We start from the raw sequence: 57,455 nt of genomic DNA on the forward strand, positions 1-57,455 counted from the left end.
AGAGGGCAAACTTTAGATAACCAGCAGCTTGTTCTGGCGCAATTTTTTCCCTCTCCCCAACCCTCTCCCGATACGGGAGAGGAAGCAATGCTATTTTAGTAAGTCGTCGATTCATTTCTGGCTCGCTGTAGTATTTGCCGTGGGTTTATGTGTCTTCAGGCAGATAGAATCCCTACACACAAGGCTCCCTCTCCCGTATCGGGAGAGGGGTGGGGAGAGGGCAACTTTTAGATAACCAGCAGCTTGTTCTGGCGCAATTTTTTCCCTCTCCCCAACCCTCTCCCGATACGGGAGAGGAAGCAATGCTATTTTAGTAAGTTGCCGATTCATTTCTGGCTCACTGTAGTATTTGCCGTTGACTGTGTGTTTTCAGGCAGATATAGCGCGCCTTTCTGGCCACAGCCTGTTATTACTAAATATATAATCCCTGACAATACTGCTTTTAAAATGATTTTCATAGTATCTCTGCATGCGAGGCCCCTTTTCCTGATACAGGAGAGGAGGCAATAAATCTTCTTACATTTTCACCTTGAAACAGGAAATGTCAATAATCCTTGTTGATCTTGCTATATAACGGGGCTTTGGCGATAATTTATCTTTTTCCAGTCGGATTACAGTAATGAATAAAATTGATTCCCGGTCGCCTGCACAAGGATGCGTAATCTGGATGCATGGTCTGGGGGCGGACGCGAGTGATATGGAGGGCGTGGCGGTTTACCCGCAGCTGGCGGCTTTACCATTGCGGCACGTATTTCTTGATGCGCCAGTCCGGCCAGTCACGCTGAATGGCGGTATGGCGATGAGAGCCTGGTATGATATTTTGGGACTGAAGCTTGCTGATCGCGAAGATCATGCCGGCATTACCCAATCGGCCGCAATAATAAAAAAAGCCATTGAAAGCCAGTTGGCTGATGGTTTTCAATCTGACCAGATTTTTTTAGCTGGTTTCTCTCAGGGCGGCGCCATGGCTTTGTATACCGCGTTAACCCTGGATAAACCCTTGGCTGGCGTGCTTGCACTTTCGGCTTATTTGCCGTTGGCGGGTGACTGCAGTCCGGTACAGGCAAAAAATACCCCCTTCTTTTCCGCAAGCGGGGTTTATGATCCGGTTGTCTTGCCAGATTGGACGAAAAAAAGTGAACAATGGCTGGAGAGCCATGGTTATAGCAATATTACTACCAGACAATATCCTATGGAACACAACATCTGCATTAATGAAATGAATGATATTGCTGAATGGTTAAAAACAAAAATCAGAGGAGTTAATGCAGAATGACAGTTGTGCAAAAGTCAAGGGTAGTGCCATTCTCATGTGAACAAATGTACGGGCTGGTAAATGATGTTGAACAGTATTCGGAATTTCTGCCTTATTGCGCGCAAAGCATGGTCCATCATCGGGATGAAGATGAAGTTCAGGCGACATTGGTAATCAGTGCCGCCGGTATGAGCAAATCATTTACTACCCGCAATCGTCTGCAAGCTAACAAAATGATTGAAATTCGACTGGTTGATGGCCCGTTCAGCCACCTGGAAGGTTTTTGGCGTTTTGATGAGGTTGCGGAAGGCTGCAAAATTTCTTTTGATCTCGAGTTTGAATTCGCTGGCCGGATGTTTTCGATGTTGTTAGGTCCTGTTTTTGAGCAGGTCACAGATAAGATGGTAGATGCTTTTTGTCTGCGGGCTGAGTCGTTATATGGTAAAGGTTGAAGTTATTTACATTACGGCGGGTCAGGCAGTGATCCAGCGTTATTGTCAGTTACCCACAGGTGCGACCGTTGCGGATGCGATTGCTGATACGAGGATAGTGCTTGAATATCCTGAGCTTGAAGTTATGGCTGTAGGGATATTCAGTAAACTGGTAACTCGGGAAACGGTTTTGAAAAACGGTGATCGGATAGAGTTTTATCGCCCTTTAAGTCTTGATCCTAAAGAGAAGAGGCGGATCAGAGCCAAGGTTAAGAAATAACCTTGAGGATACACGGCCGGCAACATCTTTGTTGGGTCAAACGACCCAACGGGGGGATTATGGATTGTGTTCTATTTTTACTAGCCTGTTATTGCTGAAGAACAATGTCAGATTTTTAATTTTGTTCGAACCGCTACCTTTACGCCAGGTATAAGCGTAATCCCAGCGATTATCATTGAATGTCGGGCTTAACAGGCTGGTTCCCATCAAAATTGCGGCATCTTCTTTGCTCATGCCCACATGCAACCGTGATATCCGTGTTTCAGGAAGCAAGTTTCCCTGTTGTACTACCCGCCTTGAAAAATCATAAGAAGCACAACCGTTGAGCATCAAAATAAGGGCTATTACAAAAAAAGAGGTTCCACGTCGCATAGTTTTTGCCTGCCTTGAAAAATTTCGCCATAATAGCATGACATTTACTGAAAAACACGAATTTTACTTGGGAGTTGTTGTGGAAGAAAGCCAGCAATTAAAGGATGCCGGATTAAAAATAACCATGCCGCGGTTGAAGGTATTACAGATTCTTGAACAGTCTGCCGATCATCATTTAAGTGCAGAGAATGTTTACAAAGCATTGCTGGATATGGGAGAGGACGTTGGTCTGGCTACAGTGTACCGGGTTCTGACCCAGTTTGAAGCGGCAGGGCTGGTTTCGCGCCATAATTTTGAGGGCGGGCACTCAGTGTTTGAGTTGAGCCAGGGCGAACATCATGATCATCTCGTGTGTGTAAAATGTGGTAAGGTAGAAGAGTTTATTGATGAAATCATAGAGCAACGGCAGAAACTGATCGCCGAACAGGCGAATTTTAAAATGACCGATCATGCGCTAAATATCTATGGATTATGCCCGGGATGCCAGAACAAATAGGGCAATGGCACAAACAGGAAGTGAATAAATGTACGAAGATCTGATTAATCCCTATAAAACAGGGCAGCTGCCAACGATTCAGATAGGCGGGATCATGGTTAATAACCAGCTTCAGGACAATGGGCCGGTTAATCTGGTATTAAAAAATTTTAACCGTCACGGTTTAATCGCTGGCGCGACAGGTAGCGGGAAAACAAAAACCATTCAGGGACTGTGCGAGCAATTATCGCTGGCCGGGATTCCAAGTCTGGTAATGGACGTTAAAGGGGATATTTCAGGGCTTGCCGAAGCCGGTCAGGCAACAGAGGCGCTGCAAAAACGCAGCCAGTCTTTGCACATTGATTTTTCTCCGCGTCCATTCCCGGTTGAGTTACTGACGTTAAATGAGGAGCAACCCGGTGTTCCCGTACGTGCAACGGTGAATGATTTTGGCGCTGTCCTGTTTTCTCGCATGCTTGATTTGAATGAAACTCAGGCTGGTGTTGTGACGATTATTTTTGAATATGCCAAATCCAAAAAACTGCCGTTAATTGATCTGGCTGATTTTAAATCCCTGTTGCAGTATGTGCAGAATGGCCAGGGCAAGGCAGAAATTGAACAGCAATTTGGCAATGTTGCTTCATCTTCCACTGGCGCAATCATGCGTAAAGTGATTGAACTGGAAGCGCAGGGCGGTAACAGTTTCTTTGCAGAGCCGGCATTTAATGTCTTGGATTTACTGCGGTCTAATGCGCAAGGACTGGGAATTATCTCCATTCTGCGAGTGATGGATATGCAACAGGCACCCAAGTTGTTTTCGACTTTTATGCTAAAGCTGCTTTCTGATGTTTATCGCTTGTTCCCCGAATTGGGTGATCCTGAAAAGCCGAAACTGGTTTTGTTTATTGATGAAGCGCATTTGATTTTTGATCAGGCAAGCAAGGCATTACTGAATCTGCTTGATACCATGGTAAAGCTTATCCGTTCCAAAGGAGTAGGGTTAATATTCTGTACACAAACGCCCAATGATATTCCAGACAGCATCTTAGGTCAGCTTGGACTCAAGATACAGCATGCTCTACGGGCTTTTACCGCCAAAGATCGCCAGGCAATGAAGCTTATCGCGCAGAATTTCCCGCCATCGCAATATTATAACACTGAGCAGTTATTAACCGCTTTGGGTATCGGTGAGGCATTGGTAAGCGCTCTTGATGAAAAAGGACAGCCAACACCGCTGGTTCAGTGCATGATGCGTGCTCCTGAATCAAGAATGGGAGTGTTGACTGATTCAGAAGTCAGCCAGATTGTAAATCAGTCAACACTTTATCCGCGTTATAGCCATCGCCAGGAAACGCAATCAGCCGCAGAAATTCTGTCTGCCCAAAAACAGACGGCGACAGATCCTGCGGTTGAAACTAAAACAGCTTCACATCGTAAAGCTGAAGAAGTATCAATCATTACGGTATTAAGTAAAAATACGCTGTTCCGGCAGATCATCAGGCAAATAACAAATGCTATCCTAAAATACATTACAGGCAAAAAAAGGTGAGGTCTTCTGCGTTTGCAGAACCAGCTGCGATAGAATATCCACCAGACAAGCAATATTCAGGGGCGAATTAACCAGCGCCTGATTAATTTCAATTTCAAAGCCGCTGTAGTTATTTTCGGGAAAGAGTCGTCTTAACGCGGTAGTAAAACCATCACTATTACCGCGGTAGGGATAATTCAGGCGTACCCGGTACGAAGTGTGTTGTTTAAGCTGTTTCAACCATTTTTGAGCCAGTTGTTTTTCAGGCAGCCGGGCGGGATCATAAAGAAGTCCAATATCGGCATTCCTGGTTACGTCATTGAGCACTGGCGTAAAACTATGAATCGACAAATGCAAAACGGGTTTCCCCGCGGTAATAAGATCTTTGATTGTGGTTAATACCGCGTTGCGGTAAGGATGGTAATATTGCGCAGCCAATTGTTGTTTCTTACTGCTTGGCAGAGGCTTGCTGATTTCGGAAAAGCAGCCATTGCGGCTTAAGCTGCGGTTGCAATCAATAAGCAGCCGAGTGGTTTCGGCGGTAACGAGCGGGCAGGACAGCTCTTTCTGCAAGCCTTTGGCAATATCAAGAGCGCCAAAATCGATTCCTCGGTGGGTATTAAGCAGGTGCTCATTGCCAATAAATAAACTACGATACTGCTCCGGTACAGTATTCACTGCGTGTTCGCAGCTTAGAATGAATGCAGCCGTGGTCATGTCGGATTAAATTGCTGGTTATTAGTCAGACAATGTCCAAGTTGGCGATAGACTCTCTGTAAAGCCGTTTTGCTGAAATCGCCGCCGCAACTTTTAATCAGGCGTTCACTTAAACTTCCCTGGCTTAGTATAAATTCCAATGCCAGTTGATCGGTGTGATTGAGTTTGTTGCTCACCTGCTCAATCAGTCTGCTCCAGATATCGCGGCAGGTCTGGCCGGACGATAATTGCCATTGCCGTAATAACTCGCGATCTTCGATTACGGTTTTTAGTCCTGTTTTCAAACTGGGTAAATAAAGCGCTTTCAGGCGCTGAGTGTCGCAGGGCGTAGTCAGATAATAATCGGATTGCTGTTGCCAATGCTGCAGGATTGCCAGAATGGCTTTGGCGATAGCGATATCGGCATTAACACACTCCTGGCTATCAATGATTCGGATTTCAATCGCTTTATAATCAAATTTGGGAATGGCTGCGCGTGAGTTTAACCATTCATACTGCAATAATTTATCGGGATCAAAGGGTGCAATATCATTGTACATCGGCTGCAGAATTTTATGCTGATATTCATCCTCTGAGCAGATAAATTCAGGAATAATATCGCCGCTGATAGACGGGATTCGCTGCTGGTTTTTATTATAAAAATCAAGCCTTGAATCCAAAAGCCCCGTCAGTTGACCGCCAAGGAACGGTGTGCTGGCGGCTAAAGCTGGCAGCAGCGGGAGAATCAGCCGAATTGCATTGTGCAGCTGGTTGAATTGCTCGTCATTGGCAAAGGGCAGATTCACATGCATGCTTTGCAGGTTTGACCAGCCATGACCCTGACAATTAAAAATTTTATCGTATTGCAGATAAATTTCATTATTGCCGTAAGGCCAGCGTCTGGTTTCGGTTAACGGGTCCATCCAGGGATGGGCGCCTGAAGGCAGCAATTGCAACTGATGTTTGTCCAATAGCGGCTGCAGCCGATTAACCGTTTCCTGAAACTGGGCGGCGAGCGGGGCGTCAGGCGGTTTGGGGCCATTGTTTTTCAGCTCAAGCACATGCATGACCAGCTCATTGCTGGCCGCGATTTCATCCAGTTCAACTTCGTTAACTTCCCTGCCGGCCAGGGTATGGAGAATTAAATCGCTCTGAGGCGCGATATTGAGCGTCTCCTTATTAACCAGCATGTATTCAATTTCAATTCCTATTACCGAGAAAATACCATAATCAGACATAACCATGTTTCCTGCGAATTCTTTGTAAAAATACACTCATGACCTGATGATAAAGCGATTCGCCTAAAATCTGATCTTCAACACCAAATTCAATACTGGGATTATCATTGATTTCAATAACATAATGCTCATTGCCTCGGCTTTTGATATCAACGCCATACAAGCCATCACCAATCAGCCGGGTACTTTTTAGCGCTGTCTTGATAATCTCTTTTGGCACTTCGTGGATCGGGATGGTTTCATGTCGGCCTTCCCGGTCTTCTGTCGGCGCATCCCAATTATAAATCTGCCAGTGATTTTCAGCCATATAATAACGGCAGGCAAAAATGGGCTTATTGTCCAGAACGCCGATACGCCAATCATAGTCGGTTGGGATAAACGGTTGAATCAACAGCAGTTCTGAAGCCTTAAAGAACTGCGGTAATATTTTCTGCAGCGCTTTCATATCTTCTATTTTGACTACGCCGTGTGAGAAAGCGCTGTCCGGCCTTTTCAGTACACAGGGGAATTCAATCGGTGGTAATTCCTTGTCGAATTTACTGATAAAACGGGTTTCAGGGGTTGGGATCTGGTGGCTGCGCAGCAATTCGCCCAGGTAGACTTTATTACTGCATTTGATAATGGACTGGGGATCATCAATAACAACCAGATTTTCCTGGAACGCCCGTCGGGATAAGCGATAGGTATAATGGTTAACTGCTGTTGTGGTACGGATAAACAGCGCATCATATTCAGCAATTGATTTACTGTCGTTTTTTTCGATCAAATCAACATTTAATCCCATCTCTTCCCCTGAATGAATAAAAAACTCCAGAGCTTTGCTGTCCGATGGCGCCTTGGGTTCGCTAGGATCAATTAAAATGGCCAGATCATGAAAGCGCTGTTTTTTGCGCCATTGGTGAAAGCGTTTTTTTGACAGATAACTTTCAGCAGATTCACGCATAAATTCAAGATGATGCTCTGGTACATCGCTAATCGCCAGCACTTGTAATTGCTTAATTTGCCAATGCTTTTTCTTTTCCATGGTGAAGCGAATCATCGGCAAGGGGAAGACGTTGTGCAGTTTTTTTGCCAGATTGGCATGGCATTTAGCCATATTTTGACCAAAGTACAGACTAAAAATGAATTCGTCGCCTTTAATATTTTGCAGGCTATGTTGAATTTCGTCCTCAACTTCCTGAGAAACCAGCTTGGTCAGGCTGTTATTTAGCACGTCCTGAATACTATGAGCTGACGGAATCGCTTTATGATCCCTGGCATGGGCCAGTAATGAGACATAATAGCCAATGGTTTGGTGGTTATATGACTGGCAAAGGTTAATCACTCTTAAGGTATGGTTTTGGGTATATTCTTCATTGGTCAGGTAATCGGTAGCATGGATGATATCGGCCAGTGGACTCAAAAATTGCCAGCTTAGGGGATCGTCAGTAACGATAATTGTTTGCATGCATTATCCTCCTGGTTGAATGATTAGCAAATTAGCGTCATAAGTCAGTACGCCCAGCATAATGGCATTAATCAGGCGGGCGCTGCTTACGGTATAACGATTATTATGTGATAATGGATTCTCGCGATGCGGATCGGCCACAACAATCAGGCGGTTTTGCTCATCATAGCCGCATAACACCACAAAATGGCCGCACGGTGTTCCCCGGATATCATCATACATGGCTACGCCTTCAGGAGTAAAAACTTCCCGCGGGCTGCGATAGAGATAGGTAGCGCTCAATCCGGTCAGAATTGGAATGTTCTGGCTGAAATATTCTTTCAGTAATTTGACGCTTAACGTGCGGAAACAAATTTCACCGCCCGCTTCGACATAATTATAATAAGCTTTACTTGCCTGCAACATACTTTTAGTACGTTTATATTTCATTTGCGCTCTCAGTTTGCGCATGATTGTTTCCGGGCAGCCAATGCCTTTATCAAACCAGGACGGATCGAAAATGCTCAGGTTATTGACATACAACGTGGTTCTGAAGCCCTGTTGTAACGCATGTTTTCCCAGCATTGAAGCTAATGTACCGCCAGATAGCGAGCGTTCGACATTCCTGATTAAATGTTCAAGCGGGATATCGTGACCATAATAGCGATAGATGGCATGAAGACTTGTCGGTCCGCAGCTTTCATCATCCGGTTGAGTGTTGATTTCCAAATCAATCATAGACTGTAGTCATGTTAATGTCTGTTTTTAACCTTAGATCCGAACCCGAGGCTTGTCAATCAATGTAATACTCAAAACAGCCATAAGCTGTAAAGCTCATCAGCAAGCGGCATTTTGTTGAACTATACTTCAAATTAAAGGGCCATCGATAAAACCAGAGGAAAGATACGTGCCAGTTAATCAAGTCAGAGCCAGAATGCATCTGATTACACGTAGTTGCGTGTTCATCGCATATTCATTAGGCGTGCTTGCAGTTATTGGCTGGGTTTCAGATAAACCAGTGCTGGTACAGGTTAAGCCGGAGTGGGTGCCCATCCAACTGGCCACTATTATTTGCGTCATGTTTACTGCGGTATCTGTTTTGCTTCTGACTGTTAAGCCGCGCTATTCTTTTTATTTCTGCCTGCCGCCGCTTACTATTGGTTTACTTACGTTGGGTGAGTATGTTCTGGGGGTGGATTTGGGAATAGATCATCTACTTTATAACAATCAAATCGAGAGCGCCAATTTATACCCCGGACGAATGGCGCCGAATACCGCACTTTGTATTATTTTGCTTAATAGCGCTATTTTTTTGCATATAAAATCGCAATCGAAGTTTTCGAAATTTGTGCAATTTACGCAGGCAACACTGGTGTTTTGTTTTTCTTTATCCGCATTGGGCGGCTATCTGTTCGGTATCCAGGTAGCATATAGCTGGCCGGGTCTTGTTGCAATGGCATTTTGTACGGCAGTTATGTTCATACTTCTGAGTGTGGCTTTTATATATTATTTGTATAGCCGTTACAGTAGCTTTTATAGCGAATACAGTATTTTTCAAACCATGCTGATTACGGTCGGCGGCACCATGTTTTTTATTTTGTTATGGCAGGCTTTTCTGGCGAACTCTCATTGGAAGACTTATAAAAAAATAGCAAATGATGTACAGGCGTTAATTCATCAGATTGATTATGGTCTTTATAACAAATACCAGTTTGTTCAGCGTTTTTTTGCTCGTTCCAACAATTTTAATTTTGATAATCGCTATATCAAGGCGGATGCCAGGCTCTATTTGCAGGATACGCCAAGCCTGTCTTTATTGCAGTGGCAGTACGGTAATCGGATTTTTCAGCTGACTAATGATGGTTTTCGTCAGCCTGAACCAGCACAGGTTATTAAGTGCTCTCAGGATGTGGTTACCAAAACCAATTCATCGTTTGTCGCTAACAGCTATACACACTGGCAACCTTATCTTTGTTTTACCGCAAAGCAAAACAAGGATAGCCTTGCGCTATTTGATATTCAGGCGGTTCTGCGATACGCATTAAGCAAATCACCGCTTAATGACGCTGCGCTCTATATCAAATATGATCAGATGACTATTTTCAGCCAGAGCAATGGCGATATGCAACAGCGGCCTGAGCTATGGGCATATAAACAGGAGTTTAAGCTTGAGTTTCTTGGTATTCCTTTGTTTATAAAGGTATGGCCGTCAAGAGCTTATATTTTAAGCGATACGCCATGGCTTCCAACGGTCAGTATTGTTCTGGGGCTAATGATTACTTTTTTACTGGCCTTTGTTAATCACTTGAAACAGCAGATAGCAAAGGACAATTCTTTATTACTATCTTCGATAACCAGTAAAAATAACAAATTGGTCGAAATGGAAAATAAATTTAAATGGGTCTATGAAGGCGCGCCAGATATGTATTTATTTGTTGCAATCGATAAACGGATTATGGAGTGCAACGATACCTATATTGAAAATATGGGGTTTAAAAGTAAGGGCGATGTGTTGGGACGCGATGTGTTTGATGTCATGGCCATGCAAAATAAAGTTCTCGAACAAAGCATCAAAGACCAGCTGGCAGAGTCATCCTTTATTAATAATATTGAGCTGAACCTGATTAACGAGAACAACGATATCCGGCAACTTACGCTAAAAATAAGCCCTTTTATCGATCATAAACAGCAGTTAATCGGGTATTTGTTCAGTTTCCGGGATATTGCCCAGCTTAAAGCACTGGAAGGAAAGCTTATGGCCCGGGAATACAGTGAAAATCTGTTCCGGGAAAATCAGGCGCTATATGATTTGATTCTCGATAAAACGACCGATGGCTGGTGGGATGTGAATATCGAAACCCGGGCATGTCGGATATCGCCAAAACTTTACCACTCCCTGGGATATGAGTCTGGCAGTTTCCCGCCCACGATTAATTTTTTTAAAGAACATGCTTTGCCGGAAGATTATAACGCTATGGATGCCAATTTACTGAACCATTTAAATACCCAGGGCAAGTCGGCATTTACTCAGGAAATGCGCTATCGTCATCGTAATGGTTCCATCTGTTGGATACTGTGCCGCGGGCAGGGCATTTTGGATCCCGACGGTAAAATCAGGCGTATTGTCGGTACTCATCTTGATATTACGCCATTAAAGAAAACCCAGGCTGAGTTATCGCGAAAAATACGTGAGCTAAACCTGATTTATAATACCACAACCGTGATTTCTTCCGCCGGCGATCTGAGCGGCGCTTATAAGGACTGCCTGAAAGCAATAGGGCAGGCAATGCAATTTGATATTGGTTTTGTTTATCGTTATAACCCGGAAAACGATCTGCTTGAAATCGATGGGGTGTGGCAAAATGGCAATACTACTCACGAATTAATCCCGGTAGAAAGACGGACAATCGCAACTGGACAGGGAATAGCCGGCCAGTGCTGGCAAGATAAAAAACTGTTGATGTTGAATGGCGAACAATTCAAGTCGCTTTATAATGATCCATTTTTCGAGAAATACCAGTTTAATGAGGCGCTTGCTTTTCCCATTATGCTGAACAATGGTGTTGAGGCAGTTTTTGAATTCTTTGCCTGTACGGCGCTAAAATTTACCCCTGAGCCTAGTCTGTTTGAATTACTGGCAACACAAATCAGTTCCGCTGTCGAGCGCAGAAAATCACATTATCAATTACAGCAACAGGCCCTATATGATGATTTAACCAAATTGCCTAACCGCAGGGCTTGCATTGAGACGTTGGAGATGACGATCCGTAATGCAAAACAGAATAATACGCGGGTAGGGTTAATGTTCCTGGATCTGGATGGCTTTAAGGAAGTGAATGATCATTTCGGTCATCAGGTTGGTGATTTGTTGTTAATTGAAGTCAGCAAGCAATTCAGAAAGGCAATTCGTGCACAAGATTATCTGGCCCGGCTTGGCGGAGATGAGTTCCTGATTGTTATTAACGATATCCCTGACACTAGCTTATTGACTTTAATTGCCAATCGATTGTTAAAATCCTTAAATAAACCGTTGCTTCTTGAAAATAAAATAGTCAAAGTTTCTGTCAGTATTGGCATCGCAACCTTCCCTGATGCCGGTAATACAGTAGCTGCGCTGTTAAAACAGGCCGATAAGGCTATGTATCAGGTAAAACAGGGCGGCAAAAACAGCTTCCACGCTGGCTCGTAGGCTTTAAAGCCCAACAAAACTCTGTTCAATGCATGCTTTAGTATAATACAATATATCCAAAATAAATTTAATTTGGCTAATTGTGGAATTTATTTATACCACCGATTTTATTATTCTCGAGGAAAGTATCCAGGGCACCGGTGCATCGTACAGGCATAAAATGTCGTGTGGGATAATACGAGGACAATCAAAAGTCTGGGTTCGTAAAGAGGTTGTAACGCCGCAGAAAGCCAGAAAAGAACGTTTGGCGCAAGAATTTTTTCGCCTGATTATTCCACATCAGCCTGAAACCCGCATTGCTGTAAGCCCGCAAAATATTTATTATATTTTATCCGAACAAATCAACGGTTATAAAAATTTACCCGAAACTATCGAAGACGATTTCCTCCATGGCAGAATTACAGGTCTGGGGCAAGCATTGCTGGTTGCCATGTTTGCGGAGGAAGCGGATCTTAAAAATGGCAATATCGGTATTGATGAGCAAGGAAGGGTAATCAAAATAGACGGCGACTGGTGTTTCTCGAGTCTTACTCAAACATTTAGCAACCGTAATTTTACCTTAACGCCTGTACGGATTGCCAAATTGCCCGATCCTTCTCACTATCCAGTCAATCATTGGCTGGATTTTGTCGTCAAGCAAGAGAGAGAAGAAAGCGAGCATTTCAGCTCCAGGCTGAGCAAATCAACGTTATTTCGTGCCGAGATAAATGAAGCCATGCTCAAGATTTGTTTAATCCCTGACGGCTATCTGGCGTGTTTTGTTGATGCCTATATGCCGGATGACCGTCGGTTTTTCAATTTATTGCGCAATCATCGTAACCAGCTAATAAATTGCGCCCTGGCTGATTCTTCTTTTCAAAATTATTTGAAATCAATTGACGCGGAACTTACGGTTCATGCGTTTCTGGCAGAGATGAAGTCCTTTAAGGCTGGCGATAAACAAATCCTTGCAAGCAAATTTGAACAACAATTTGAACAGGAGTTTAAGGGCATGCTAAACCCGTTTCAACATTTGAAACAACGATGTGGATATATGGGTTGCAAAGAGGTTTCAGATTGTCTTACTCTGTTGCGGGCCATCCGCAAACAGGCTGTAGGCAACGCGGATAAACTGATAAGCGATTTTTATCAGCAACATTACCAACTGGTGATAAAGAACGCCAATGACAGAGGAAAGATAGCAGAAATTCACACTCTGCTAACCCGGGTCTATGCGTCTGTCAGTTCATCAGAGGTATTGGCCGTTCGAAAAACGGCGAAAGCCATGCATGGCAGTGCGAATTTCTTTAGTGTGGGCAAAAAACGCAAGGCAAATAACATTGAAAAGGCCCTGCAGAATACGTCTCTGCTGGAGCGAGGCAATATTATATCTACTAACAGGCTCAACAAAGTTCAAGAGGCGCTGGCTTCCCATCGCCATTGGGGCAGATCAACGTTATATAAGAGCAACAAACAGCTTATTTTCAATCAGGCAGCCCATTCTTATCAAGTGCTCAAACAGGTTTGGCGCTCCGAAACTTGCACTGGGGCGCAAAATGATAAAATTAATGTGTCTAATTGTTTGCCATTGTGCCAATCCTAAAATTCGGCGGCAGAGATATATCTGATCTACAGGGTATATTCTTTAGGATCAAGGCCAATTTCATTCTGAATTTTTTCTACTTTATGTTGTGTTGACGTATGGTTAAAGAAAAGAAAATTTTCGGTTAGCGCATAATTAATCAGATTAGCTATACCGCCAGTCAACAACAAAGAGCATAGATTGCTAATCATTCGTTTCCAGCCCCGATGAATGGCAAAATCTTTGTCATGCCTGTGCAAGTCTTGAAGAAGTTGCAACTTAAACTGTAAAATATCAACTTGTTTTTTTAAGTCATTGGCCTGTGGTTCATTATCCGCTGGTTGCACTTGCACCTTTTTTAATAAATCTTTGGCAATGTTAATAGCGCACTCGCTTTTCGTTCGTGATATTTTATCAGGAGCATATTTTACTTTTTGTTTTAGTTTTTCACCATACCGCTCTAGTTCATTTATCTGCCTTATTAGTTGTGTTTTAAGTTTATTATCCCAAAGCAGTAACGTTTTACTTAAATCGGCTTTTTGTAAACTTTCAATCAATGCTTGATAAAAACTCTCATCAGCTGACTGAAGAAGTTCATTAAGCATATGAAGGAAAAAGTTAAGGTCACCTAGCAGTAAGGCTTCGATATTTGATCGTACTTCACAAACTCGACCTTGGTCGACGTGCGTTACAGACCATAGGTCGTCGTCATATTTACTGATTATACGATAAATAAAATCAGTCTGAAGCAATGCTTTAAACTCTTCGACGTCTCTAGCTTTTATCGCGTTATTAAGCTGTTGTTTTAAAAAACTGATATTCGAAAGTTGTACCCCTTTTATAAAACCTTCAGGAGCAGTAGAGATACTATGATTATATTCATCAATAACCTTAACTTGACCACATTGATTGTAGTAGTGGCAATTGTCATAATGATTAACCAGCCCAATATAAGTAGCTTTACGCTTTATTTGACGGGTCATAATAAATGCTTTTTTCACATCATACACAGTTGAGATAATTTTAAGCGAAATGAGCAAATAAGTCTATCTCGCTAATATCGGAATTGCATCAAAAAATGTTACCGAAAGGCCCAAGTTCCGGAGCGCTAGGCCAAACAACAGTTTCAACCTGCAACAAATACGTAGGTTGGGTCGTTTGACCCAACAAAAGCCCTACAGCACCTTGATTGACAATTCGAGTTCAAATTCTGCAACAAGTTCGGGGTTTTTAAGATAATTGATATAGGCATTCACCTTAATCATTCTATTGACCCGGCTATTGCCGGCTTTTGATTCATCCAGCATTTCCTTAACTTGCTCACCCATCTCGCTGATAAAGTATACATCAGACTCAGGGCGCTTTAGAAACTGGGCGCGAAAGGATTTAAACGCCAGTGAGATTTTTACTTTTTCCTGTTCGGCATGGTAAAAGCCATGAAAACCACAGGCGAGATCAGCGCCAACAGCCAGAGCGCCGAAATACATGGTGTTAAAATGATTTTTGCTACGCTGGTTTAACGGCAACATAATCACGATCTTCCGAGAGTCCAGGCTAATCAGCTTAGGCTTCAAATGGCCGATCAGCGGCACTTTAAAATGTCCGAAATACCAAAGAAAAAACTTAAACCGCGTGATTAATTTCATTGCTCGTCCCTGTTTACTTTCAAGTGAGAAATAATTTTTTTAACGCCTTTAATCGCACTGACTCTTTTAATAATAGCACCAACTGATTTCTCTTTCTTGACTTCGCCGGTGAGGGTTACCGTTCCATTATCCGTGCTGGCGTTAATGCCCACTAATGGAATCGATTCATCATCAAACACTTTTGCTTTCAAAATAGTCGCTTCAACCTTGGCGGTAATATAGGCATCAGTAAACCGTGTGTTTACCTGTTTAATCATTAGTTCTTCTGCATCTACCGTTTTGACGCCTTTGGTTGTTTTGGCAATGGTCAGAGCATCAACAAACGCTTGTCGGTCTTTCACATAACCGCTTAAGGTGACGACGCCATCCTGGGTCGATACCGAGATCTTGAGTGGATTCAGACCACGATTTTTAGCAAATTTAGCGGTAATTTTGGTCGTGATCACCGAATCGCTGATCGATTTTTCAATGTCGGAAATATGATTTTCCGCCCGCACAGCAGTAATCGGTGCTATAAGAACGATACTCAGGATAAGTGATAAAAAGATGCGCATGTGAGTGGGTCTGTCAATAGCGGTAGAGAAAGTATATCACTTTTACCACAAGCTATACAGTCTACATTTTTTTCGTCATATCCAGACTCTGAATAATGTAAGGCGGATTAGTTGCTCTGATGACAATCGCTGAAAAACGAACGGTCATATTCACTTCAGGGATATAATAATCCTGATTTATCCGCCAATAATGGATGCCGGAATAATCTCCTTCTGCTTCAATCTGAGCCGGAGCAAGCGCTTCGGGGTGTAATACCAGTTTCTGACTGCGGATAGTAGATACCCCTTGATTAAAGAACGTGCCAAGCGCCTCCCAGGCATTAACCGTATAATGACTTTTAACGGCCTCCAGCTGTTGATCGATATTATTGTAATCGAGCGCAAGGGTGTTGGATAAAGTTTGTTCTGTCCAGCTGATTACGTCCTGCGGGCCGGCCGAATTAATAGCAGGAGTAATGAAAAATAAAAACACTAAAGCAATACATACCGATTTTTTCACAATCAGATCCCTCTAAATACCCCATATTTTTTATTAGTATAGTGTAGGTTGGACTGTAAAGCACAACACTGTATTAACAATGAGCAAAGCTATCCATAGCCGGTTGAAGTCGTTATAATGCTAATATTTAAGACATAATGGCGAGTAAAATGGAGTCCATCAGCATTCGCGGTGCCAGAACCCATAATTTAAAAAATATTGATCTCGATCTTCCCCGTAATCAACTTATTGTCATTACCGGGCTTTCAGGTTCAGGAAAGTCGTCTCTGGCATTTGATACCCTCTATGCGGAAGGTCAGCGCCGTTATGTCGAATCGCTTTCAGCTTATGCCCGCCAGTTTCTTTCAATGATGGAAAAACCCGATGTCGATTCGATTGAGGGGTTGTCGCCCGCAATATCAATTGAGCAAAAAGCAACCTCACATAATCCCCGATCAACGGTTGGAACGATTACTGAAATTTATGACTATTTACGGCTGTTATTTGCTCGCGTAGGGGAACCGCGTTGCCCTACCCACAAGCTGGCTTTAAATGCGCAGACGATCAGTCAGATGGTTGATCAGGTTCTGGCCATGCCAGCAGATACCAAAGCCATGATTCTGGCGCCGGTTGTCCGGGAGCGCAAAGGCGAACATCAGCAGCTATTACAGCAATTACAGGCACAAGGTTATGTGCGTGCACGCATTGATGGCGAATTATGTGAGCTCGATGATCCGCCAAAGCTGGCCTTGCGTCAGAAACATACTATTGAAGTGGTCGTGGATCGCTTCAAAATTCGGTCTGATCTTGGCCAGCGGTTAAGTGAGTCGTTTGAAAACGCACTTAACCTCGCTGACGGCCTGGTCACGGTTGCAGCTATGGATGACAGCTTTGAGGATATCGTATTTTCTTCTCGCTTTGCCTGTCCTGAGTGCGGTTATAGCATCAGCGAACTGGAGCCGCGATTATTTTCGTTTAATAATCCGGTAGGAGCCTGTCCGTCTTGCGACGGGCTTGGCGTTGACCAGTTTTTTGATCCGGCCAAAGTGGTTCATAACAATGAAGCGAGCCTGGCTGCAGGCGCTATCCGCGGTTGGGATAAAAAGACAACGTATTATTACCCGATGCTTGAATCGCTGGCCCGCCATTATCAATTTGATATTGAGCAGCCTTTTTGTCAATTACCAGAGCAAATCCGCAAAATAGTACTCTATGGCAGCGGTACTGAAGTGATTGAGTTTCACTACCAGCGTCCCCATGGCGGCTCTATGGTGAAAAAACACCCTTTTGAGGGGATTATCCCCAATATGAAACGGCGCTACCACGAATCCGATTCGTCCATGATGCGGGAAGAGCTGGCGCGTTATTTATCAACCCGGCCCTGTGAAACCTGCCATGGCGCAAGACTGCGTGAAGAAGCGCGTAATGTGTTTATTGATAATAAAAATCTGCCTGAAATCAGCGCTTATTCAATCGAAAAGTCCTATGAGTTTTTTAAGGGGCTATCGCTGACAGGTTATCGCGGTGAAATCGCCGGCAAAATCAATAAGGAAATTGTCGAACGCCTCGGGTTTCTGGTGAATGTCGGGCTTGATTATTTATCGCTGGCACGCAGTGCCGAAACTTTGTCCGGCGGTGAAGCCCAGCGTATCAGACTGGCCAGCCAGATAGGCTCTGGCCTGGTTGGGGTGATGTATATTCTTGATGAACCGTCAATCGGTTTGCACCAACGGGATAATGATCGCCTGCTTAAAACGCTGGAGCATTTAAGAAACCTTGGTAATACCGTCATTGTGGTTGAGCATGACGAAGACGCAATCCGTTCAGCCGATTATGTCCTGGATATTGGTCCTGGTGCCGGTGTTCATGGCGGAACAATAGTCGCGGCTGGTACGCCGAAACAGATTATGGCCAATTCGGAGTCTCTGACCGGACAATATTTGTCCGGGGTACAGGAAATTGCAATTCCGGCTAACCGTCTCCCGGTTGTTCCGGAGCGGATGATTCAGCTGCGTGGAGTAAGTTGCAATAATTTAAATAATGTTGATGTCGATATCCCCGTTGGCCTGCTGACCTGTATTACTGGTGTGTCTGGTTCTGGCAAATCCAGCCTGATTAACGACACGCTTTACCCGGTTGCCGCCAATCAACTGAACCGCGCGAATATTCTGGTTACTGGGCAGGCAAAAGCAATCGATGGTCTTGAGCGTTGCGATAAGGTGATTGATATTGATCAAAGCCCGATTGGCCGCACGCCGCGTTCCAATCCGGCAACTTACACCGGATTGTTTACAACTATCCGGGAGTTATTTTCATCCACGCCGGAAGCCCGTGCGAGAGGGTATCAGCCAGGCCGGTTCAGTTTTAATGTCCGCGGCGGGCGTTGTGAGGCATGCCAGGGGGATGGATTGATTAAGGTGGAAATGCATTTCCTGCCTGATATTTATGTTGCCTGCGATGTTTGTCAGGGCAAACGCTATAATCGGGAAACACTCGAAATCCATTATAAAGGCAAAACTATCCATGAAGTGCTGGATATGACTGTGGAAGATGCGCGGGTATTTTTTGATGCCATCCCCTCTCTGGCCAGAAAATGCCAGACCCTGATTGATGTCGGCCTGTCCTATATTCGCTTGGGACAAAGCGCAACGACATTATCAGGCGGTGAGGCGCAGCGGATCAAACTGGCGCGTGAATTATCCAAACGGGATACAGGGAATACGCTGTATATTCTTGATGAACCAACTACCGGATTACATTTTCATGATGTCAGGCAGTTGCTGGCAGTATTGTTCCGGTTAAGGGATCAAGGGAACACCGTCGTGATTATCGAGCACAATCTGGACGTAATCAAAACGGCAGACTGGATTATTGATCTTGGACCGGAAGGCGGCAGCAAGGGCGGTAAGATAATCGCCGTGGGTACGCCTGAGCAGGTCGCGGCGTGCAAACAGTCGTATACCGGAATTTTTCTAAAACCATTATTAAAGAAAAAAAGCAGCAATGGACACTGATTATTTAAAATTAATGCTGGTGACAAATCGCCAGACTGATGATTTAGGCAGTTATCTGGCGTTTATTGAACAATGCCTGATTGGCGGAGTGACCTCGGTTCAGCTGCGGGAGAAAAGCCCACGCTCTGAACAATTGCTTGCTGATGCCGGGCAGCTTAAATTGTTGCTGGACAGATACCAGATACCGCTGATTATCAATGATAACGTCGATTTGGCTATTGAGCTTGATGCTGCTGGCGTCCATCTTGGTCAAAGCGATGGTTGTCCTGAAACAGCCCGCGCGCGTCTGGGGCAGGATAAAATTATTGGCTTATCGCTTGAAAGCGAAGAGGATTTACTCACAAGCAATCAATTGCCAGTAAGTTACACGGCTGCCAGTGCAGTATTTGCGACGGCCAGCAAATCCAATCTCCGTAAACTATGGGGGCTTGCCGGTTTGCGGGAATTGGCTGAGCGCTGCCGGCATCCGGTTATTGCTATTGGCGGGATTGATTTGACTAACGCGGCAGATGTTGCGGCTGCAGGCGCCGCCGGCATTGCTGTTATCGGTGCATTGCACCAGGCAGACGACCCGGCGGTAGCGGCATCCAGGCTTTGCCGGTCATTTGAGGGAGGTGCCCATGCTTACCGTTGAACAGTTACACAACGCGCTATCTGTTTTGCGTGCAAGAAAGCCATTGGTATTATCATTGACCAATCAGGTGACTATGGATCTGATGGCTAACAGCCTGTTGGCTTTAGGCGCGGCACCGCTGATGTCTAATGCCTTCGAAGAGGCTGGCGAGCTTTTGGCACTGAGTCAGGCTTTAAATATTAACATCGGTACGTTAAATAGCAGTTTTGGCCAGGATGCGCTGCAGACAGCCAAACTGGCAAATGCGGATAATATTCCAGTCATTCTTGATCCGGTTGGCGCCGGCGCCAGTCAATTAAGAACCTTTACGGCTCAATCGTTAATGCCGCATGTCTCTATTATACGAGGTAATGCCAGTGAAATACTGGCGTTAGCTGATGAAATAAATACAACCCGCGGTGTGGATGCAGAAGCAGAGGTCAGACAGGCAACCGAGGTCGCTACCCGTTTAACTTTAAATCAGCGGACTATTGTTGTAAGCGGCGCTGTCGATTTTGTTACCGACGGCAGCGAAGCCTTTTTTCTCCCGTTTGGTTCCCGGTTAATGACACGGGTCACCGGTATGGGCTGTACTTTAACCGCTGTGATTGCCGCTTTTGCCGGCAGTGGTTTCAGTTTGTATCAGGCTGCCTTATACGGAACGGCTTATTTCGGGCTTTGCGGGATGGCGACCGAAAGTAAAACGTTAATGCCCGGCACATTCAGGCAATTATTTATCGATCAGTTATATAATCCAAATTGGGATTTGTTTGCGAGGTTAATTGACCAAAACACCATTAAGGAGCACTAAATCATGCCCATTCAGCACGTGGCACTTTCTATCGCAGGATTTGATGGTTCAGGAGGCGCAGGTATTCAGGCTGATCTGAAAGCGTTTTCTGCGCTTGGCTGCTATGGTATGACGGTATTAACTGCCTTGCCTGTACAGAATACCTGTGGCGTCAAAAGCTGTTATGAAATTCCGGTGCAGGCAGTAACCGGGCAACTGCAGACTCTATTTGAGGACATCAGGCCGCATAGCATTAAAATCGGGATGTTATATTCAGAAGAAATCATTACCGCAGTCGCTGATTTTCTTAAACAGCATGCTCAAGGGATTCCTGTGGTATTGGACCCGGTTGCTGTTGCCAAAAGCGGCGCGCCGCTGCTATTGCCAGAGGCAGTCAATGCGCTGAAAACAACAATGCTGCCGCTGGCCACATTAGTTACTCCCAATTTGCCGGAAGCGCAAACCTTGACTGGTAAAGCCATAAAATCAGCAGGGGAAATGCCTGAGGTTGCCGCATTATTACAGGCTATGGGCGCGAAAAACGTACTGATTAAAGGCGGTCATCTGAATGAAGGCAATGCCCGTGATTTGTTGCTAAATCAAGAAGGCGAGTTACAATGGTTCACCGGACCAAGGATCCAATCAAAAAATACACATGGTACCGGCTGCACCTTATCAGCGGCCATTGCCGCCAATCTGGCGCGCGGACTTGAGCTCGCCGATGCTTGTGCTGATGCAAAACAATATTTATCGCTGGCAATCGAATCAGCCAGCCAACAATCGGTTGGCAAAGGCCATGGTCCGGTTCATCACTTTTTTCAGTGGTGGTAGTTGCAGTTTTGCTTGATTTAGCGTTATAACTTAATAGAGTCGGTAAACAATAAAAGGATAAAAATGAAAACCGCGCTTTTTGCTACTCTAGGCCTGGTTGTGCTGCTCTTCTTCCTGGTCATTGGCGTGTATAACGCTTTGATTGCTTTGATAGAAGCCATTTATAACAATCAAAGGCAAATTGATATTCAGCTCGATCGCCGCTACAAAGTATTTGAATCACTGATTGAAACAGTGAAAAAATACATGGATTATGAAAAGACTACCCTGAAAGAAGTAGTTGAACTGCGTAATAGAGCCCAGATGGCGAAAGTAGCTGGTGATGAGAAAGAACGTATTGCCGCTGAAAATCAAATTTCACAAATCGCTGCCGGATTAAGCGTTACATTTGAACAGTATCCCGATCTGAAAGCTAACCAAAACGTGCTGCAGTTGCAGGAAGAAATCGTCAATACTGAAAATAAACTGTCATACGCCAAACAGGCTTATAATGACAGTATTGAGCGCTACTACGCCAAGAAAAAATCCTTTTTCGAAGCGCTGGTTGTCAACATGTATGCTGCCAAACTTGACAAACAATTTGAGTATTGGTCATTGCCGGCAGAGCAAATTCAGGCTCGAGAAGACTATACTGTTAAATTTTGAGTTGCATTATGCCCATATCCGATTACCACTCGTCTGCGGGTGACTGGCGTGGCCAAATAAAGAAAAATCAGCGCAAAACCCGCGTGGTCATTGCGCTTTTTCTGGCAATATATGTGGGTGTGGGATTGCTGGTCGATGTGGTTATCTTACAAAACCTTAATCCGCAAACCAGTCTGCAACAGTGTATTACTGCATTGCTGACGCTTCAGGCTATACCTTACGCAACCCTGATTATGGGCGGCATTGCCGTGGTTTCCCTCATGGTGACATATGCTTTCTATGACCGGATTATGCTATTAGGTACGGAATATCACGAAATAACCCCGGAAAATGCACAAAGTCTTGAAGAAAAACAGCTGTATAACGTGGTCGAGGAAATGAAGGTCGCTGCTGGTATGAAATATATGCCCAAGGTCTATATCATCGAAGCCGACTATATGAACGCCTTTGCCAGCGGTTACAGTGAAAAATCAGCTATGGTAGCGATTACCCGTGGTTTGTTGAACAAGCTGGATCGCGCTGAAATGCAGGCGGTAATGGGGCATGAACTAAGCCATATCCGTCATCTCGATACCAAATTAACTTTAACGGTCGCTATATTAAGCAATATTCTGCTAATCGTGCTGGATATGTTGTTTTATACAGTAATCTATGGCGGTAATAACCGCCGTCAGGATAACAGGCTGTTAATCGTGGTTATGATTTTGCGTAATGTACTGCCGATTATCACTGTCTTGCTAACTCTGTTCCTAAGCCGGACACGCGAATATATGGCGGATTCAGGCGCTGTGGAATTAATGCGTGATAATGAACCCATGGCAAGAGCATTATTGAAAATCAGCAGTGATCATCAGGAAAATGCCGATCAATACGCTGCACAGTATAGTCGGACGGCCCACGAACAGGTAAGAAGAGCCTCCTACCTGTTCGATCCCTCAACCATTGCTCCGCTAAATGCCTTAAGCAACGCATTCTCAACCCACCCGGATACCGAACAACGCCTCAAAGCCCTGGGCTTCAAAAAGAAAAATTAAGGAAATGTTGGGTCAAACGACCCAACCTACTGGCGTTTTATCTCACTCTCAAGTAAAAATCCTCATCTCAAACCATTCTCAATCGCAGGCGGAGTAGGAACAGGAAGATACAGTTTATCCGGCGAATGCAGATAAATAGAGATTTCCAGCACATCTTGCAATATCCCATTGGCAGCCTCTCCCGTAAGGCCGAGTCGCTCTGGCGGAGGCAGACTAAATAACATCTGAGCCACCAGCTCATAGTTAGCCTCTTTAAATGTCACATCCGCAAAAGATCCGCGCGGAGCCGGGTTAGGAATATCTTTTAATGTCAATTGTGATAAAAATTGAAAAACAGCATTAATCGGAACAGATTTATTTGTTAATTTTTTAAGCAGTGAGTAATAAGCTGGATGCAAGCTGCTTTTGCTTTTTTCACCACCAATACTTAATAACAAGTTAATTAATGGCTTGACCTGGTGAGGAATTTCGCCGGCATGGCGAATGATTTCCTGGAGATCGTTTGATTGTTTTAAGGCATTGAGTTGCTGCATATCGCTATACCAGCTCTTTAAACAAGCAAGTGAATCCCGGCCGCAGCAAAAGAACGCAAACAATTGGGTTAATCCACGCCATTGATAATCGGCAAGGACCTTTTCTATTTCCTCCGTTGTCGATACCTGACTTAGTTCTTGCGCTAGCTGTGCAGCTGTTTCCTGGTTTGAATCATTAATGAGGCTCAATTTATTAATATATCCTTGAAGGATAGAGCTTCTTTTCATCATAATATTGGTTGCCTTAAGCGCATTTCAGTCTCTTAATCCAATACCTTTTTTCAGCAATACCAGATTGAGAACTGTTAATAAAATAACCATAAGCAGTATAATTGACATTGAAAGAGTCATACTGACTTCATGGTGCCCAATTATAGCATAGCGCAAAGCGTTCACCATGTACAATATTGGGTTAAAATGTGAGACTGTCTGCCAGAATGGCGGCAACATGGTTGTAGAGTAAAAAACACCGCCAAGATAGGTGAGGGGCGTAAGAACAAAGGTAGGAATAATCATAATGTCGTCAAAATTACGGGCAAGCATTGCATTGGTAAAGCCTGCCAGTGAAAACAGGGCAGATACCAGCAATATCACGAGTAAGGTTAACGGGATATGATTAAAATGGATATCAACAAAAAGGAACGAAATCGCATAAACCAGAATAGCAACAATCAACCCCCGCAAAACCCCGCCCATTACATAACCCAATAACAATTGGCCGTTATTCATCGGGCTTACCAGAATTTCCTCAATGCTTTTTTGAAAGCGATGGCTAAACAAAGACGTTGACACATTGCCATATGCATTGGTAATCACCGACATCATAATCAAGCCTGGTGCGATAAACAGTGTATAACTAACGCCTTCGATAGTGCCGATGCGGTTACCGATTAATGAGCCGAAAATTAAAAAATACAGTGTGGTAGTAATGACTGGCGGTAGAAAAACCTGGCTTGATATACGGAACATTCGAACCAGCTCTCGCCGTATCAGAGTATAAAGGGCAATCAATAATTGTTTAGTGGTCATGATTTATAACATCCAGAAAAAGTTCTTCCAGGCGGTTTGTTTTATTACGCAGGCTGCGGATACGCAAGCCATTTTGACTAAGCAGCGCAAAAACCTCATTCAGGCTTACCTGATTATCGACCCGTAATTCAAAGGTATTGGAATCAATCAGCGCCGCTTCGTAGGGCGGCATGACGGGTAAGGTCTGTATCGTGTTTTCCGTCGTAAATACAAAGGTCTGATGAGTGAGGGTGCTGAGCAGATTTTTCATTGAGCTGTTACGCAATATCTGGCCACGATCAATAATCGCAATATTTTTACAAAGCTGTTCCGCTTCCTCCAGATAATGGGTAGTCAGGATAATCGTAGTGCCTTGTGCATTAGTACGAGTCAGGAACTCCCACATACTACGTCGAATTTCAATATCAACGCCAGCTGTCGGTTCATCCAGAATTAATACTTTCGGATTATGAATTAATGCCCGCGCAATCATCAATCGCCTTTTCATGCCGCCTGAAAGATGGCGAACTATCTCTTTACGTTTATCCCATAATCCCAACTGCTCTAGCAAATTATTAGCGCGGATTTTGGCTTCGAGGTAGGGAATACCATAAAAGCCGGCCTGGTTAATTAATATCTGAAAGCAATTTTCAAATATATTAAGGTTAAATTCCTGCGGCACCAGCCCAATGCATGCCTTAGCCGATGCGGTTTCAGTATCCAAATCATAGCCGCAAATCGAAATTGTACCCGTGGTTTTGCTAAGCAGGGTGGTGATTAATCCTATTGTCGTTGATTTGCCTGCGCCATTTGCACCCAGCAAGGCAAAAAAATCACCCGTTTTGACGGTTAAGTCAATCCCCTTTAAGGCTTCAACTCCATTGTTATAAACTTTGCGGAGCTGTTTAATTTCTAGCGCATGCATAAGTAGTTCAGATCTAATAATAATATTCAACTATACCCGTTATAAATCAATTACGCTAGAAACTACTTGCTATAGGCTTGAACCATACTACTACCAGAGATAGATTGCACCCTCTCCCGTATCGGGAGAGGGCTGGGGAGAGGGTAAAATTGCACCCTCTCCCGTATCGGGAGAGGGCTGGGGAGAGGGTAAAATTGCACCCTCTCCCGTATCGGGAGAGGGCTGGGGAGAGGGTAAAATTGCACCCTCTCCCATATCGGGAGAGGGCTGGGGAGAGGGTAAAAATTAAGAAATAAGCTAGTATAACGAGTCTCTGGTTTTAAACCAGCCGGCAATACTCAATCGTGTTTTATGAGTAGTACAGACTTCATGCGGCAAATTGCTGGTAAAGCAAACCAGATGATTAAAATGTGGTTGTACCGTGGCGAGTAACTGATCTTCGGGATTATAAATTTTCAGCTCGCCGCCATCCGCTGATTGCCAATCCTGATTTAAATAATACACACAGGAAATCCGGCGCTGTTTTTTATTCTGAAACTGATCACTGTGCTTTTTGTAAAAAGTTCCAGCTTTGTAACAGGCAAAATGGCTCTCAAAGCTGGCCAGGCCAAGAAAAAGCTCCCGGTTAAGTGTTTCTGAGACTTGGTTCATAGCAGAAAAATATGCCTGTACCGCAGGAGAAGCATCATTTTCCTCCAGCCAGCAAATCACATCACTCCGAATTCTGTTATCACTAACCGCATGATTCTGACTGCCCACTTTGGCTTGCCTGAAATGGTTTTCCAGCATTAATTGCTGAGCCATTTCCTGCAACTCAACCGCATGTGGCCGAGGTAAAAAATTTTCTGCAATATAAAAATTTTTATCATGAAGGTGATCAATTAATTCTTGAAAATTAAGCATCGTGGTCAAATTTTTGAAAAAAAGTATTTTGCCGGATTAACGAGGTAATTGCCAGCGGCAACATGACCTGTACTATTCAAACAATTGTTTCGAAGCCGTAGCTGTATGCATTACTTTGTTTGTAATCTGCCAGGTTCTAATATTTGCTGATATTCTCGCCATTCCGGCATGAATTGCGTCATCAGGCTATAAAATCGCTGATTATGGCCTGGTTCATATAAATGGACTAACTCATGCACTAGCGTATATTCAAGGCAGACTAACGGCTTTTTCATCAGATTGATGTTTAAGGTGATCCTCGCATCACGAATATTGCACGAACCCCAACGTGTTTTCATGGTTCGCAGGCTGATGTGGCTGCTTTTGACGCCAGTAACAGCTTGCCATTTAGCCTGTAATGGCGGCAATAATGCCTGCATCTGTTCCTTGTACCAGTACGTCAACAAATGAGTTTTCATCAGAGTGTTATTGATATCAGTCAGATAAAAATGAAAAATCTGGTTGTCAAAGATAAGGTTGGGCTTGCTCTGCTGATGCAACTCTAAATCATATTCTTTACCAAGATAAGCAATCTTTTCACCTGGTATTAGTTCTGCGTCATTGCGCGGGGCTTGCTTTTGGAGCCGTAATTGCTGAGCTATTATCCAGTCGCGCTTGTCAACGATAAGCCGTTGTAACTTATCAATGGGAGCGCGCAGCGGCATGGACGCGATTAATTTACCGTCGTGCGCCTTAATTTTTAAGTAAATATTTTTAATTGGCTTGCGCTCGATGTGTACGAGCCATTGATCGATCTGTAATTCCTGCTGTTTCATCGTGCTCTGATAACGCCCTTTGATGGCGCTATTATATATCACCGTTCAGCTGGAATACATGGGCTGTCAATATATTCGCCGTTGACCTTTAGCACCATGTTGACGCTGCGTCTATGGTAACGTGACAATTGATCATACTGTTGTCTGGTGATATAGCCATAGCTATTTCCACAATAAACCAGCGAGTGAGTATAAGCAGAGGGCCGGGCTTTTATCGGAAGCTCGCAATCCCATCTGAAGCGGCTTAAATCACAGTTGGCTGATGCTTCAGCGAAAGGCAATATACACAAAGCGGCGAGCAGATATTTTTTCATTTATTATTCCTCGTTATCGCAGGCTTATTCTGTTATCGTTTATAAAGGAAAAAGCTTTAATGAGCTCAGGGAGGATATATGAACACAAGAGAATTTTTATCTTATGTCAAGAAAAAGGATTATTTTTGTATCACTGAATGGGTAAATGATTTATCAGCGCGTTATCAATTTGATAATCTGTCAGAAAAAGGTAAAAGCTATCTGATGTGTCATGAATTGATTATGAATGACTTTACTATTGCAGATATTCCCGATATTCGTATTCTAACCGCTGTGCGGACTAACTGTGTTCTTAACACAAACCTAAACGCTAAAGTTATGAACTTTATTGATGCCGGCCTAATATTTGCGACGCTTCATCATTCGGGGAAGCTTGAGGAATATCGAGCCAGGAAATACCAGGCCAGTGTGGATATTGTTTCATCTTTGGACAGTATAATTAATAAAAAGCTGTTTGACTCTTTTAAAAAGGAAAATGATTCTTTCGCTAAAGCTGAAAAAGAAGCAATCACGAGTTTCAGGCATGAGGCTGCCAAATTGATAGCCTGGAAGAAAACTGCCGAGGCGCTTAAACAATTATTGCTTCAGGGAGGGGAGAAGGCTGCAGCCCGGTTAGGTGTTCTAGACAGTCTGACTGACCTGATTAATTGTGAGCCGATACTGACTCCACGAATCGCAAACGTGGTTAATCAGCGCATTGCAACGATTATGGGCCTGGAGCCTGCAAAAGAAGAAAAAACTTACCTGGATCGCCTGATAATTACAGAAAAAAAATCGTTAGTGAGTTGGGTAAGAGCATTTTTGTGGAGTAATGTGATTGACATTAAACCTGATACACCGAAGGATGCAAGCTATAAGCCGCAACAACCGGTTTAAGCCTGTTGTTCGTGGGCCAGTAAAAACTGTTTGTAATGAATGGCATTTGCTTTCCCCATATAACCGCCCTGGTTTGTTTTGCCCACGATACGGTGACAGGGAATGAATAAGGCTAGCGGATTGCTTTTACAAGCCTGGCCAATAGCACGCGGACTTGATTGCAGCTGATTAGCCAATTCGCCATAGGTCAAGGTGCGTCCAACGGGAATAACCAGCAACGCATTCCACACGCGTTGTTGATAAACAGAACCTTGCGGTTTTAACGGAAGCTGAAAACGATGATGCGGATTAGTAAAATAGTTTTCAAGCTCGCTTTGGATAAGCTGAGACTGCCTGGTTTCTGGTTGTTCTGAGCCAGGACAATCAGTAAAAAAGGCCTGATAAATATAATGCTCATCGAATACAACGTTAAGCCAACCCGCAGGGGTTTGAAAAGATGACTCGATGAGCATAAGAAATTAACTTTCTTTTTTAGAGGCTAATTTTTCTTTAATACGCGCAGCACGGCCAGCCAAGTCACGCAGATAATACAGCTTGGCACGACGAACATCGCCGCGGCGCTTTACAGTAATACTGTCGACAACCGGGCTGTAAGTCTGGAAAACGCGCTCTACACCAACGTTATGAGAGATTTTGCGTACAGTAAAAGCTGAGTTAAGGCCGCGGTTACGCTTGGCAATAACAACACCTTCAAACGCCTGTAAACGCTCGCGAGTACCTTCTTTCACTTTTACCTGTACTTCAACAGTGTCGCCAGGGCTGAAATCGGGAATATTTTTACCTTGCATTTGCTCGGCATTTAACTGGTCAATTATCTTACTCATGGATCACTCCTCAAATAGGCTTTATCCGTTATACGGAATCACCTTGTTCGCTTTTAAACTCGACAAGCAACTGCTTGTCCAAATCACTTAACACAATGCTTTCCAGCAAATCCGGGCGCTTAAGCCAAGTGTTGCCTAAAGCCTGTTTTCTTCGCCAGCGCTCTATATCGCTATGGTTCCCGCTCAGTAAGACTGGCGGAACATCCATGCCGTCAATTGAGGCTGGGCGCGTATAATGCGGGCAGTCCAGCAGGCCATTCATAAATGAATCCTGCTCAGCTGAACCTGCATGCCCGAGACTGCCGGGCAACAAGCGCACAATACCATCGATAAAAAGCATCGCAGCTAATTCGCCGCCGCTTAAAACAAAATCACCGACAGACCATTCTTCATCGACATGACGCTGGATAATACGCTCATCAATGCCTTCATAACGTCCCGCAATAAACAGCAAGGGCTGCGATGCCCGGGCTTCCCGGTTCAGATCCGACTGCTTGACTGCCTTGCCTTGCGGGCTCAGGTAAATTGTCTTACAGTCTGGCGGCATGATTGATTTGGCATGGTTAATGGCCGCGTTTAACGGTTCATACATCATTACCATGCCCGGTCCGCCGCCATAAGGCTTATCGTCAATCTGGCGATAAGGCCTGTCAGCCCACTGACGGGGACTCCAGTGTTCAATCTTGACAAGCCCCTGATTAATCGCTCGACCTGTAACACCATAGTCAAGTCCGGCAAAAATCTCCGGCAGCAGGCTTATTATGCCAATATGCAACGTCATTAAAAATCAGCATCCCAATCAACTGTAATCAATCGATTGTCAATATCAACATTGGTGACGACCTGGTCAGGCAAATAAGGGATCAAATGCCTTTTTTTGCCTTCTACCACCAGGACATCATTAGAACCAGTCGCTAGCATATCTACCACCTCGCCCAGCTCTTCATTTTGAAGGTTGCAAACTCGCAATCCTATAAGCTGGTGCCAGTAATATTCTCCGGGTTCCAGTTCGGGAAGATGCTCACGCGGAACGGCAATCTCAACATTAGTCAGTTTTGTTGCTTCTTCACGCTCATCAAACCCTTCAATCAGCGCAAGAATATGCTTATCGGTAACATCTACCCGTTGCAGGTTTAAAACCTGCCATTGCTTGTTGATAAAGGCATACCACTCTGAATAACGTAATATATTATCCCGCGGTTCAGTAAATGAATGGACGGTAACAAAACCTTTAATGCCATGCACTTTACCAAAACGGCCAATCACAACCCAATCTTCTGACTTATCCACTGATTATTACGCAGCAGCTTCAGTTTTTTTGTATTTTTTTACCAATGAGGCAACGCGATCAGACAGTTGCGCACCTTGGCCTTGCCAGTGGACTAATTTATCCATTTCCAGGTGCAGGCCGATTTCCTGACCTTTGGCAATTGGATTGTAGTAACCAATGCGCTCAATGTAATTTCCACCATCACGGCGCTTACGGCTATCCGTAACAACTACGTGGTAAAAAGGACGCTTTTTAGCGCCTGCTCTTGATAAACGTATAACGACCATTATTTTCCTCTTTAAGAGTAGTTACATAAAAATGCCGTGTATTGTACGAAAATTAACTCGGCATGGGAAGCAAAAGTTTACATTTATTCAAAATCACCGGGCATTATGCCTTTTAAGCCAGCCAAACCGCCTATGCCGCGCATTAGTTTTTTCATTCCACCGGGGGCGGTGATTTTTTTCATCATGCGCTGCATTTGCTCAAATTGTTTCAAAAGGCGATTGATATCCTGAATTTGAGTGCCTGAGCCCAAAGCAATTCTTTTTTTCCGGGAACCGACAATGATTTTCGGAACACGTCTTTCTTTCGGTGTCATTGAATTAATAATGGCAATTGTTTTTGCCAATGCCTTATCGCTGACCTGATTCATTGCTGCGCTCTGCAGCTGGCCGAGTCCCGGTAATTTGCTCATCATACCGGCAACACCGCCCATGTTATTCATTTGCAATAATTGCTGTTTAAAATCTTCCAGATCAAACCCTTTGCCTTTTTTGATTTTCTTGGCCAGTTTTTCACTTGCCTGTTTGTCAGCCTTACGCTCAACTTCTTCAATCAGGGTCAGAATATCACCCATACCAAGGATGCGCGACGCAATCCGATCGGGATGGAAGGGCTCCAGAGCATCTATCTTTTCACCGCTGCCGATAAATTTAATGGGTTGTCCGGTAATGTGTTTGACCGACAGCGCCGCGCCGCCACGGGCATCACCATCTGTCTTGGTCAGGATAACCCCGGTTAACGGCAGGGCATCATGGAATGCTTTAGCGGTATTCGCCGCATCCTGACCGGTCATACTGTCAACAACAAACAGCGTCTCGATTGGTTTTACCGCCTGATGCAGGGCTTTAATTTCAGCCATCATCTCATCATCAATGTGCAATCGGCCAGCAGTATCGAGAATAACTACATCCATATACTGTTTACGGGCTGCATCAAGCGCCTTGTTCGCAATATCTATCGGTTTTTCATGGACATCGGCAGGGAAAAAAGCAACATCAAGCTGGGTTGCCAGGACTTTAAGCTGTTCAATCGCGGCGGGACGGTAAACGTCAACGCTGGCTACCATAACTTTTTTATTTTCGGTTTCTTTCAGGTAGCGGGCGAGTTTTGCGGTACTGGTTGTTTTACCGGAACCCTGCAAACCTGCCATCAAAAAGACCGCCGGCGGTTGAGTCTTATAATTCAGTTCCGCACGTTGACTGCCAAGAACAAGAACAAGTTCATCATTAATCAGCTTCACCATAGCCTGTTCAGGTTTCAGGTTAGGGTCAATCTGCTGTCCGAGGGCCTTGGTTTTAATGTCGTCTATAAACTGTTTGACAACCGGCAGGGCGACATCTGCTTCCAGCAGCGACAAGCGTACTTCACGCAATGCCTGCTGCATGTTCTCTTCTGTAAAGTGGCTTATCCCGCGCAGTGAGCGGAAGGCATTTGATAAACTCGTTGTTAAATTTTCAAACATGATTCATGTATACCAGCTGAAAAAACGCCTAGTATATCACAGTGTATGCCGGCTGTAACCCGGAAAAGGTACCTTCCTCTGATGGCCGGAGAAGGCAAATCAGAATGGTTTAAACCAGGTTATCATCCCCGCGAAAGCGGGGATCCATCCATCAAACAAGGTAAGGCCAGCTTGAGAAATGGATTCCTCCGCGGGCATGACAAATCCTTAACTTAATGGCGGAACCTGGGGGTCCTTAGGAGTATCTTGCTCTAGAGTTTCTTTCGCAATTTTCTTTAAAAACTCACCTGTTCGATTGGAAAAAAAACCAAGGTCGGCACTTTTATATACGGTTAATATCTGCTTTACAAAATTCTCGGGAGTGGCATCAGCCGCAAAACGATTTTGCTCTTCCGGCTTAAGCAGGGCCTCCAATGCCTGTATTTTGACGTCTTTGCGATCCTTATTCATGGACCAGAAGCTATTTTTCTCATTAGTGAGCGTGCGAATCATGTTTTCAATTTCATCTCGATGCTTTTCAATGATGTCATGAACTTTGTTCGGTTTGGCTTCATTATTGGATTGTGAATTGGATTCAGCATATTCAGGAATATAGCAAATGTCGACCATTTTTTGGACTGTTAATTTTGAAAGGATAAGGTTATTTTCTACGTCATTTAGCTTAAAAATAACCCTCTTCGGGCCTAGCTCGAGTAATTGGAAATCACGATCAGAATCAATTACTCTCTGTATTGCTGCCCTCGCTTGTTCAAGATCGCCAGTAAAGTCACCTCTTGGGATATGGAGCTGCCCATTGCCAAGATTCACAGTGATGAGTTCTGCCGGATCGGGTATTTTAAAGAGTTTAAGTATAGTACTAACCACAATTTCGTCGCGCTTAAGCCGATGTGGTTGTCCATCGATGTATAATGTAACGTCACCGTCTGGCTGCTGCTCTTCCATAGCGACATTATTATTTTTAATAAAATTCTCAATGAGATGCATGGTAAGAGTTGATTTCCGTGTATGCTCTTTCTCATCAATCTGAAGCAAAAGTTGTTTATTACTATCGTGGGTGCTATTTATAAATACAGCAATTTTACTGCTACTCATGATTGTTTCCTGGAATTTCTATTTGGTATTATATTGTACATTATGAGTTCCTTGTTGTCAAAAACATATACAAATATTGAGTCACCTGGATCGATCAGATACTATCTGTCACGCATTCAAAGATAAGAGGTGGGTTTATTGTGATTACATTAGTAGATTATGACGGTTTAATTATTCAGGCTTTGCATAAGTCCCGCAACCAGGATTCATCAATCCTTGCTAAAGAGTTGCTTGAGCAACGAAAGGACTGTGCGGATGACAATAATGTAAAGTCTTTAGATAATTATATTAAGGCATGGCAACAGGATTTAGAGAAAGTGGAACCTGCTTACAGAAACGGATTTTTAAACAATTGGAGTACATTTACAGCTCAGGAAAACGCAGGACTTACCCGTTTTCAAATTGTATCGGTGACCCAACTTAAATACATAGTTAACAGGAATCCCGATTGGTTTGGGCCGCTTAAGGAATTTGTATATAAATACCATAAAAGCGATTATGTACGCCAATACCTGCATACCGCACTTACCCCTCAGGGACCAAAAACTGCAGAAGCTTCAGCCCCAGCCCCCAAAGCCTCTGAACCACCCAAAGCGCCAACAACACAATCATTCTTTGACCGGCCACACCCGCCAGCTTCTACGCTCTTACCTTGCACAGGACCAGGCTGCAATACATCCATCTAGCGGGTCAACAATATCCATTTTAAAGCGCAGATTGGGCTGTAAAGCCCAACAATCCTTCCTCTAGACGAATAAAAGCAGATAAAGACAAATGAAAAAAATGTAAAGAATTTTTATATGATTTAAAATGCAAGCCGCGGACATAGCATTATGAATACTTCACGAAAAAGAGCTGATGCCGCATGATTTATTCCCGGACTATTTGATTCGCGCGGACCTGCGATATTTAGTGTTTTAATATTATTTATATTAATCCATTCCAGTATTTTTTGATTAATATCGCTTTTATCAGCAACACTAATTATCAGAAGCGGTTTATTTTGGCGTTTTGCATCTTTGATAGTAAGCCACGTACCATCTTTAATCTGCTCAGGTAAAGGAAGATCAGGCACAATAATTAAAGTCCCGTCTGAATCTCTTATATTTAAAATAGTCCGCTCGGCTGGATCGAAGGTTGTAGTCTGTTTCAGCTCTGAGTATTTATCTAAAACACAAATGCCATTTTCATCAAGACCACCTGCGGGACACCATCCTCCAATCTCAATACCTAATTCAGATGCAACCATTAATCCAGCTTGATCTACACCTGTCTGGCCGCCAGAAACGATTTTTTCAATCATTTTTACAACTCCCAACCTTTTTTATTATATTTAAAAAGGTAAATTCTTAGCTTTGCTGCAGCGCAGCATAGCACACAAATATCACTATTTTAATTTCAAACGTAGGTGGGGCTGTAAAGCCAACACTCAACTCATCAAAAGGAAGAATCCTTAATATGCTGCACTGCACCAAGACTTCAATAACCGAACAGGTACAATCATTAGGTATCGTTAACTAATATTCCTCGCAGGCATATCTTATCTCAATAATTACACCAATTATTTTATCGTACTCTTTAAGCTCCCTCATTTCCAAATGGCTTAATTCCGGGCTGAAAGGTTTTACAAAATGTTTTTCAGTATCAGTAATTAACTGCCGGACAATAATTTCCGGGTAATCTTGTAACTTAACAATCACGTAACTTTTGTGATGTGGGCATCGTCCCGGATCCGTCAGGAGGATTGCGCCTCTGGGTATTATCGGTTCCATGGAGCAATCCGGCATGAAAGTAGCGAATGAATTCGCTCCCATTTTTTGATTGCAGACAACATGCTGCTTTATATTAGTAAAGCTATCCGGCCAGTTATTCATCTGGGAAATAGTAACCAGAGGGATGCTTTTCAGATTGCTTTCGTTCGTTACCAGGGAAGGGATTGGTTCATAACCGCGTAACTGGTTAATTGTGATTCCAAAATAATTTGCTATAGGTTGAAGTGTTGTCGTACGCGGGTTTTTATAGAGTCCAGATGCAATGCGCTGAATAGAAGGCTGAGGCAAATTAACCTGCCGGGCCAATTCAGCCACCGTAATTCCGTCACGTTTTATCAGTTCGCCTAAAATATTATGCAATTCTACATCTTTTTCTATTTTATAACTCATATTGTATATTCTCTTTAAAGGCAGTGTTTCCCGCCAACCTGCATGCATAATTTCTTATTATAAAAAAAGTATTGACTCGTATCAAATATTATTTATAATACCAAAATATACCAATTATTATTAATATGGTATATTAAAATAATAAAAACGGAGAATAAAATGGAAGATAATAAGCGAGTCCTGGCCTACACCTTAGCAAAAGAGAATGGAAAAATCATAATAGTTTTGACGCAAAATATAAAACGAATTTGCAATACTTTAGATTAATGCTCAATGCTGAGCCATAATTCAAGCATAGGATATGCGTATTTTTATGGCTACCCATATAACTCAATTTCCGATATCATCTCGGTGTTCGTCCAATACTCAAGGAATGATAATGCGTCCATCTTATGTTTATATTCTTGCAAGTCAGCGCAACGGCACTCTGTATGTAGGCTCTACATCAAGCCTCATTAAGCGTACTTGTGAGCACAAAAATAAATTTATTCCTGGTTTCACAACCAAATATAACGTAAACATGCTGGTCTATTATGAAACACATGTCTTGTATATTGAAGCGGCTCGCCGTGAAAAACGGTTCAAAAATTGGCCAAGAAAGTGGAAGTTAAACCTAATCGAAAAATTTAACCCCGAATGGCGTGATCTATATGAAGAAATTTGCCAATAATTGTGATCTACTGGATGCCGTGGACAAGCCACGGCACGTAGGAGAGTTGTCAGCAGATCTAAAGGAATGAAATGAAAAAATATATAACGCTTTATTCGGGAACAGATAATAAGTCTTATTTTAAAGAAGAGGAGCATGATGTTGAATCAATACAACATCTTGGGGCGTATTCAGCAAGAATTCCGGCAACGGGTTTCAAATTCAGAATGTTTAAAGCGGGTTTGGAGTATAACTGGCATAACCCACCTCAGCCTCAATACATTATTTATCTGAATGGGGAAGTAGAAGTGGAGGCTAGTGGTGGCGAGAAGAGAGTGTTTAAATCTGGAGATGTTTTGTTTGCCAATGATATGGTAGGGCAAGGGCATATTACCCGCACATTAACAGATGGTAACTCAATAATCGTTACTACACAGGATGAGCAAGAATAGGAAAGTACCAGTCCAAAGATTTAGAAAATGAAATTTACCATAAAAATTAAGCAAAGTTTTGTGTGGTTCAGGGCGAATTGCATTTTAAACTTGTTGTGGTTACACAGACAGACCTACTTGCATAAGTTTTTATTAAAAAAGTATTGACTCGTATCAAATATTATTTATAATACCAAAATATACCAATTATTATTAATATGGTATATTAAAATAATAAAAACGGAGAATAAAATGGAAGATAACAAGCGAGTCCTGGCCTACACCTTAGCAAAAGAGATTAGCAGGGAAGAATTGGAAAACGTATCAGGCGGTTCTGGTCAGATGGGATGGTGTTCACGGCCTACGTTTAGAGCTAGCGGCTCCAATGGTTCCTGGGATACTGTTGTTGATGTCGTTATTGATTTCTAACTGCTAATTTCTGTTTGCCAGGATTTGTTGCCAAGTCCTGGCTGGATGTTATTTTATGGATGTGAACATGAAGTTTTTGATTGCAACAGAAGCAGATGATCCGAGCGCGCTTTTGGTAAAACTGGCCTTAGAGGAAGAAGGGCATGAGGTCAGGCTTTTATTCACGGCAGATCTGCCAACCCGCCAAAAAAACTCTATTTACCTTGAATCAGGCCGGAGCACATGGGTTGCCAGCGATGACCTGGATGGCAGTATCGCTGATAAACAATATGACGTAGTCTGGTGGTGGCGCGGTCGTAAGCCTTTTCTGGCCAAGGAACAGTTTCATCCTGATGATTATCATTTTGTGCGCCGGGAAAATTACCTTTTTCACGACGCTATTGTGCAAAATATATCGCCTGCAGCATGGTGGGTAAACGACCTGAAGGCAGCTAAAACAGTTAATTCAAAATTATATCAATTGAAAATCGCTTCGGCTTGTGGACTGACAATTCCTGATACTCTGGTTTCAAACAATCCTGTGGATGTTCGTACTTTTGCGTTAAAGCATAAGTATAAAGGAATGATTTACAAGCCTTTTTGTTCCAGTTTTTGGTTTGAGGAAGGCAGGGTTAAAATTTCCTATACTGTCAGCTTGAACTTTTCGGATTTGCCGGCAAATTCAGTGCTGCAAAATACTCCCGGTATTTATCAGCAGCAAATCAGCAAAAAATATGAACTCAGAGTAACCTGCTTTGGAGATTATCTGATCGCCGCCAGACTGGATTCACAGCAGCATGCTGACGGGAAAATCGATTGGCGGGCAATTCCTGATGGCCAAATGAGCGTTGAACCTTATGAACTGCCAGCGTCGATAGCTGACAAAATTCGCCAATTCATGCGCAAAACAGGGCTTGTTTTTGGCAGTCTTGATTTTATCGTATCAACGGAGGGTGAATACATTTTTCTTGAAGTAAATGAGCAGGGCCAGTTTTTATGGCTCGAGCAATATAATGCCGAGTTCAATATGTTGGATACTTTTGTCAATTTTCTAACTCAAAAATCAGAAAATTTCACTTGGAATATGGCGAAAAAGGAACACAAGATGGCTGCGTATCAAGACAAGATACAACCGATCCTGAAACATAATATGGAACATCATGTTAATTTGAATAATGAACATTACTGGATGGCACAATGAAAAAGAAAATAATGATAATAATGGGAGCCCTTTTTACGCTTAATGCTCAGGCTGATAATATTGTTGACTTTCATGGCGATAAGCAGCAAAGCTCCGTGATCATGAGCAAATATGCCAAAGATGTTTCGACATCGACAAGGGCGCTTTATGAACTGCTTCGCAATAATTTTAATAATAGCGACAAGGCATTTGAAAAACAAATAGAGCCCCTGCTGCAGAAAAGATTTGCCCTGGTTGAAGCAATCAAAAAAGAGGGGAATTACTCCTTTGTTGATTTTCAAACGGTATTTTATCCCAACGATAAAAATATCTACACCACGATTGAAGTGATTAAAGCCAACGACTCTTCAAGGCTTAAATTTGTAAATGCAGCAGTTAAACAGCCAGAAAAAAAGCAACCCAAACGAAAAAAAGACTTAATCGATCAACGGATAGAATTTGATAATTATGAAATGCAGTTGATGCAACAAGGAAAAATCAAGCCTGGAAAATATGAGTGTCCTGTTTACCATTGTGTTACCGGATATGCTGAGCCGCGTTTCAAACCTTACCTGGCAAAATTCAATACAGGCGCTGTCAGGCAGAAAAAACTCATTCTGGATACGCTAAATCATGATCCTGTGCCAGAGAGAAGAGCGGCTGCTGCCTTTATGGTAGGCCACTTTACTACTCCTGACGCGGTTTTTGCAGCGCTATTACCTCATGTGAATGATAGTGATGAGGGAGTAAGAAACAATGTCATGCGCGTTATTGGCAGCACTATGGACAAAGCACAAAAATATGATTTGGATTTGACCCCTTTTATTAATATGCTGAATTCGCCCTATGGCAGTGATCGTAATAAGGCATTATATGTTTTGTTATATGCCACTCATTATGAGCCGAATAAAAAAATAATTGCCCGCCAGGCCGGTGCCAAACTGATTGATCTGCTGGCATTAAAACAGCCTAATAATCACGATACAGCCTATCAGGTTTTGAAAGAAATAAGCGGAGAGCATTTTAGCGATCAGGATATCACAGGATGGAAAAAATGGATGGCAAAGCAAATAAATAGCGCATAATCCAATCGGATGTGCCTATACCTCGCTAATGGAAAATAATAATAATGAACACCAACAACCTGTTTCGGAAAGAGGCGCTGGAAAATCATGGAAACCATTTTCTCGGTACCTCTTTTATTAACACTCCAGTCAATTACATCGTGCTGGCGGCAGGGTTTTGTATTTTAATGTTGCTGATTATCGCATTTTTAGTTTTTGCTGACTTTTCGGACAAATATACGGTCAGAGGTTTTATCACTTCGTCAAAAGGGATTATTAACATTCTATCCAGCAAGAGCGGCGTGATTACCAAAGTCTATGTTCACGCCAATCAGAAAGTTCATAAAGGCGATTTATTACTATTGTTTAGTTCTGAACAGGATTTGTTAAGTCGGGAAAGCATAAAGATCAATAAACAATTCAGAAAAAGAAACACACTGGTCAAGCAGGAAATCAGGCTGAAAAAAGCAGAAATTACTGCGCTTAAAACGTTATTGGACAACAAATATATTGCCCGGACGCTCTATAACGAAAAATATAATCAGTTGCTGCAGCTTGAAAGGGAAAAAAGCCAGATTGAACTGGAGCGTGCCCGATATGAACAGGAAAAAAACTTTGCCATCCGAGCGCCAGCTGATGGTTCGGTTGCTAATGTTCTGTTTAAAGAAGGACAATACGTAGCTGTTAACAAACCGTTATTAAAAATTCTCCCGGCAGATGCTTCCTATATTGCCGAGTTGTGTATCCCCGTTGAAAAATCCGGGTTTCTGGCCCGAAAAAATAATGTTTATTTACAATTCGATGCTTATCCTTACCAGCGTTTCGGCGTGTATCAGGCTGCTATCGCCGAAATAAGTCCAGGAATAATTATGAGCGATGATGAAGAAGAAAAGCCAATTCATGTTGGCCAGCCCTACTATAAGGTATTGGCAAATTTGTCCCAGGATTGCGTCTTTGTGTATGGTAAACCCAGGCATTTACAGCACGGTATGACCTTCACCGCAGTACTGACCGGCTCTCATCGAAAAGTCTGGCAATGGTTATTGGATCCGGTTTTCAGTTTTTATGGCGGGCATTCAGTATGAGCAAACCGGCCTTATTCTATCAGCGGAAAAAACAGCTGCCCATGATTCTGCAAAATCAAATAGCTGAGTGTGGATTGGCCTGTATTGCAATGGTCAGCAATTTTTGGGGGCATGATCTTGATTTGAATTTCTTAAGAAGTTTCGATTCTGGTACGGTAACAGGAACAACGTTATTAAGTATCTGTGAAACGCTGGATCAGCTTGGGTTCAATACGCGCGCGTTTAAGGTGCCGATGTCCGAAATACAACTGATTAAATGCCCTGCAATAATCCACTGGAATATGAATCATTTTGTGGTACTAAAAGCAGTGACCAGAAAATACGTCATCATTCATGATCCCGCTACTGGTGTGGTGCGCTATACATTTGAACAGTTCTCAGCCTCATTCACTGGTATTGTCCTGGAGGTAGAGCAGGCAATTAATTTCAAACCGGTCGAGATGAGCAGAAAATTTAAATTGATGGATTTTGTGAATTCGGTGAGCGGAGTCAATAAATTTCTCTTGTTATTGCTGTTATTATCGCTGGCGATAGAATTTTTCAGCTTGCTGAATCCATTATTAATGCAGTACGTGACGGACAATGTGATTAATACCCGGGATAAAGGGAATCTCTATACCATGGTTACGGCATTCGCCATTTTGGCGTTTGTCCATGGTATGGCTGACTGGGTAAGAAGTAATATGGTGATTTACCTGTCAAATAACTTAACAGCCCAGTTTTCAACCAATATCGTTAAACACATCCTGAAATTGCCGGTTGATTTTTTTGCCCAGAGGCATAAAGCGGATATTCAATCGAAATTTCAGTCAATAGAGCAGATTCAAAAGAAGGTTTCTACTGATTTTGTGACCGCGGTTTTAGATGGAGTTATGATTCTGCTTAATATGGTTATCATGGCAATTTACAGCAAATTATTAACTGCAATATGCCTGTTTTCCTTGCTGGTATTTCTGGTGTTGCGTACCCTGTCTTATCAGGTCTTGAATAAACAAACCCAGGTTTCAATCATTGAGCATGCCAAAGCAAATGCGGTGTTTCTGGAAATCATTCAGAGCATTATGGCGATTAAATCGTTCGCCCGAGAAAATTATTTATCAGGCTGGTGGCGTAATTATTACTACAAAGCGCTTAATGCGGATATTCGAGTCGCTAAAATGAACGCAGTGTATACGGTGATTAATCAGATTCTGCTGCATCTGGAGCAGATTGCCATAATTTGTCTTGGCAGTTTGCTGGTAATGGCTAATCAATTTTCGCTTGGCATGTTATTCGCATTTATTGGTTACCGCACTCAACTGGTTAATAAGGCTTCCACATTAATCCAGAATGTATTTGAATATCGGCTGATTTCAATTCAGTTGAACAGGCTGGGCGATATCATTGCCCAACCTCCAGAGTTAGTAAACAGCGGCGCGGGCAACATTGCAACGGTCCGTGGCGATTTAACCCTGAAAAATATTTATTTTAGCTACGGCAATCAGAATGAGCTTTTGTCTGCTATCAGTCTGCAGATAAATGCCGGTGAAAAAGTGGTGATAACAGGCAGCTCCGGTTGCGGCAAGACCACACTATTAAAAATTGCTATGGGATTATTGCAGTGTTCATCGGGTGAGATTCTGATTGATGGCCAGCCGCTTGAGCAGTTTGGTTTGAAAAACTATCGTGCCATGACGGCATCGGTACTACAGGATGATATGCTGTTAAGCGGCTCTATTAAAGATAATATTACTTTTTTTGACGAAAGAACCGATTATGAGCAACTTTATTCAGTTGCTGAGCTGGCCTGTGCCGATCAATTTATCAGGCAATTTCCCATGGGGTATGAAACACTGGTTGGTGAGCGAGGCGTCATGCTCTCTGGCGGGCAGAAACAACGAATACTGCTGGCACGCGCTTTATACCGACGACCCAGATTTTTATTTCTTGATGAAGCCTCAAGCCATTTGGACGTAGAAAACGAGTGCCGGATAAACCAGTCATTAAAATCGCTGCAAATTACTCAAATTATCGTTGCCCATAGACAAGAAACCATCGCCATGGCTGATCGCGTCATAAATCTGGCAAATAAGAATGATATTATAAATTAATTGACTAAGTAGGGTGCCGGCAAAGCATCGGGATAATCGTTTATTACCTGTTTATTACAGATATACATTTATTCAACAATGGCCCGCTTTTTGTTATGATTTTATAAATTTTCGCATATTAGGAAAACTGTGCAGCATTCTTTAACCACCTTGTTTCTTGTTTTACTGGCGTTGATTATTTTATCGGGATTTTTCTCAGCCTCTGAAACCGGTATGATGTCCATTAACCGCTACCGCTTGCGCCATTTGGTCAGAAAAAACAATAAACAGGCGATAAGGGTAAGTCAATTGCTGGCTAAACCGGAACGGTTGCTAAGTGTTATTTTAATCGGTAACACATTGGCAAATATTATTGCCTCAACGGTTGCTACCCTGATTGGCCAATACCTTTATGGTACTGCCGGGGTGGCAATTGCAACACTTCTGCTTTCACTGGTCATTCTGATTTTTGCTGAAACTTTTCCTAAAACACTGGCAGCCTTGCGTCCTCAGCAAATTGCTTTTTTTGCTGCTTTACCATTGAAAATTCTGCAGACAATCCTGGCTCCTCTTGTACGGCTAATCAGTGTTATTACTAAAGGAATAATATGGCTTATCGGAGTTAAATTCGAAGGGCAGCGGGAAGCATTGACTGGTGAAGAACTGCGCTCTGTTGTTCATGACGCAGGGCAATTGATTCCAGCTGAACATAAAACTATGTTGCTAGGGTTACTGGATCTTGAACAGGCAACCGTTGAAGATATTATGATCCCAAAGTCAGAGATTGTTGGCATTAATCTGGAACAGTCCTGGCATGAAATTGCCGATCAATTGGAGACTGCCAAGCATACCCGTTTGCCCTTGTATCACGATTCTATTGATCAGTTAGCAGGAATAATCCATGTTCGCGATATTCTTAATCTGGTATTGGAAGAACGATTAAATAAAGAAAGCCTTCTTAAAGCCGCAGAGCCCCCATATTTTATTCCTGAAGAAACACCCTTGAACAGCCAGCTTTTAAATTTTCAGAAAGAAAAAAAGCGCAGTTGTTTTGTTGTTGATGAATATGGCGACTTGCAGGGATTAGTGACTATGGAAGATATTCTGGAGGAAGTAGTAGGGGAGTTTACCACTGATATTACTACACTAAGCAAAGACATTATTATGCAGGAAGATGGTTCCGCTCTTATCGATGCCAGCATTACTCTGCGACATTTGAAGCGGGTACTAGGCTGGCAGTTACCCGCTATTGGCCCACGCACTTTAAGTGGTTTGATTATCGAATTTCTGGGTTATATCCCGCCTGCGGATTGTTGTCTGGTGATTGATATTTACCAGATTCAAATTCTGAAGGTGAGCGACAATATGATTAAAACCGTAAAAATGCAAAAGAAATAGCCTGGGCGGGCAGTAAATCCCAACACTAAATACCCGTAAGTCATGTTTGTTGTCCAGCCCACACTTACCTTTTCGCTTTTACCAGGCAGTAAATAGACGGTAAAACAAATAACGTAAACAATGTACCAAGCAGTAAGCCGCCGATTAATACAATACCAATTGCATGTCTCGATTCAGCGCCGGCATTATGCGCTAAGACCAATGGAATTGCGCCGAACACCATTGCGCCGGTTGTCATAAGGATTGGGCGTAGGCGTAAAACACAGGCTTGCTTGATTGCTTCGCTGGTTTTTATACCCTGTGCGAGCAACTGATTGGCGAATTCAACCACTAAAATACCATGCTTGCTAATCAAGCCAATTAATGTAATTAAGCCCACCTGTGAATAGATATTGATGGACTGGTTAAACAGCCAGGCAAACAATAGCGCACCAGAACAGGCGAGGGGTACGGTAAACAGGATAATTAACGGATCGATAAAATTTTCAAACTGGATGGCCAGAATAGAATAGATAAACACCAGTGAAAGCAGAAATAAAAACACCATTGTATTGGATGATTCACTCTGTGCTTTAGCTGAGCCGGTCCAGGTTTGTTTATACGTCGCCGGCAATTCACTGTGGGCAATTTCCCATAATTTCTTCATCGCCTGGGCTTGCGAAATGCCTTCTGCAGGTTGTACGTTCAATGTGGTCGAACGCATTTGGCGGAAATGCTCCAGCGCAGTTGGCTGGGCTTTGGGCTTCATTGTCGCTAGTGCACCTAAAGAAACCTGTTTCCCCGCGGGGGTAGTTAAATATAACTCATTAAGCGTCCAGGGAGAAACGCTGCCTTTCACCGTCAGATCATATATAACGCCGTCTTTTTGGAAATTCAGACTTTTATCGCCGCTGAAAAATACTTCGATTGTTTTTGCAACCTGACTGGCTGAAAGACCTAATCTGGCCAGGGTATTATTATCCAGATTGATCATATAGCCTGGCGTATCAAGACGTAAATCATACCTAACCATTCCGAATGTCTTGTCTGACTCAAGCTTCGCTTTAAGTTTTTCCATTTGATTAAAAAGTTGGCGAAAATCATCAGCTGTTGAAATAATCAAAGCCAGATCGGAGCCGCTGCCAGCATCGTCCAAACCGGGCAAACCGCTATCCCAACTCCAGGCGACCGGATCAACAGAAGGAAAATGAGTCATTTGCGGGCGCAGTTCGTTGACTATGGTTTCAGAAGAACGGTGTCTCTGATTATGAGCTTTCAACGGTAAAACAATGCTGGCGCCCCAACTGCCTGCAAACGCTAACATATTTTGTGTTTCGGGAATGTTATGTAATGTTTTCTCAATTGCTCCCAGTTTGCTATCAAGCTGATCAATAGACTCGCCAGCTGCCGCTGGCGTATAAACACCCAATAAACCACGATCTTCTTTGGGAGCAGTTTCCCTGGGCAAGTGTAAAAACAGGAGCGCACTGATAATAATCGATGCCAGGGCTGCAACCACAGCCCATTTTTTGTTAGTCAGCAGCCAATCAAGACGGCTCGAATAGCCAGCGGCTAACCGCTCAAGCGCATGATCAAATTGCGGCCAGAGTGGGTTATGGTTAGTGCTTAAGAGACTGGCACACATTAACGGCGACAGCGTTAGGGCAACAATACCTGAAATTACCACGCTGCCGGCAAGGGCCACTGCAAATTCAATAAATAATTGTCCAAGCATGCCATCAATGAACGCAATCGGCATATAAACGCTTGCCAAGGTAAACGTCATGGCAACGATTGCAAATCCAATTTCTTTAGCGCCTTCAATTGCCGCATTACGTGGGCTCTGATTTTGTTCAATATGGCGCCAGATATTTTCCAGAACAATGATCGCATCGTCTACGACCAGTCCAATGGCTAATACCATGGCCAGCAAAGTCATTAAATTAATCGAATAGCCAAACAGTTTCAGAAAAATTAATGAACCCAACAGGGAAATCGGAATAGTCACCAACGGGATAATAGTTGCTTTGATATTGCGCAGAAAAATAAAAACAATAATCAAAACGAGAATAATTGCTTCGGTAATTGCAGAGCGGATATTTTTTAGCGATGCATTAATAAAATCCGACTGATCAATAATTATGCGCGCCTTGATTCCTTCGGGCAATGAAGGTTGTAAAGCGTCTAGCTCCTTGCGTACGGCTTTTGATACTTCAAGCGGGTTCGCGTCATTCGCGCGACTGATTGATAAAATTAATCCTGGATGGCCATTTACCCGTACTCGGGTTCTATTGTTATCCGTTGTCAAATCAATTTTGGCAATTGATTTCAGCAATACCGGATGAGCAGGATCGGGTTTAATGAGCAGGTTTTCATAATCCTTTTTGCTTTTCAGTTCCGAGTTTAAGGTACTTGGAATCTTGTTCTGATAGTTTCCGGCAGGCAAGGTGATTTTACTGCGGTTAAGCGCAGCTATCACTTCATCGACATTGACTTTAAAGGCATATAGTTTTTTGGGATCCAGGGTAATTTCATAAGTATACGGTTGTCCCCATACCATGACGGAGGCGACACCCGGCAAACTGCGAAATTCATTTTTAATCCGCAGGTGCGCAAAATGGGTAAGCTGACCGTTATCCAGGGTTGTTGATTCAAGCGCAATCGCAATAAAAGGCGGTCCATTGGCTGTAAGCTGACGTTCAACTATTGGCGATTTAACTTCTGAAGGTAAAAAGGGTTTAGCCAGGTTTACCGCGTCCTGAGCCGCACTTAGTGCACTGCTCATTTGTGTACCTGCACTAAATGCAAGGGTAATCTGTGAATTGCCGCCACTTGATTGAGACGTGATGGTTTCAAGCCCTTCAACGCCAGATAGTCTGTCTTCCAGAACATTGGTTACCGCTGTTTCGACCAAATCAGGGCTCGCATTCGGATAGCTTGCGCTTATGGTTATAGTGGGAAAGGTGATTTCCGGGTATTCCCTGACCGAGAGGGTGTGCCAGCTCATAATACCAATCACTGCAATCAGGCAATTAAAGATAATCGCAATGACGGGATGTTTAATAAAATATCCAGTGAGTTTCATTACTTATCCTGTGTGCCCGGTTGGTATACTTTGACTGCTACGCCAGGATAAAGCCGCTCCTGGCCTTTGATAATAACTGACTGGCCGGACTCCAATCCGGAGGCGATTTCAAGCAGCGATTTGTTTTTTATCCCGGTTTTGACTTCTGCTAATAACGCTTTACCTTCTTCAATTCGATAAACATACGATTTACCAGCACGCAGGAATACAGCCTCTATTGGAACAACCAACGTTTTTTGTTTCTTCTGAATGACCAGATCGACGTCAACGGTGGAGCCAACGAGACAATCAGTGCATGAGACCTGGACATCAGCAGGGCACATATGGGTATCATCATCAATCATGTTCTGCAAATTATCAACGGCATAGGTTTTATTTAAAATATGGACTGACTGGCCCTGTTGAAGCGGCGGCAGGTTTGTGCATGGAACATCAAACTCAACCAGCAGAGAGCCAGGATCATAAATACTGACTATTTGATCCCCGACATTAACCTGCATTCCCTCACGCTTTTTGTAAGCGCCGACAACGCCATCAAAAGGTGCGTAGAATCTCAGATTGTCCAGCTCCTGTTTTATGCGCTCAATTTCTTTCTGTGCCTCAATCCAGGCTTGCTTTTTTTCTTCCGTTTCCTTGGAACTGACATAACCGGATTTTAAAATGGATTGCAGGCGTTCAAACTGCGTCCTGGCTATATTTTCTATCGATTCGGAATATTGCAGGCTTTTTTCAAGGGCTGGATTATCAATTTTGGCAATCAGTTCACCTTTATGCACTTGTTGGCCCGGTTTTGCCAGCGCATCAAATCTGCCAGTGCCTTTGGCTATCAGCGTCGCAAAATGTTGTGGCCGCAGAGTGCCCGTAAGTCGAATGGTTTCTTCAATATCTGTATTAACTAATGTAGTGGCTTCGACTAACTTGAAGTCATTAATTGCCTGAGGTTTGGCTGAGCCGAGAAAATAATACCAGACGGCGATCGCCAGATTAATAACGAGTAAAAAAAAGATAATTTTCTTTAAATTTTTTTGAATAAAGGCTGTGTTTGGACGTTGCTTGCAATTCACGCTGTTCTCACGAGTTTAGTACACTTTTCCTGTCCTGAACTTTATCATGTAAATAATGATTGTTAAACAGTTTAACCTTTATTTTCTTCTTTGCCGGATGTTACATCACAGGTCAGCATATAGCCGCCGTTGCGTATCGTTTTTATCAACTCGGGATGGCCGGCATTCATTTCAATTTTTTGCCGTAATCGGCTGACCTGCACATCAATTCGGCGGTCAAACGGGTTGAGCTCACTGCTTTTGGTAATTTGCAGCAAAAATTCACGGCCTAATATGCGATGAGGTTGTTTGACAAAAGCCAATAACAAATCATATTCACCGGTACTAAGCGGTAATTCATTATTATTTAAATCAAAGACCTGGCGTGAAGAGGGATAGAGTTTCCAGTTTGCAAAAGATAACACATCCCTGCTGTATTCAGCGCTTTCTTCCATAAAACGTTGTACCCTCCTTGAAATAGCGCTGATACGCGCATGCAATTCACGCGGGTGGAGCGGTTTTACCACAAAATCATCTGCGCCGGCTTCAAGAGCATCTACACATTGTTTTTCGTCATAATCATTACCCAGAATAATTAATGGTACCTGATAACAATGGTAAAAATCGTTTAAGAGGGTGATATTATTTTCTATAAATGAGCAGTGAATAAGCACGGCTGCCGGCATGCGTTGCTCTTCCTGTAACTGGGAGAGGGTTTCGAACTGAATAATGCCCAGGTTAAATTTACTAAAATAGTCCAACAGGGAATGGGCTACAGGCGCATCATCAACAATAAAAAGGTATTTTTGATGCGAAGGCATTATTTCTCCCCGTTGTATGAAATTTGATATTATATACTCAAGAAACTTGAAAAGGCTATTTCAGGTTTATTACAGGAATCGTAGTCCTTTGCACAGGACAATATTTTCATATTACGTGTAGGTTGGGTCGTTTGACCCAACATTACCAATCTTCAACCACTTTTCAGGTTGGAGTGCGTGATAAAAAGCTTGTTGGGACAAACGACCCAACCTACAAAATTTGCTGGCTAATTCTTGTTCACTGACTCGAAAGAGTAATAGAAGTTGAAGTAGAAGCTGTATTTGCTTTGTCCTGTTTTGGCGTCGATGAAAAAAACATTTTAACGTGAAATTCTACGGAATTGCCTGTCTTTGTTTTATGACTGTCGACTGCTGAAATATTTATTCTCGGTTTCTTTTCAGTCCGCGAATCTTTATTAGGAATAGCAGACAAGAGGCTTTTATTTTTGGCCGCTTTCTGACGCAAAGTAGTTAATGTCTCACTCAGTCGAGTGGGCTGAAGGCGCGGCTTCTTTTTTTTAGGCTCTACGTCCTCTGCTGGATTGGTGCGTTTTTCCGCTTCTTGTTGTTCAGGCTCCGATTGGCTTTCAGGCACATCAGGATTGTCATGAGATGAGCTATCATCCTCGTTGTAATCACCCTCATCGTCAAAAGAGGGTGAGCAGGGAATCTTGGTATCATCTGGCTCTTGCGGTTTTTGTTCTTCTTTTCCCTTTTGAATAAAATCTCTCATAACACGTTGGATACGCTCTTTACTTAAGGGGGATGATTTGGCTACTCTAGCCAAAAACTTTCCGCCCAGTAACAAATCCGACTCATCCCTTCCTATTGCACTCTGTTCTAATAACTGAGCCATATTTTCATTTGATGTTGACATTATTACTCCAAAACAACTTATAAATCATTGAGTAACCTTACATAAAGAATCAAAAATCCGAGTGTTAATTTTTAACCTTTGGAAGGGGTGGGCATAATAATACAAGATTAGTTTATTTACAATAAAATAAAACCAGGTTGTTTTAAATTTGATTTGATGGCGATAATTAAAAGCAGTGTTAATCCCGTATGCCGGGGACGGCAGGATAATTTTTGACCTCATTAAAAAAAACTTTCAGTTCAGCCAGCATAGGTTGAAGCGGCGCTTCTTTTGCCAGAGCTGATCCGGGATCATCTGTCCATGCGCCATCAGTCATGCGGAGAATAACGGTAATATAATGGTTATTGTCCGGATAGAGGGCGACCAGCCATTCCTGATTGATTATTCCAAATAATTTCCCGGCATATAAATTGGAAATTTGCTCCTTGCGTACCTCTACTAGAGTGGACTGTGGGTTAACCTGATAATAACTCTGCGCATATTGAGTAATGGATTCCGGAGTAAAACGCTGATTGGCATTCGCTGCGCTTTCCAGAAAAATACTGCGTTTGGCAGGAGATGCAGCCGGGTTAAGCAGGGTAGGTAATAATGAAATACCATCTGGTTTTACCGGTAATGTAAGATTAAGAAATTGCGCAATTGTAGGTGCAATATCAATCAGGGCGATTCGGTTGCTGATTACTTTCGGTTTCGTTACCTGCTGGCCATTTTTATAAATTTTAAATCCGAGCAAGCATTGGAATTGACCAGGACTTAACAAGTCAGAACCATGACCCAGACTCATTTCAAGCGGTGTTGCTGTTTTGCGGGCAAGATAATCTACAAAGGTATGAGAATTGCCCTGATATTTTTTTGCCTGCGTTTTGCGTGAGCCCGGCTTAAACAAAACTTCGCCATGGTCGCTTAACAAAATTACCATACTGTTTTGCAACAGACCCATGTGTTTTAAGCTCTCAAGCATGATGCCTACCTGCTGATCAGCAATTGCGAGTGCTTGCTTATAAATTTTTTTGCGACGGTGGGCATCAAAGGGATTGTAAAATTCTGCTGGCGATGTCCCTGCCCAGGCATAAGGCCAGTGTGAAATCGTATAATGCACTGCAAAAAATAAGGGCTGGTTCGGGTTTTGCTGTTCGAGGGTTGTTTTTAATACCTGATTAAAAGTATTCGGGTAATAGGCAAAATAGCTGGCGCGGTTAAGGTAATTGTAGGGTAAAAGCCATTTGGCAATTTTAGTATTAATAAGTAAATTGCTTAATGGGAAGTCATTAAATGAACCTAAAATGATTTCGTTAACGCCAATTTTTGGACCCGTTATACTCTCAAAACCATATTCTTTATCAATATTATTAAAACGTCTTTCATCGCTGGCATAAACAGTTTGATACCCCTGGTGTTGTAACACCCAGGCAAGGCTTTGATTCGAGTTCACTGTGTCTTGCGGCATCAGATTTTCCCGAGCCTGCGTATGGTTCGGATAACGGCCAGTCAAGATGGATACCCATGCCGGGTATGTACGTGCCAACGGTGAAATGGTATCTGTAAAGCGAACGCTATTGTCCAGAAACTCGTTAATCACCGGTGTGTCATGGGCGTTAACATTGTCTGGATTTATAGAATCCACCCCGATAATAATAATATTAGGTTTCGCTGGGTTTGTGTTGAAGTGGGCAGGGTTATCCCGGGTAAATAGCACAACTGTTACTGCCAGGAACAAAATAGCGGCCAATGGCAATACTTGATAAGGATAATGGCGGACAAGTTGCAGCAATCCAGCGATGAACAGTGCACTCAGTATGATGGATGAGATAATAATAACTGCTTTGATAGCGCTTATTGGTATAACAGGCAGAAAAAAATCGCTGAATATGCTAAGCGGAAAATAAAAACAATTCAGGCTGATAATGGTAATGACGGAAAGCAGGAATATTGCTAATTGCCAGTAATCGAGCTTGTTTTTGCTTATTTTATGCCGGGCAATACCCCACAACATAAATGCTTGCAGTAACGAAACAACCACACAGAGCAGGATATGAACCAACGCAGTAAATGCTATTGCATAATACACTTTAGGCGGCAAGTAGAGTGCGTGAATAAAGCTCTGGCGCCGGAATAACTGGTACAGGAGCTGAAGTGTAAAAAAGAATAAATTAAATATCAGGAAATTGTTAAAATAGCGCTTCATGCCATGATTCTCTGTCATTTGTCCTGTCCAACAGTATTGTTTAAGTGCCAGTTATACACATAACCGTCAATGCTGTTGATATGCTGTAATTGTTTTAACAGCGGTGGGTTGGCAAACTGTTTCAGATGATCGATCACATTTTGTTCCTCGCTACCAAAATCCTCGCTGTACCATTCATAAATTTTGGATACAATCAATTTGCCTTCGATTACTTGTGCACCGCGGTATGAATTAATGTACCCAAAGGCGGCCTGGTTAAGCTGTTGCTCAATCTGTGCGCCTGTAAACGCTGTTCGACTTAGGTTAGGTGCGCCAATAGAGCCATTGTTCAGTGCATAGTGAGTACGTGAATCATTCCATATCGGTCGAATGATGCGATTATTGATATCATCAAGAGATAACGGTATCGCATTAATAGTGAGCAGTTTGGCGCCCCACGGGCCTACGCTGAACAAGCCGGGCGATATATTAATATCCTCAATGCTGCTGACAGGATAATAGCTTGCAACGGTATGAACTGTAATGGCATTAAACAGATTAATCCAGTAAGCAAGCTGTTCCTTGCGGTTATAAAGATTAATATTAATTTCTGAGAGGCGTTTAATATAACGCTTGAGTAAATCAATATCATTATCTTTCAGGTTGCGGTAATCAACCAGATTAATTCCTTCATCATTCGTAATTACCCGCGTGCTCAGAAAATCCTGCCACTCGCTGTGATCAATAATTGCAGTGGCCAGAGGATTATTTATTTCCCATATAGTCCATAAATTTTTATTATAAGATGCAAAGGCGGGAGTATTAGTAAACAGAAACAAGGTAGAAAATAATGCGAATAATAAGAACAGTTTACGCATTCACGCTGGCCCGGTTGCGAAGCGCGCTGCCAATGGTCATGCCATCCAGAAATTCCAATTCGCCTCCCAAAGGAATTCCATGCGCTAATTGACTAAGACGAACCGGATAGGTACGCAGCATTTCATAGATAAAATGAATAGTGGTCTGGCCTTCGACTGTGGGTGTTAGCGCCAGAATTACTTCGGTAATATTTTCCGATACCACTAATCGTTCCAGGCGGGGTAGACCGATATCCTCCGGTCCCAAGCCATCCAGCGGTGATATTTTACCCATTAGTACAAAATAAGTGCCATTAAAAGCATTGCTTTGTTCAATCGCGCTAATATCAGATGGACGCTCAACAACACATAACAAGCCCTTATTTCTGCTGCTATTCTGGCATAGTGTACACAGGCTGGCCTCAGTATAGTTATTACACCGCTGACAGTTTGTTATATTATGCATCGCCTGCTCCAGGCAGTGCGCCAGGTTCAGACCGCGCTGACGTTGGTGCTGCTGAAGCAGGTTATAAACCATTCGTTGTGCTGATTTTGGCCCTACACCAGGCAAACAGCGTAACGCTTCGACAAGCCGCTGTAATGCGTCCATCAGGTGTTTATTCCTTTTGATCTTTCATGAAGTCAGGAAGATTGAAGCCAGAAGTGAGCTTGTTAATGCGATCTTTTGTCGCCTTTTCAATTTTTTCCCGTGCGCTGTTGTAGGCTGCTATCAGCAGGTCGCACAATAAAGTGACCTCTTCTTCCATTAATGAGGGGTGAATATCAATTTTAGAGATGACGTTATTACCTAATATGTGAATTTTCACCATACCGCCGCCAGCTTCACCAATTGCACTGATTTTGCTGATTTCATTTTGAGCTTCCATCATCCGCTCTTGTAATTTTTGAGCTTCTTTCATGATGTTGCCCAGATTTTGATCTAAGTCCATAACTATACCTCATTATTTGGTTTAATTAGTTAATTATAATTCATCTTTAAGTGGTGCAATAGAATTTTTAACGATTTCAGCTGAAAACTCTTGTTGCAGACGCTTTACAAACGGATCGTCAATGATACTTTCCTCAGCTTTTTGCTGGTTTTGCGTTTGTATTACCTGCTTTTGCTGGGCAGGCGATGATTGGGTCATTGTATCAAATTCAAAATTAATTTTAATCGGTTCGCCAAAATAAGCCGCTAATGCCTGCTCCAGACGTGAAGTCACATTGGGAGTAAATAAAGACTGATGCCCCTGAGCGACGCGTAAACTAATATCACGGCCATCCTTGCCAATCATTTCGGCATTTTCTGCGGCATTTCGCGCCAGTCCGGTTAATTTAATCTTATCCAGGATAGCACTCCAACTGCTTTCAGATGAAGCTGGTTGGACGATATCTACAGCAGCCTGTGCTGTTTCTGACTGTAGGTTGGGTCGTTTTGACCCAACATCATCAAACTCGGAACAGGCGGCTATTTCCAGCTCCGGCTCGTCAACACTGCTATCAGGTATTTCCGGTTCAATTTCAGGTACAGCACATGCAATACTGTGTGGCGAATCATTATCCGGTATCGCAGCTTCATAAGCCAGTTTCGGCAACACAGCTTCTGATGCCGGTTTAAAGGCCAGCATCCGCAGCAAAGTCATTTCAAAGCCTATTAACGGTGAAGGAGCCAGGGCCAGATCTTCCGATCCCTTGAGTGCAATCTGATAAAACAGCTGCACATCTTCCGGGGTAAACCGTTGTGCCAGCGGGGTAATATCTTCCTGTCTATCGATTAGTGCACTGCAATCAGCCAGTGCCTGGCAAAGAGTGATCTGATGCAGGTAATTTAATAATTGTTCAAGGGCATAGGAAAAATGCCCGCTTTCCGCTGCAATCTGGCGGCAAATTGTTATAATTCGAGCCGCATCATGATTGCTTAATGCATGCAATAATTGTAAGGCGAAGTCTTGCTGGGTATAGCCCAGCATACTCTTAATGTCTTGAGCCGTTAAACATTTCTCTGAGCTTGCGATTGCCTGATCGAGCATACTGAGCGCATCGCGCATACTGCCGTGCGCTGCTTTGGCTAGCAGTTGCACAGCTTCGGGTTCAAAAGGATAATTTTCTTCTTTCAGAATAAATTGCAAATGGGCATTAATTGTTTCAGGCTGTAAGTGCCTCAGATTAAATTGCAAACAACGGGATAAGACCGTAACGGGCAATTTTTGCGGATCAGTGGTTGCCAACAGAAATTTGACATGCGGAGGCGGTTCTTCCAACGTTTTGAGCAGCGCGTTAAAGCTATGCTGGGAGAGCATATGCACTTCGTCAATCAGATAGATTTTGTATTGGCCGACTGCTGGCGCATATTGAACATTCTCAAGTAACTCGCGAGTGTCTTCAACACGGGTTCTTGAGGCCGCGTCAATCTCTATCAAATCAATAAAACGGCCGTCTTCTACCGCTTGGCAAGCATCACAACTCAGACAGGGATCGGCGCTTGGACCATGCTCGCAATTCAGCGCTTTTGCCATTAAGCGGGCAATACTGGTTTTGCCAACTCCACGGGTGCCGGTAAACAGATAAGCGTGATGAACACTTTTCTGGTTAAGAGATTTGATTAATGCTTTATTAATGTGTTCCTGGCCAACCAACTGTGCAAAGGTGCGTGGTCGCCATTTACGGGCCAATGCCAGATAGCTCATAGAGACATTCACTAGTTGGGCGGCGGCCTTAAGAGCTACACCCCGGCGCCCGAATCAATCGTTACCGCTGCTCCCTTCCGGGCCTGACGGGGTTCACAATCTATCGTCGCGGGGGAACCAATAAGGCCACCATTGTTGAGTTGGCAAGAATAACAAAAACGTTGCAGCAATACAATAAGTATTCTTGCAAAACAGGATTAATTCAGCTGCTAACGGGTCATTTTATTATGTCGTGCCGGGGTTATTTCGTTTAAATAATAACAGAAATATTCTTTACCATTGGCGGTGCCTTTCAGTTCTTTCAGCATAAAACCGGTATCGCCCGGGATTCCCAGAATCTTCAAATAGGGTTTCTCAGCCATTTTAACGCCTTGCCGGCCTGCTGCCGTTGAAGCAATTTGTGCCTGTTTGAACACATTGAAATAATACCCAAAGAAAGATGGGTGTTTTTTGAACAGGTTGCTTGTTTCTGTACAAGGGTTAAATATAAATGAATTGTTGAAGCGGCTTTTTTTCGTTAAAGGCAGCACGCTGTGGGTTGGGATACTCGATGAACCCATTGGCTTCTCGGGTGTGCGCCGAATATAAGATTCATATTCTTTCAGATTGAAAACTACCTGGTGCATTTGATTATCTGCATCAATAACGGTACCAAAATCCACAGTATCCGGCAGATCGTTTCCTAAACGGTTCCTTTGCTGATGGCGTTTGTCAGCAAAAATACCTTGCTTCGGCGCCTTTATTTTAGTGATTTTTTCTTGTCCTTTGCCTTTTTTATCCGGGATATGCGGGATTCTGTAATCCTGATGAGTAAACATAACTTCTTGATACAGAGTTTTCGGTTTATCATGTAATTGTTGTTCTATGTCGTCTGCCAGTCTCTTTATATTATCTTCACTGGCTTCGCTTATTCCTGTAATCATACAGCAGTCTTCGCTGTCATATTTGACTTTCGCACCGCTGCCAAAAAATGACTTGACGGTGCCGGAATTAATTATTTTCTTTAGAATGTTTGATGGCTCAAACCTAATATTGGCAAGATAATTGCCGTCTTTTGACAGTGTTATGGGTGGGCAGGAGAATGGAATATCAAGAGTGGTTGCCATATGGCTTAATCGCTCAATTATCTCCAAAGCTCTTTGGTATTTGGTACAGCGCTCCTGGATTTGATTATTAATAGAACAAGCATTATTTTTCTTGTCAAGAGCACGGCCAGACACGAAAATTTCAAGGTAATTATTATGAAGTTGAAGGCACTTGATTTCATTCTCACGCAGTACAGACCGGATAATACCGGCAAGTGCGCTGGCTTTTATATCCAGATATTTTTTCACCGCGACAGCAATATAAGAATCAACCTGGGCATCACCAAAAATTATAGAGGCGTCTTGCGGTTCTACAAATTCTTTTAATGCTTCGATAAGAAAAGAATGTTGCTGGCGCAGTTTGTTTTCCAGTTTCTGCTTTTCTTGTCTACTGTATTTCTGCGCAAGATATTCGCGTCTAAGCGATTGCATAATTGACAGTAAAGCGAAAACAGTTGTTACGCTAAACAAGGATTGGCCGCCAGCCAAATTGTCGAAGCCGGCGCCGACAATGTCAAAGATTAAATAAGCAAGCAGAAAAATATTTATTCCCTTATACAGCATGCTTTTCCGGTATGAACTTTGACAGGCCTGTTCAAGTTCGACAAACAAGTCTGTGATTTCGTTCTGATCTAATGATGCCAGTCTATTGTCGTCATCATGCAGCGGCAGAGCAGCCGGTATGCGTTGATGAAAAGATAAAACAAGCTGTTTGGCCACGTGGAATGATGTCCTTATAATAAGCCCTAAAGGAATATCCGAGTACATTAAAAAGGCAAAGCTTCCATATTCGGCTATAAACTGTATGTCATCCGCCAGGGAGTCGCCCAGTTTATTCTGGCACAGAGCGCCATAGTCTTTAACAAGTATGTGCATATCAGCAAGCGGAATCGTTTCATCAAGAGTAATATCCTCGATTTCTGCACATTGCGAGTAACTTTTTAATAGCCTAAACACCTCCTGTTGCCTGTCTGCAATGATTTTTTGTACATGCTGGTAGTCGTGATGTTTAAGCGCTTCTTCAACCCATTGCAATCTCTGATCAATG

58 protein-coding genes and 1 other RNA gene (1 of these 59 running past the window's edge) are annotated in these 57,455 nt (G+C 43.1%); 23 read left to right on the top strand and 36 right to left on the bottom strand.

Annotation, left to right across the window (positions count from 1 at the left end):
* Window positions 1-326 precede the first annotated feature (326 nt).
* On the bottom strand, window positions 327-458 hold the full coding sequence (gene lptM / locus ACFORL_RS06065) for an LPS translocon maturation chaperone LptM (protein ID WP_382342116.1): 132 nt from the start codon (window positions 456-458) through the stop codon (window positions 327-329).
* A 161-nt stretch (window positions 459-619) separates the two neighbouring features.
* On the opposite strand from lptM, the gene ACFORL_RS06070 reads away from it, so the two are divergent.
* From ACFORL_RS06070 to ACFORL_RS06080, 3 genes are read left to right on the top strand one after another with little or no spacing between them, the layout of a single operon-like run.
* Window positions 620-1,276: an alpha/beta hydrolase gene (locus tag ACFORL_RS06070; RefSeq protein ID WP_382342118.1), complete on the top strand. Its 657-nt coding sequence runs from the start codon at window positions 620-622 to the stop codon at window positions 1,274-1,276.
* A complete protein-coding gene (locus ACFORL_RS06075; protein ID WP_382342120.1) occupies window positions 1,273-1,707 on the top strand; it encodes a type II toxin-antitoxin system RatA family toxin in 435 nt (144 codons plus the stop codon). The genes ACFORL_RS06070 and ACFORL_RS06075 overlap by 4 nt, the downstream gene beginning before the upstream one ends.
* Complete coding sequence (locus tag ACFORL_RS06080) at window positions 1,694-1,966, top strand: RnfH family protein (protein WP_382342121.1); 273 nt, start codon at window positions 1,694-1,696, stop codon at window positions 1,964-1,966. Before ACFORL_RS06075 ends, ACFORL_RS06080 begins: the two co-directional genes overlap by 14 nt.
* 57 nt (window positions 1,967-2,023) lie before the next feature.
* Here ACFORL_RS06080 and ACFORL_RS06085 read toward each other — a convergent pair whose 3' ends face one another.
* Complete coding sequence (locus tag ACFORL_RS06085; RefSeq protein WP_382342123.1) at window positions 2,024-2,338, bottom strand: outer membrane protein assembly factor BamE; 315 nt, start codon at window positions 2,336-2,338, stop codon at window positions 2,024-2,026.
* 79 nt (window positions 2,339-2,417) lie between these two features.
* On the opposite strand from ACFORL_RS06085, the gene fur reads away from it, so the two are divergent.
* Together fur and ACFORL_RS06095 are read left to right on the top strand one after the other, a co-directional pair.
* Entirely contained in the window at window positions 2,418-2,834 is a 417-nt protein-coding gene (fur, locus tag ACFORL_RS06090) for a ferric iron uptake transcriptional regulator (protein WP_382342217.1), read from the top strand.
* 28 nt (window positions 2,835-2,862) lie between these two features.
* A complete protein-coding gene (locus ACFORL_RS06095) occupies window positions 2,863-4,362 on the top strand; it encodes a helicase HerA-like domain-containing protein (protein ID WP_382342125.1) in 1,500 nt (499 codons plus the stop codon).
* On the opposite strand, the gene ACFORL_RS06100 is transcribed toward ACFORL_RS06095, so the two are convergent.
* Genes ACFORL_RS06100 through ACFORL_RS06115 form a run of 4 tightly spaced genes read right to left on the bottom strand, consistent with a single transcriptional unit; the run spans window position 4,333 to window position 8,439 of the window.
* Window positions 4,333-5,058, bottom strand: a complete 726-nt coding sequence (locus ACFORL_RS06100) for an N-formylglutamate amidohydrolase (protein WP_382342127.1) — start codon at window positions 5,056-5,058, stop codon at window positions 4,333-4,335. The genes ACFORL_RS06095 and ACFORL_RS06100 overlap by 30 nt on opposite strands.
* Window positions 5,055-6,275, bottom strand: coding sequence for a glutamate-cysteine ligase family protein (locus ACFORL_RS06105; protein WP_382342130.1), 1,221 nt, complete (start codon window positions 6,273-6,275; stop codon window positions 5,055-5,057). Before ACFORL_RS06105 ends, ACFORL_RS06100 begins: the two co-directional genes overlap by 4 nt.
* Window positions 6,268-7,722 carry a RimK family protein gene (locus ACFORL_RS06110; RefSeq protein ID WP_382342132.1) on the bottom strand — a complete coding sequence of 485 codons (1,455 nt, stop codon included), beginning with the start codon at window positions 7,720-7,722 and terminating at the stop codon, window positions 6,268-6,270. The genes ACFORL_RS06105 and ACFORL_RS06110 overlap by 8 nt, the downstream gene beginning before the upstream one ends.
* A gap of 3 nt (window positions 7,723-7,725) precedes the next feature.
* Complete coding sequence (locus ACFORL_RS06115) at window positions 7,726-8,439, bottom strand: C39 family peptidase (protein WP_382342134.1); 714 nt, start codon at window positions 8,437-8,439, stop codon at window positions 7,726-7,728.
* Window positions 8,440-8,608: 169 nt separating this feature from the next.
* Between ACFORL_RS06115 and ACFORL_RS06120 the strand changes: the two genes are divergently transcribed.
* Window positions 8,609-11,890 carry a diguanylate cyclase domain-containing protein gene (locus tag ACFORL_RS06120; protein WP_382342135.1) on the top strand — a complete coding sequence of 1,094 codons (3,282 nt, stop codon included), beginning with the start codon at window positions 8,609-8,611 and terminating at the stop codon, window positions 11,888-11,890.
* Window positions 11,891-11,972: 82 nt separating this feature from the next.
* Window positions 11,973-13,472 (top strand): hypothetical protein, encoded by a 1,500-nt coding sequence (locus tag ACFORL_RS06125; protein ID WP_382342137.1) that lies wholly within the window; start codon window positions 11,973-11,975, stop codon window positions 13,470-13,472.
* A 26-nt stretch (window positions 13,473-13,498) separates the two neighbouring features.
* Here the strand turns inward: ACFORL_RS06125 and ACFORL_RS06130 are convergent, their stop codons facing one another.
* From ACFORL_RS06130 to ACFORL_RS06145, 4 genes are all read right to left on the bottom strand, one after another.
* Complete coding sequence (locus tag ACFORL_RS06130) at window positions 13,499-14,434, bottom strand: hypothetical protein (protein ID WP_382342138.1); 936 nt, start codon at window positions 14,432-14,434, stop codon at window positions 13,499-13,501.
* 192 nt (window positions 14,435-14,626) lie between these two features.
* Entirely contained in the window at window positions 14,627-15,097 is a 471-nt protein-coding gene (locus ACFORL_RS06135; RefSeq protein ID WP_382342140.1) for a hypothetical protein, read from the bottom strand.
* Window positions 15,094-15,651: a BON domain-containing protein gene (locus ACFORL_RS06140; RefSeq protein ID WP_382342142.1), complete on the bottom strand. Its 558-nt coding sequence runs from the start codon at window positions 15,649-15,651 to the stop codon at window positions 15,094-15,096. Before ACFORL_RS06140 ends, ACFORL_RS06135 begins: the two co-directional genes overlap by 4 nt.
* A gap of 61 nt (window positions 15,652-15,712) precedes the next feature.
* On the bottom strand, window positions 15,713-16,150 hold the full coding sequence (locus tag ACFORL_RS06145; RefSeq protein ID WP_382342144.1) for a DotI/IcmL/TraM family protein: 438 nt from the start codon (window positions 16,148-16,150) through the stop codon (window positions 15,713-15,715).
* A 149-nt stretch (window positions 16,151-16,299) separates the two neighbouring features.
* Between ACFORL_RS06145 and uvrA the strand changes: the two genes are divergently transcribed.
* The 6 genes from uvrA to htpX all read left to right on the top strand — a co-directional run bounded on the left by uvrA (window position 16,300) and on the right by htpX (window position 23,056).
* Window positions 16,300-19,143 carry an excinuclease ABC subunit UvrA gene (gene uvrA, locus ACFORL_RS06150; protein WP_382342146.1) on the top strand — a complete coding sequence of 948 codons (2,844 nt, stop codon included), beginning with the start codon at window positions 16,300-16,302 and terminating at the stop codon, window positions 19,141-19,143.
* Complete coding sequence (thiE, locus tag ACFORL_RS06155) at window positions 19,133-19,777, top strand: thiamine phosphate synthase (protein ID WP_382342148.1); 645 nt, start codon at window positions 19,133-19,135, stop codon at window positions 19,775-19,777. The genes uvrA and thiE overlap by 11 nt, the downstream gene beginning before the upstream one ends.
* Window positions 19,764-20,567: a hydroxyethylthiazole kinase gene (gene thiM, locus ACFORL_RS06160; RefSeq protein ID WP_382342150.1), complete on the top strand. Its 804-nt coding sequence runs from the start codon at window positions 19,764-19,766 to the stop codon at window positions 20,565-20,567. Before thiE ends, thiM begins: the two co-directional genes overlap by 14 nt.
* A 3-nt stretch (window positions 20,568-20,570) precedes the next feature.
* Entirely contained in the window at window positions 20,571-21,377 is an 807-nt protein-coding gene (gene thiD, locus ACFORL_RS06165; RefSeq protein WP_382342152.1) for a bifunctional hydroxymethylpyrimidine kinase/phosphomethylpyrimidine kinase, read from the top strand.
* A gap of 63 nt (window positions 21,378-21,440) precedes the next feature.
* Window positions 21,441-22,022, top strand: a complete 582-nt coding sequence (locus ACFORL_RS06170) for a LemA family protein (RefSeq protein ID WP_382342154.1) — start codon at window positions 21,441-21,443, stop codon at window positions 22,020-22,022.
* 8 nt (window positions 22,023-22,030) lie between these two features.
* On the top strand, window positions 22,031-23,056 hold the full coding sequence (gene htpX / locus ACFORL_RS06175; RefSeq protein WP_382342158.1) for a zinc metalloprotease HtpX: 1,026 nt from the start codon (window positions 22,031-22,033) through the stop codon (window positions 23,054-23,056).
* A 62-nt stretch (window positions 23,057-23,118) separates the two neighbouring features.
* Here the strand turns inward: htpX and ACFORL_RS06180 are convergent, their stop codons facing one another.
* The 6 genes from ACFORL_RS06180 to ACFORL_RS06205 form a co-directional block, all read right to left on the bottom strand.
* Window positions 23,119-23,820, bottom strand: a complete 702-nt coding sequence (locus tag ACFORL_RS06180; protein WP_382342159.1) for a hypothetical protein — start codon at window positions 23,818-23,820, stop codon at window positions 23,119-23,121.
* Window positions 23,821-23,844: 24 nt separating this feature from the next.
* Window positions 23,845-24,618, bottom strand: a complete 774-nt coding sequence (locus tag ACFORL_RS06185) for an ABC transporter permease (protein ID WP_382342160.1) — start codon at window positions 24,616-24,618, stop codon at window positions 23,845-23,847.
* On the bottom strand, window positions 24,608-25,522 hold the full coding sequence (locus ACFORL_RS06190) for an ABC transporter ATP-binding protein (protein WP_382342162.1): 915 nt from the start codon (window positions 25,520-25,522) through the stop codon (window positions 24,608-24,610). Before ACFORL_RS06190 ends, ACFORL_RS06185 begins: the two co-directional genes overlap by 11 nt.
* A gap of 297 nt (window positions 25,523-25,819) precedes the next feature.
* Entirely contained in the window at window positions 25,820-26,425 is a 606-nt protein-coding gene (locus ACFORL_RS06195) for a 2OG-Fe(II) oxygenase (protein WP_382342164.1), read from the bottom strand.
* A 110-nt stretch (window positions 26,426-26,535) separates the two neighbouring features.
* Window positions 26,536-27,282: a M48 family metallopeptidase gene (locus tag ACFORL_RS06200; protein WP_382342166.1), complete on the bottom strand. Its 747-nt coding sequence runs from the start codon at window positions 27,280-27,282 to the stop codon at window positions 26,536-26,538.
* Window positions 27,279-27,554 (bottom strand): hypothetical protein, encoded by a 276-nt coding sequence (locus tag ACFORL_RS06205; protein WP_382342167.1) that lies wholly within the window; start codon window positions 27,552-27,554, stop codon window positions 27,279-27,281. Before ACFORL_RS06205 ends, ACFORL_RS06200 begins: the two co-directional genes overlap by 4 nt.
* A 78-nt stretch (window positions 27,555-27,632) precedes the next feature.
* Between ACFORL_RS06205 and ACFORL_RS06210 the strand changes: the two genes are divergently transcribed.
* Window positions 27,633-28,430, top strand: a complete 798-nt coding sequence (locus ACFORL_RS06210; RefSeq protein WP_382342169.1) for a hypothetical protein — start codon at window positions 27,633-27,635, stop codon at window positions 28,428-28,430.
* Here the strand turns inward: ACFORL_RS06210 and ACFORL_RS06215 are convergent.
* The 7 genes from ACFORL_RS06215 to ACFORL_RS06245 form a co-directional block, all read right to left on the bottom strand.
* Window positions 28,427-28,882, bottom strand: coding sequence for a methylated-DNA--[protein]-cysteine S-methyltransferase (locus ACFORL_RS06215; protein ID WP_382342170.1), 456 nt, complete (start codon window positions 28,880-28,882; stop codon window positions 28,427-28,429). The two genes, ACFORL_RS06210 and ACFORL_RS06215, sit on opposite strands and share 4 nt — an antisense overlap.
* Before the next feature lie 6 nt (window positions 28,883-28,888).
* Entirely contained in the window at window positions 28,889-29,254 is a 366-nt protein-coding gene (rplS, locus tag ACFORL_RS06220) for a 50S ribosomal protein L19 (RefSeq protein ID WP_382342172.1), read from the bottom strand.
* Window positions 29,255-29,282: 28 nt separating this feature from the next.
* Window positions 29,283-30,035 (bottom strand): tRNA (guanosine(37)-N1)-methyltransferase TrmD, encoded by a 753-nt coding sequence (gene trmD / locus ACFORL_RS06225; RefSeq protein WP_382342174.1) that lies wholly within the window; start codon window positions 30,033-30,035, stop codon window positions 29,283-29,285.
* Window positions 30,035-30,544, bottom strand: coding sequence for a ribosome maturation factor RimM (rimM, locus tag ACFORL_RS06230; protein ID WP_382342175.1), 510 nt, complete (start codon window positions 30,542-30,544; stop codon window positions 30,035-30,037). The genes trmD and rimM overlap by 1 nt, the downstream gene beginning before the upstream one ends.
* 6 nt (window positions 30,545-30,550) lie before the next feature.
* Window positions 30,551-30,811 carry a 30S ribosomal protein S16 gene (gene rpsP / locus ACFORL_RS06235; protein WP_382342177.1) on the bottom strand — a complete coding sequence of 87 codons (261 nt, stop codon included), beginning with the start codon at window positions 30,809-30,811 and terminating at the stop codon, window positions 30,551-30,553.
* Window positions 30,812-30,894: 83 nt separating this feature from the next.
* Window positions 30,895-32,271: a signal recognition particle protein gene (gene ffh, locus ACFORL_RS06240; protein ID WP_382342178.1), complete on the bottom strand. Its 1,377-nt coding sequence runs from the start codon at window positions 32,269-32,271 to the stop codon at window positions 30,895-30,897.
* Between the two features lie 207 nt (window positions 32,272-32,478).
* On the bottom strand, window positions 32,479-33,363 hold the full coding sequence (locus ACFORL_RS06245) for a hypothetical protein (protein ID WP_382342179.1): 885 nt from the start codon (window positions 33,361-33,363) through the stop codon (window positions 32,479-32,481).
* A gap of 140 nt (window positions 33,364-33,503) precedes the next feature.
* Between ACFORL_RS06245 and ACFORL_RS06250 the strand changes: the two genes are divergently transcribed.
* Window positions 33,504-34,049, top strand: a complete 546-nt coding sequence (locus ACFORL_RS06250; protein ID WP_382342180.1) for a hypothetical protein — start codon at window positions 33,504-33,506, stop codon at window positions 34,047-34,049.
* 119 nt (window positions 34,050-34,168) lie between these two features.
* On the opposite strand, the gene ACFORL_RS06255 is transcribed toward ACFORL_RS06250, so the two are convergent.
* Together ACFORL_RS06255 and ACFORL_RS06260 are read right to left on the bottom strand one after the other, a co-directional pair.
* Window positions 34,169-34,666, bottom strand: coding sequence for a putative molybdenum carrier protein (locus tag ACFORL_RS06255; RefSeq protein ID WP_382342182.1), 498 nt, complete (start codon window positions 34,664-34,666; stop codon window positions 34,169-34,171).
* 214 nt (window positions 34,667-34,880) lie between these two features.
* The gene (locus tag ACFORL_RS06260) at window positions 34,881-35,525 is read right to left on the bottom strand and encodes a S24 family peptidase (protein ID WP_382342184.1); all 645 of its coding nucleotides are present in this window, start codon (window positions 35,523-35,525) and stop codon (window positions 34,881-34,883) included.
* A gap of 379 nt (window positions 35,526-35,904) precedes the next feature.
* On the opposite strand from ACFORL_RS06260, the gene ACFORL_RS06265 reads away from it, so the two are divergent.
* From ACFORL_RS06265 to ACFORL_RS06300, 8 genes are all read left to right on the top strand, one after another.
* Entirely contained in the window at window positions 35,905-36,195 is a 291-nt protein-coding gene (locus ACFORL_RS06265) for a GIY-YIG nuclease family protein (protein ID WP_382342186.1), read from the top strand.
* A 71-nt stretch (window positions 36,196-36,266) separates the two neighbouring features.
* Window positions 36,267-36,626 carry a hypothetical protein gene (locus tag ACFORL_RS06270; RefSeq protein WP_382342187.1) on the top strand — a complete coding sequence of 120 codons (360 nt, stop codon included), beginning with the start codon at window positions 36,267-36,269 and terminating at the stop codon, window positions 36,624-36,626.
* Between the two features lie 231 nt (window positions 36,627-36,857).
* Complete coding sequence (locus ACFORL_RS06275) at window positions 36,858-37,034, top strand: hypothetical protein (protein WP_382342189.1); 177 nt, start codon at window positions 36,858-36,860, stop codon at window positions 37,032-37,034.
* Window positions 37,035-37,101: 67 nt separating this feature from the next.
* The gene (locus tag ACFORL_RS06280) at window positions 37,102-38,214 is read left to right on the top strand and encodes a hypothetical protein (RefSeq protein ID WP_382342191.1); all 1,113 of its coding nucleotides are present in this window, start codon (window positions 37,102-37,104) and stop codon (window positions 38,212-38,214) included.
* Entirely contained in the window at window positions 38,211-39,278 is a 1,068-nt protein-coding gene (locus ACFORL_RS06285; RefSeq protein WP_382342192.1) for a hypothetical protein, read from the top strand. Before ACFORL_RS06280 ends, ACFORL_RS06285 begins: the two co-directional genes overlap by 4 nt.
* Window positions 39,279-39,322: 44 nt before the next feature.
* Entirely contained in the window at window positions 39,323-40,342 is a 1,020-nt protein-coding gene (locus ACFORL_RS06290) for an HlyD family secretion protein (RefSeq protein WP_382342193.1), read from the top strand.
* Entirely contained in the window at window positions 40,339-42,432 is a 2,094-nt protein-coding gene (locus tag ACFORL_RS06295; protein ID WP_382342195.1) for a peptidase domain-containing ABC transporter, read from the top strand. Before ACFORL_RS06290 ends, ACFORL_RS06295 begins: the two co-directional genes overlap by 4 nt.
* 129 nt (window positions 42,433-42,561) lie before the next feature.
* Window positions 42,562-43,809 (top strand): HlyC/CorC family transporter, encoded by a 1,248-nt coding sequence (locus ACFORL_RS06300; protein WP_382342196.1) that lies wholly within the window; start codon window positions 42,562-42,564, stop codon window positions 43,807-43,809.
* 64 nt (window positions 43,810-43,873) lie between these two features.
* Here ACFORL_RS06300 and ACFORL_RS06305 read toward each other — a convergent pair whose 3' ends face one another.
* The 11 genes from ACFORL_RS06305 to ACFORL_RS06355 all read right to left on the bottom strand — a co-directional run.
* The gene (locus ACFORL_RS06305; protein WP_382342198.1) at window positions 43,874-46,873 is read right to left on the bottom strand and encodes an efflux RND transporter permease subunit; all 3,000 of its coding nucleotides are present in this window, start codon (window positions 46,871-46,873) and stop codon (window positions 43,874-43,876) included.
* Window positions 46,873-47,937, bottom strand: a complete 1,065-nt coding sequence (locus ACFORL_RS06310) for an efflux RND transporter periplasmic adaptor subunit (protein ID WP_382342200.1) — start codon at window positions 47,935-47,937, stop codon at window positions 46,873-46,875. The genes ACFORL_RS06305 and ACFORL_RS06310 overlap by 1 nt, the downstream gene beginning before the upstream one ends.
* Window positions 47,938-48,008: 71 nt before the next feature.
* Window positions 48,009-48,737 carry a winged helix-turn-helix domain-containing protein gene (locus tag ACFORL_RS06315; RefSeq protein WP_382342202.1) on the bottom strand — a complete coding sequence of 243 codons (729 nt, stop codon included), beginning with the start codon at window positions 48,735-48,737 and terminating at the stop codon, window positions 48,009-48,011.
* A gap of 238 nt (window positions 48,738-48,975) precedes the next feature.
* On the bottom strand, window positions 48,976-49,614 hold the full coding sequence (locus ACFORL_RS06320) for a hypothetical protein (protein ID WP_382342203.1): 639 nt from the start codon (window positions 49,612-49,614) through the stop codon (window positions 48,976-48,978).
* A 178-nt stretch (window positions 49,615-49,792) separates the two neighbouring features.
* Window positions 49,793-51,817 carry a sulfatase-like hydrolase/transferase gene (locus tag ACFORL_RS06325; protein ID WP_382342205.1) on the bottom strand — a complete coding sequence of 675 codons (2,025 nt, stop codon included), beginning with the start codon at window positions 51,815-51,817 and terminating at the stop codon, window positions 49,793-49,795.
* On the bottom strand, window positions 51,814-52,656 hold the full coding sequence (locus ACFORL_RS06330) for a DUF547 domain-containing protein (protein ID WP_382342207.1): 843 nt from the start codon (window positions 52,654-52,656) through the stop codon (window positions 51,814-51,816). Before ACFORL_RS06330 ends, ACFORL_RS06325 begins: the two co-directional genes overlap by 4 nt.
* A complete protein-coding gene (gene recR / locus ACFORL_RS06335) occupies window positions 52,649-53,245 on the bottom strand; it encodes a recombination mediator RecR (RefSeq protein WP_382342209.1) in 597 nt (198 codons plus the stop codon). The genes ACFORL_RS06330 and recR overlap by 8 nt, the downstream gene beginning before the upstream one ends.
* Before the next feature lie 7 nt (window positions 53,246-53,252).
* Window positions 53,253-53,585 carry a YbaB/EbfC family nucleoid-associated protein gene (locus ACFORL_RS06340; RefSeq protein WP_382342212.1) on the bottom strand — a complete coding sequence of 111 codons (333 nt, stop codon included), beginning with the start codon at window positions 53,583-53,585 and terminating at the stop codon, window positions 53,253-53,255.
* 33 nt (window positions 53,586-53,618) lie between these two features.
* Window positions 53,619-55,322: a DNA polymerase III subunit gamma/tau gene (dnaX, locus tag ACFORL_RS06345; RefSeq protein ID WP_382342213.1), complete on the bottom strand. Its 1,704-nt coding sequence runs from the start codon at window positions 55,320-55,322 to the stop codon at window positions 53,619-53,621.
* Window positions 55,323-55,348: 26 nt separating this feature from the next.
* Window positions 55,349-55,445: signal recognition particle sRNA small type (ffs, locus tag ACFORL_RS06350), an RNA gene on the bottom strand.
* Between the two features lie 86 nt (window positions 55,446-55,531).
* On the bottom strand, window positions 55,532-57,455 hold the 3' portion of the coding sequence (locus tag ACFORL_RS06355; protein ID WP_382342215.1) for a hypothetical protein. Its footprint extends 254 nt past the window's final position; 1,924 of the gene's 2,178 nt are visible here — the last part of the coding sequence; the start codon falls outside the window, past its right edge — the gene reads right to left on this strand; it ends in the stop codon at window positions 55,532-55,534.

Origin of the sequence: Legionella dresdenensis (genome assembly GCF_042649825.1) — a bacterium.
Classification (GTDB): domain Bacteria; phylum Pseudomonadota; class Gammaproteobacteria; order Legionellales; family Legionellaceae; genus Legionella_C; species Legionella_C dresdenensis.

Bases quoted from the DNA above. Each gene is read 5' to 3' on its own strand.
- ACFORL_RS06185 (WP_382342160.1), bottom strand. From the start codon at position 24,618: ATGACCACTAAACAATTATTGATTGCCCTTTATACTCTGATACGGCGA.
- ACFORL_RS06325 (WP_382342205.1), bottom strand. From the start codon at position 51,817: ATGACAGAGAATCATGGCATGAAGCGCTATTTTAACAATTTCCTGATA.
- ACFORL_RS06100 (WP_382342127.1), bottom strand. From the start codon at position 5,058: ATGACCACGGCTGCATTCATTCTAAGCTGCGAACACGCAGTGAATACT.
- ACFORL_RS06195 (WP_382342164.1), bottom strand. From the start codon at position 26,425: ATGCTTAATTTTCAAGAATTAATTGATCACCTTCATGATAAAAATTTT.
- ACFORL_RS06255 (WP_382342182.1), bottom strand. From the start codon at position 34,666: ATGATTGAAAAAATCGTTTCTGGCGGCCAGACAGGTGTAGATCAAGCT.
- dnaX (WP_382342213.1), bottom strand. From the start codon at position 55,322: ATGAGCTATCTGGCATTGGCCCGTAAATGGCGACCACGCACCTTTGCA.
- ACFORL_RS06115 (WP_382342134.1), bottom strand. From the start codon at position 8,439: ATGATTGATTTGGAAATCAACACTCAACCGGATGATGAAAGCTGCGGA.
- ACFORL_RS06305 (WP_382342198.1), bottom strand. From the start codon at position 46,873: ATGAAACTCACTGGATATTTTATTAAACATCCCGTCATTGCGATTATC.
- ACFORL_RS06290 (WP_382342193.1), top strand. From the start codon at position 39,323: ATGAACACCAACAACCTGTTTCGGAAAGAGGCGCTGGAAAATCATGGA.
- ACFORL_RS06140 (WP_382342142.1), bottom strand. From the start codon at position 15,651: ATGCGCATCTTTTTATCACTTATCCTGAGTATCGTTCTTATAGCACCG.
- ACFORL_RS06080 (WP_382342121.1), top strand. From the start codon at position 1,694: ATGGTAAAGGTTGAAGTTATTTACATTACGGCGGGTCAGGCAGTGATC.
- ACFORL_RS06075 (WP_382342120.1), top strand. From the start codon at position 1,273: ATGACAGTTGTGCAAAAGTCAAGGGTAGTGCCATTCTCATGTGAACAA.
- rplS (WP_382342172.1), bottom strand. From the start codon at position 29,254: ATGAGTAAGATAATTGACCAGTTAAATGCCGAGCAAATGCAAGGTAAA.
- ACFORL_RS06135 (WP_382342140.1), bottom strand. From the start codon at position 15,097: ATGAAATTAATCACGCGGTTTAAGTTTTTTCTTTGGTATTTCGGACAT.
- ACFORL_RS06295 (WP_382342195.1), top strand. From the start codon at position 40,339: ATGAGCAAACCGGCCTTATTCTATCAGCGGAAAAAACAGCTGCCCATG.
- ACFORL_RS06270 (WP_382342187.1), top strand. From the start codon at position 36,267: ATGAAAAAATATATAACGCTTTATTCGGGAACAGATAATAAGTCTTAT.
- ACFORL_RS06110 (WP_382342132.1), bottom strand. From the start codon at position 7,722: ATGCAAACAATTATCGTTACTGACGATCCCCTAAGCTGGCAATTTTTG.
- ACFORL_RS06330 (WP_382342207.1), bottom strand. From the start codon at position 52,656: ATGCGTAAACTGTTCTTATTATTCGCATTATTTTCTACCTTGTTTCTG.
- ACFORL_RS06215 (WP_382342170.1), bottom strand. From the start codon at position 28,882: ATGCTCATCGAGTCATCTTTTCAAACCCCTGCGGGTTGGCTTAACGTT.
- ACFORL_RS06085 (WP_382342123.1), bottom strand. From the start codon at position 2,338: ATGCGACGTGGAACCTCTTTTTTTGTAATAGCCCTTATTTTGATGCTC.
- ACFORL_RS06280 (WP_382342191.1), top strand. From the start codon at position 37,102: ATGAAGTTTTTGATTGCAACAGAAGCAGATGATCCGAGCGCGCTTTTG.
- ACFORL_RS06265 (WP_382342186.1), top strand. From the start codon at position 35,905: ATGCGTCCATCTTATGTTTATATTCTTGCAAGTCAGCGCAACGGCACT.
- ACFORL_RS06070 (WP_382342118.1), top strand. From the start codon at position 620: ATGAATAAAATTGATTCCCGGTCGCCTGCACAAGGATGCGTAATCTGG.
- ACFORL_RS06315 (WP_382342202.1), bottom strand. From the start codon at position 48,737: ATGCCTTCGCATCAAAAATACCTTTTTATTGTTGATGATGCGCCTGTA.
- ACFORL_RS06190 (WP_382342162.1), bottom strand. From the start codon at position 25,522: ATGCATGCGCTAGAAATTAAACAGCTCCGCAAAGTTTATAACAATGGA.
- uvrA (WP_382342146.1), top strand. From the start codon at position 16,300: ATGGAGTCCATCAGCATTCGCGGTGCCAGAACCCATAATTTAAAAAAT.
- ACFORL_RS06130 (WP_382342138.1), bottom strand. From the start codon at position 14,434: ATGACCCGTCAAATAAAGCGTAAAGCTACTTATATTGGGCTGGTTAAT.
- thiE (WP_382342148.1), top strand. From the start codon at position 19,133: ATGGACACTGATTATTTAAAATTAATGCTGGTGACAAATCGCCAGACT.
- ACFORL_RS06320 (WP_382342203.1), bottom strand. From the start codon at position 49,614: ATGTCAACATCAAATGAAAATATGGCTCAGTTATTAGAACAGAGTGCA.
- ACFORL_RS06245 (WP_382342179.1), bottom strand. From the start codon at position 33,363: ATGAGTAGCAGTAAAATTGCTGTATTTATAAATAGCACCCACGATAGT.
- ACFORL_RS06180 (WP_382342159.1), bottom strand. From the start codon at position 23,820: ATGATGAAAAGAAGCTCTATCCTTCAAGGATATATTAATAAATTGAGC.
- rpsP (WP_382342177.1), bottom strand. From the start codon at position 30,811: ATGGTCGTTATACGTTTATCAAGAGCAGGCGCTAAAAAGCGTCCTTTT.
- ACFORL_RS06105 (WP_382342130.1), bottom strand. From the start codon at position 6,275: ATGTCTGATTATGGTATTTTCTCGGTAATAGGAATTGAAATTGAATAC.
- ACFORL_RS06205 (WP_382342167.1), bottom strand. From the start codon at position 27,554: ATGAAAAAATATCTGCTCGCCGCTTTGTGTATATTGCCTTTCGCTGAA.
- ACFORL_RS06170 (WP_382342154.1), top strand. From the start codon at position 21,441: ATGAAAACCGCGCTTTTTGCTACTCTAGGCCTGGTTGTGCTGCTCTTC.
- recR (WP_382342209.1), bottom strand. From the start codon at position 53,245: ATGGACGCATTACAGCGGCTTGTCGAAGCGTTACGCTGTTTGCCTGGT.
- ACFORL_RS06260 (WP_382342184.1), bottom strand. From the start codon at position 35,525: ATGAGTTATAAAATAGAAAAAGATGTAGAATTGCATAATATTTTAGGC.
- thiD (WP_382342152.1), top strand. From the start codon at position 20,571: ATGCCCATTCAGCACGTGGCACTTTCTATCGCAGGATTTGATGGTTCA.
- ACFORL_RS06340 (WP_382342212.1), bottom strand. From the start codon at position 53,585: ATGGACTTAGATCAAAATCTGGGCAACATCATGAAAGAAGCTCAAAAA.
- ACFORL_RS06275 (WP_382342189.1), top strand. From the start codon at position 36,858: ATGGAAGATAACAAGCGAGTCCTGGCCTACACCTTAGCAAAAGAGATT.
- ACFORL_RS06285 (WP_382342192.1), top strand. From the start codon at position 38,211: ATGAAAAAGAAAATAATGATAATAATGGGAGCCCTTTTTACGCTTAAT.
- ACFORL_RS06095 (WP_382342125.1), top strand. From the start codon at position 2,863: ATGTACGAAGATCTGATTAATCCCTATAAAACAGGGCAGCTGCCAACG.
- htpX (WP_382342158.1), top strand. From the start codon at position 22,031: ATGCCCATATCCGATTACCACTCGTCTGCGGGTGACTGGCGTGGCCAA.
- ffh (WP_382342178.1), bottom strand. From the start codon at position 32,271: ATGTTTGAAAATTTAACAACGAGTTTATCAAATGCCTTCCGCTCACTG.
- ACFORL_RS06210 (WP_382342169.1), top strand. From the start codon at position 27,633: ATGAACACAAGAGAATTTTTATCTTATGTCAAGAAAAAGGATTATTTT.
- thiM (WP_382342150.1), top strand. From the start codon at position 19,764: ATGCTTACCGTTGAACAGTTACACAACGCGCTATCTGTTTTGCGTGCA.
- lptM (WP_382342116.1), bottom strand. From the start codon at position 458: ATGAAAATCATTTTAAAAGCAGTATTGTCAGGGATTATATATTTAGTA.
- trmD (WP_382342174.1), bottom strand. From the start codon at position 30,035: ATGACGTTGCATATTGGCATAATAAGCCTGCTGCCGGAGATTTTTGCC.